Origin of the sequence: Blastococcus aurantiacus, from assembly GCF_900102425.1 — a bacterium.
Taxonomy (GTDB): domain Bacteria; phylum Actinomycetota; class Actinomycetes; order Mycobacteriales; family Geodermatophilaceae; genus Blastococcus; species Blastococcus aurantiacus.
The window spans coordinates 111,594-168,542 of sequence record NZ_FNBT01000003.1; the positions used below are offsets into that span (position 1 = coordinate 111,594).

General features: G+C 73.8%; 49 protein-coding genes and 3 tRNA genes (2 of these 52 running past the window's edge). 12 read left to right on the forward strand and 40 right to left on the reverse strand.

Annotated elements, in window-relative coordinates; translation table 11 throughout:
- Positions 1–1,773, forward strand: the 3' portion of a protein-coding gene (locus BLS70_RS07180) for a beta-glucosidase (RefSeq protein WP_091765179.1). 681 nt of this gene lie to the left of the window's left edge; only the last 1,773 of its 2,454 coding nucleotides appear in the window; the start codon falls outside the window, past its left edge; its stop codon occupies positions 1,771–1,773.
- Positions 1,774–1,827: 54 nt separating this feature from the next.
- On the opposite strand, the gene BLS70_RS07185 is transcribed toward BLS70_RS07180, so the two are convergent.
- The 6 genes from BLS70_RS07185 to BLS70_RS07210 form a co-directional block, all read right to left on the reverse strand.
- Positions 1,828–1,900: transfer RNA gene (locus tag BLS70_RS07185), tRNA-Glu, on the reverse strand.
- A gap of 100 nt (positions 1,901–2,000) precedes the next feature.
- Positions 2,001–2,073: transfer RNA gene (locus BLS70_RS07190), tRNA-Glu, on the reverse strand.
- Between the two features lie 70 nt (positions 2,074–2,143).
- Positions 2,144–2,215: transfer RNA gene (locus tag BLS70_RS07195), tRNA-Gln, on the reverse strand.
- Between the two features lie 63 nt (positions 2,216–2,278).
- Positions 2,279–3,271, reverse strand: coding sequence for a CPBP family intramembrane glutamic endopeptidase (locus BLS70_RS07200; RefSeq protein WP_091765183.1), 993 nt, complete (start codon positions 3,269–3,271; stop codon positions 2,279–2,281).
- Complete coding sequence (gene gltX, locus BLS70_RS07205; RefSeq protein WP_091765186.1) at positions 3,268–4,752, reverse strand: glutamate--tRNA ligase; 1,485 nt, start codon at positions 4,750–4,752, stop codon at positions 3,268–3,270. Before gltX ends, BLS70_RS07200 begins: the two co-directional genes overlap by 4 nt.
- Positions 4,749–5,567: a fumarylacetoacetate hydrolase family protein gene (locus tag BLS70_RS07210; protein WP_091765188.1), complete on the reverse strand. Its 819-nt coding sequence runs from the start codon at positions 5,565–5,567 to the stop codon at positions 4,749–4,751. The genes gltX and BLS70_RS07210 overlap by 4 nt, the downstream gene beginning before the upstream one ends.
- A gap of 42 nt (positions 5,568–5,609) precedes the next feature.
- Between BLS70_RS07210 and BLS70_RS07215 the strand changes: the two genes are divergently transcribed.
- The 3 genes from BLS70_RS07215 (at position 5,610) to BLS70_RS07225 (ending at position 6,925) form a co-directional block, all read left to right on the forward strand.
- Entirely contained in the window at positions 5,610–5,990 is a 381-nt protein-coding gene (locus BLS70_RS07215; RefSeq protein ID WP_091765190.1) for a VOC family protein, read from the forward strand.
- A 112-nt stretch (positions 5,991–6,102) separates the two neighbouring features.
- Positions 6,103–6,432: a putative quinol monooxygenase gene (locus BLS70_RS07220; RefSeq protein WP_091765194.1), complete on the forward strand. Its 330-nt coding sequence runs from the start codon at positions 6,103–6,105 to the stop codon at positions 6,430–6,432.
- Between the two features lie 79 nt (positions 6,433–6,511).
- Positions 6,512–6,925, forward strand: coding sequence for a hypothetical protein (locus BLS70_RS07225; RefSeq protein WP_091765197.1), 414 nt, complete (start codon positions 6,512–6,514; stop codon positions 6,923–6,925).
- A gap of 19 nt (positions 6,926–6,944) precedes the next feature.
- Here BLS70_RS07225 and cimA read toward each other — a convergent pair whose 3' ends face one another.
- Positions 6,945–8,534: a citramalate synthase gene (gene cimA / locus BLS70_RS07230; protein WP_091765200.1), complete on the reverse strand. Its 1,590-nt coding sequence runs from the start codon at positions 8,532–8,534 to the stop codon at positions 6,945–6,947.
- 180 nt (positions 8,535–8,714) lie between these two features.
- Here cimA and BLS70_RS07235 point away from each other — a divergent pair, with 180 nt between their 5' ends.
- Positions 8,715–9,146: a hypothetical protein gene (locus tag BLS70_RS07235; protein ID WP_091765205.1), complete on the forward strand. Its 432-nt coding sequence runs from the start codon at positions 8,715–8,717 to the stop codon at positions 9,144–9,146.
- Positions 9,147–9,234: 88 nt separating this feature from the next.
- On the opposite strand, the gene BLS70_RS07240 is transcribed toward BLS70_RS07235, so the two are convergent.
- Both BLS70_RS07240 and serA read right to left on the reverse strand, forming a co-directional pair.
- Positions 9,235–10,257 carry a 3-isopropylmalate dehydrogenase gene (locus tag BLS70_RS07240; RefSeq protein WP_091765208.1) on the reverse strand — a complete coding sequence of 341 codons (1,023 nt, stop codon included), beginning with the start codon at positions 10,255–10,257 and terminating at the stop codon, positions 9,235–9,237.
- A gap of 16 nt (positions 10,258–10,273) precedes the next feature.
- Positions 10,274–11,887: a phosphoglycerate dehydrogenase gene (serA, locus tag BLS70_RS07245; RefSeq protein ID WP_255362291.1), complete on the reverse strand. Its 1,614-nt coding sequence runs from the start codon at positions 11,885–11,887 to the stop codon at positions 10,274–10,276.
- Positions 11,888–12,038: 151 nt separating this feature from the next.
- Between serA and BLS70_RS21025 the strand changes: the two genes are divergently transcribed.
- The gene (locus BLS70_RS21025) at positions 12,039–12,659 is read left to right on the forward strand and encodes a DUF805 domain-containing protein (RefSeq protein WP_218122317.1); all 621 of its coding nucleotides are present in this window, start codon (positions 12,039–12,041) and stop codon (positions 12,657–12,659) included.
- A 59-nt stretch (positions 12,660–12,718) separates the two neighbouring features.
- On the opposite strand, the gene ilvC is transcribed toward BLS70_RS21025, so the two are convergent.
- The 6 genes from ilvC to ilvD all read right to left on the reverse strand — a co-directional run bounded on the left by ilvC (position 12,719) and on the right by ilvD (position 23,593).
- Complete coding sequence (gene ilvC, locus BLS70_RS07255) at positions 12,719–13,744, reverse strand: ketol-acid reductoisomerase (RefSeq protein ID WP_091765224.1); 1,026 nt, start codon at positions 13,742–13,744, stop codon at positions 12,719–12,721.
- A gap of 44 nt (positions 13,745–13,788) precedes the next feature.
- Entirely contained in the window at positions 13,789–14,316 is a 528-nt protein-coding gene (gene ilvN, locus BLS70_RS07260; protein ID WP_091765226.1) for an acetolactate synthase small subunit, read from the reverse strand.
- On the reverse strand, positions 14,316–16,184 hold the full coding sequence (locus tag BLS70_RS07265; protein WP_091765228.1) for an acetolactate synthase large subunit: 1,869 nt from the start codon (positions 16,182–16,184) through the stop codon (positions 14,316–14,318). Before BLS70_RS07265 ends, ilvN begins: the two co-directional genes overlap by 1 nt.
- Positions 16,185–16,400: 216 nt before the next feature.
- Positions 16,401–19,145, reverse strand: a complete 2,745-nt coding sequence (locus BLS70_RS07270) for a putative bifunctional diguanylate cyclase/phosphodiesterase (protein ID WP_143030358.1) — start codon at positions 19,143–19,145, stop codon at positions 16,401–16,403.
- Entirely contained in the window at positions 19,142–21,781 is a 2,640-nt protein-coding gene (locus BLS70_RS07275) for a putative bifunctional diguanylate cyclase/phosphodiesterase (RefSeq protein WP_143030359.1), read from the reverse strand. The genes BLS70_RS07270 and BLS70_RS07275 overlap by 4 nt, the downstream gene beginning before the upstream one ends.
- Positions 21,782–21,868: 87 nt before the next feature.
- Entirely contained in the window at positions 21,869–23,593 is a 1,725-nt protein-coding gene (ilvD, locus tag BLS70_RS07280; RefSeq protein WP_091765238.1) for a dihydroxy-acid dehydratase, read from the reverse strand.
- Positions 23,594–23,677: 84 nt separating this feature from the next.
- On the opposite strand from ilvD, the gene BLS70_RS07285 reads away from it, so the two are divergent.
- Positions 23,678–24,496, forward strand: coding sequence for a helix-turn-helix transcriptional regulator (locus BLS70_RS07285; protein ID WP_255362292.1), 819 nt, complete (start codon positions 23,678–23,680; stop codon positions 24,494–24,496).
- A 23-nt stretch (positions 24,497–24,519) separates the two neighbouring features.
- Positions 24,520–24,903 (forward strand): PH domain-containing protein, encoded by a 384-nt coding sequence (locus tag BLS70_RS07290; protein WP_255362293.1) that lies wholly within the window; start codon positions 24,520–24,522, stop codon positions 24,901–24,903.
- Here the strand turns inward: BLS70_RS07290 and BLS70_RS07295 are convergent.
- The gene (locus BLS70_RS07295) at positions 24,897–25,844 is read right to left on the reverse strand and encodes a 2-hydroxyacid dehydrogenase (protein WP_255362294.1); all 948 of its coding nucleotides are present in this window, start codon (positions 25,842–25,844) and stop codon (positions 24,897–24,899) included. The two genes, BLS70_RS07290 and BLS70_RS07295, sit on opposite strands and share 7 nt — an antisense overlap.
- 61 nt (positions 25,845–25,905) lie before the next feature.
- Between BLS70_RS07295 and BLS70_RS07300 the strand changes: the two genes are divergently transcribed.
- On the forward strand, positions 25,906–27,027 hold the full coding sequence (locus BLS70_RS07300) for a PQQ-dependent sugar dehydrogenase (RefSeq protein ID WP_091765939.1): 1,122 nt from the start codon (positions 25,906–25,908) through the stop codon (positions 27,025–27,027).
- On the opposite strand, the gene BLS70_RS07305 is transcribed toward BLS70_RS07300, so the two are convergent.
- The 5 genes from BLS70_RS07305 to gatC form a co-directional block, all read right to left on the reverse strand.
- Positions 27,024–27,527: an NUDIX hydrolase gene (locus BLS70_RS07305; protein WP_176946325.1), complete on the reverse strand. Its 504-nt coding sequence runs from the start codon at positions 27,525–27,527 to the stop codon at positions 27,024–27,026. The genes BLS70_RS07300 and BLS70_RS07305 overlap by 4 nt on opposite strands.
- Before the next feature lie 77 nt (positions 27,528–27,604).
- The gene (gene gatB / locus BLS70_RS07310; protein WP_091765251.1) at positions 27,605–29,110 is read right to left on the reverse strand and encodes an Asp-tRNA(Asn)/Glu-tRNA(Gln) amidotransferase subunit GatB; all 1,506 of its coding nucleotides are present in this window, start codon (positions 29,108–29,110) and stop codon (positions 27,605–27,607) included.
- Complete coding sequence (locus tag BLS70_RS07315) at positions 29,107–29,310, reverse strand: hypothetical protein (RefSeq protein ID WP_091765254.1); 204 nt, start codon at positions 29,308–29,310, stop codon at positions 29,107–29,109. The genes gatB and BLS70_RS07315 overlap by 4 nt, the downstream gene beginning before the upstream one ends.
- Positions 29,307–30,839 carry an Asp-tRNA(Asn)/Glu-tRNA(Gln) amidotransferase subunit GatA gene (gatA, locus tag BLS70_RS07320; protein ID WP_091765256.1) on the reverse strand — a complete coding sequence of 511 codons (1,533 nt, stop codon included), beginning with the start codon at positions 30,837–30,839 and terminating at the stop codon, positions 29,307–29,309. Before gatA ends, BLS70_RS07315 begins: the two co-directional genes overlap by 4 nt.
- Positions 30,836–31,153: an Asp-tRNA(Asn)/Glu-tRNA(Gln) amidotransferase subunit GatC gene (gene gatC / locus BLS70_RS07325; protein ID WP_091765258.1), complete on the reverse strand. Its 318-nt coding sequence runs from the start codon at positions 31,151–31,153 to the stop codon at positions 30,836–30,838. Before gatC ends, gatA begins: the two co-directional genes overlap by 4 nt.
- A gap of 242 nt (positions 31,154–31,395) precedes the next feature.
- Between gatC and BLS70_RS07330 the strand changes: the two genes are divergently transcribed.
- Entirely contained in the window at positions 31,396–32,076 is a 681-nt protein-coding gene (locus BLS70_RS07330; RefSeq protein WP_091765261.1) for an ACT domain-containing protein, read from the forward strand.
- An 84-nt stretch (positions 32,077–32,160) separates the two neighbouring features.
- Positions 32,161–34,113 carry an HNH endonuclease signature motif containing protein gene (locus BLS70_RS07335; RefSeq protein WP_091765263.1) on the forward strand — a complete coding sequence of 651 codons (1,953 nt, stop codon included), beginning with the start codon at positions 32,161–32,163 and terminating at the stop codon, positions 34,111–34,113.
- A 36-nt stretch (positions 34,114–34,149) separates the two neighbouring features.
- Here the strand turns inward: BLS70_RS07335 and BLS70_RS07340 are convergent, their stop codons facing one another.
- From BLS70_RS07340 to BLS70_RS07410, 16 genes are all read right to left on the reverse strand, one after another.
- The gene (locus tag BLS70_RS07340) at positions 34,150–34,545 is read right to left on the reverse strand and encodes a PPOX class F420-dependent oxidoreductase (protein WP_091765266.1); all 396 of its coding nucleotides are present in this window, start codon (positions 34,543–34,545) and stop codon (positions 34,150–34,152) included.
- Between the two features lie 52 nt (positions 34,546–34,597).
- Positions 34,598–36,751: an NAD-dependent DNA ligase LigA gene (gene ligA, locus BLS70_RS07345; RefSeq protein ID WP_176946326.1), complete on the reverse strand. Its 2,154-nt coding sequence runs from the start codon at positions 36,749–36,751 to the stop codon at positions 34,598–34,600.
- A gap of 55 nt (positions 36,752–36,806) precedes the next feature.
- Positions 36,807–37,787 (reverse strand): methionine synthase, encoded by a 981-nt coding sequence (locus BLS70_RS07350; protein WP_091765268.1) that lies wholly within the window; start codon positions 37,785–37,787, stop codon positions 36,807–36,809.
- Positions 37,784–38,854: a tRNA 2-thiouridine(34) synthase MnmA gene (mnmA, locus tag BLS70_RS07355; protein WP_091765270.1), complete on the reverse strand. Its 1,071-nt coding sequence runs from the start codon at positions 38,852–38,854 to the stop codon at positions 37,784–37,786. The genes BLS70_RS07350 and mnmA overlap by 4 nt, the downstream gene beginning before the upstream one ends.
- A complete protein-coding gene (locus BLS70_RS07360) occupies positions 38,851–40,041 on the reverse strand; it encodes a cysteine desulfurase family protein (RefSeq protein ID WP_091765273.1) in 1,191 nt (396 codons plus the stop codon). The genes mnmA and BLS70_RS07360 overlap by 4 nt, the downstream gene beginning before the upstream one ends.
- Positions 40,038–41,432 (reverse strand): MFS transporter, encoded by a 1,395-nt coding sequence (locus tag BLS70_RS07365; RefSeq protein ID WP_255362295.1) that lies wholly within the window; start codon positions 41,430–41,432, stop codon positions 40,038–40,040. The genes BLS70_RS07360 and BLS70_RS07365 overlap by 4 nt, the downstream gene beginning before the upstream one ends.
- A 101-nt stretch (positions 41,433–41,533) precedes the next feature.
- Positions 41,534–42,496, reverse strand: coding sequence for an electron transfer flavoprotein subunit alpha/FixB family protein (locus BLS70_RS07370; RefSeq protein WP_091765277.1), 963 nt, complete (start codon positions 42,494–42,496; stop codon positions 41,534–41,536).
- 36 nt (positions 42,497–42,532) lie between these two features.
- Positions 42,533–43,312 carry an electron transfer flavoprotein subunit beta/FixA family protein gene (locus BLS70_RS07375; protein WP_091765280.1) on the reverse strand — a complete coding sequence of 260 codons (780 nt, stop codon included), beginning with the start codon at positions 43,310–43,312 and terminating at the stop codon, positions 42,533–42,535.
- A 115-nt stretch (positions 43,313–43,427) separates the two neighbouring features.
- Positions 43,428–44,543, reverse strand: coding sequence for an L-cysteine desulfhydrase Cds1 (gene cds1, locus BLS70_RS07380; RefSeq protein ID WP_255362296.1), 1,116 nt, complete (start codon positions 44,541–44,543; stop codon positions 43,428–43,430).
- Positions 44,544–44,570: 27 nt separating this feature from the next.
- Positions 44,571–44,735 carry an RGCVC family protein gene (locus BLS70_RS21610; RefSeq protein WP_218122318.1) on the reverse strand — a complete coding sequence of 55 codons (165 nt, stop codon included), beginning with the start codon at positions 44,733–44,735 and terminating at the stop codon, positions 44,571–44,573.
- Positions 44,736–44,838: 103 nt separating this feature from the next.
- Complete coding sequence (locus BLS70_RS07385) at positions 44,839–45,939, reverse strand: ABC transporter ATP-binding protein (RefSeq protein WP_091765284.1); 1,101 nt, start codon at positions 45,937–45,939, stop codon at positions 44,839–44,841.
- Complete coding sequence (locus tag BLS70_RS07390) at positions 45,936–46,820, reverse strand: ABC transporter permease (protein ID WP_255362297.1); 885 nt, start codon at positions 46,818–46,820, stop codon at positions 45,936–45,938. The genes BLS70_RS07385 and BLS70_RS07390 overlap by 4 nt, the downstream gene beginning before the upstream one ends.
- The gene (locus tag BLS70_RS07395; RefSeq protein WP_176946327.1) at positions 46,817–47,665 is read right to left on the reverse strand and encodes an ABC transporter permease; all 849 of its coding nucleotides are present in this window, start codon (positions 47,663–47,665) and stop codon (positions 46,817–46,819) included. Before BLS70_RS07395 ends, BLS70_RS07390 begins: the two co-directional genes overlap by 4 nt.
- Before the next feature lie 59 nt (positions 47,666–47,724).
- Positions 47,725–48,867, reverse strand: a complete 1,143-nt coding sequence (locus tag BLS70_RS07400) for an ABC transporter substrate-binding protein (protein WP_091765289.1) — start codon at positions 48,865–48,867, stop codon at positions 47,725–47,727.
- Positions 48,868–49,012: 145 nt separating this feature from the next.
- Positions 49,013–49,801, reverse strand: coding sequence for an enoyl-CoA hydratase/isomerase family protein (locus BLS70_RS07405; protein WP_091765292.1), 789 nt, complete (start codon positions 49,799–49,801; stop codon positions 49,013–49,015).
- 10 nt (positions 49,802–49,811) lie between these two features.
- Positions 49,812–50,618, reverse strand: a complete 807-nt coding sequence (locus tag BLS70_RS07410) for an ABC transporter ATP-binding protein (protein WP_255362298.1) — start codon at positions 50,616–50,618, stop codon at positions 49,812–49,814.
- A 71-nt stretch (positions 50,619–50,689) separates the two neighbouring features.
- Between BLS70_RS07410 and glgX the strand changes: the two genes are divergently transcribed.
- Positions 50,690–52,825 carry a glycogen debranching protein GlgX gene (gene glgX / locus BLS70_RS07415; protein ID WP_091765297.1) on the forward strand — a complete coding sequence of 712 codons (2,136 nt, stop codon included), beginning with the start codon at positions 50,690–50,692 and terminating at the stop codon, positions 52,823–52,825.
- Positions 52,826–52,908: 83 nt separating this feature from the next.
- Here glgX and BLS70_RS07420 read toward each other — a convergent pair whose 3' ends face one another.
- The 3 genes from BLS70_RS07420 to glgP form a co-directional block, all read right to left on the reverse strand.
- Positions 52,909–53,430 carry a hypothetical protein gene (locus BLS70_RS07420; protein ID WP_091765299.1) on the reverse strand — a complete coding sequence of 174 codons (522 nt, stop codon included), beginning with the start codon at positions 53,428–53,430 and terminating at the stop codon, positions 52,909–52,911.
- Positions 53,431–53,515: 85 nt separating this feature from the next.
- Positions 53,516–54,499, reverse strand: a complete 984-nt coding sequence (locus tag BLS70_RS07425) for an FHA domain-containing protein (protein WP_091765302.1) — start codon at positions 54,497–54,499, stop codon at positions 53,516–53,518.
- 183 nt (positions 54,500–54,682) lie between these two features.
- A protein-coding gene (gene glgP / locus BLS70_RS07430; RefSeq protein ID WP_091765304.1) for an alpha-glucan family phosphorylase crosses the window boundary here: on the reverse strand, positions 54,683–56,949 show its 3' portion. The gene runs 283 nt beyond the window's last position; 2,267 of the gene's 2,550 nt are visible here — the last part of the coding sequence; the start codon falls outside the window, past its right edge — the gene reads right to left on this strand; the stop codon is at positions 54,683–54,685.

Consider the following 56,949-nt stretch of genomic DNA (forward strand, 5'->3'; position numbering starts at 1 on the left):
ATCAGCGACTGGACCGGCGTCCGCAGCCTGGAGAGCGCCCGGGCCTCGCAGGACCTGGTCATGCCCGGGCCCCAGGGACCGTGGGGCGACGCGCTGGTCGCCGCCGTGCGTGCCGGGGAGATCGACGAGTCCGTCGTCGACCGGAAGGTGCTGCGCATCCTCCTGCTCGCCCAGCGCGTCGGGGCCCTGCCCGGCACGCAGCCTGCCGAGCCCGTCCTCGTGGAGGACGGCGTCGCGCTCGCCCGCGAGGCCGCGGTGGAGGGCACCGTGCTGCTGGAGAACCGCGGCGAGCTGCCGTGGGACGCATCGACGCTGCGCTCGGTCGCCGTCATCGGCAACAACGCCTCGGCCGCCCGGACGCAGGGCGGCGGCAGCGCCACGGTGATCCCGGCGTACACCGTCTCGCCGCTCGAGGGGCTGCGCGCCGCCCTCCCTGGCGTGGACGTGAGCTACTCCGTCGGTGCGGTGGTGCAGGACGGTGTCGCCGAGCTGCCGCTGCGCGAGTTGACCCACCCGGTCAGCGGCGTCCCCGGCCTGCAGGCCCGCTTCCTGGCCGAGGACGGCGCGGAGCTGCTGGTCGAGGACCGCCGCTCCAGCAACCTCGTCTACTTCGGCGGCGACGCCCCGATCGAGGCGGGGGCGGAGTTCGAGCTGACCACCCGGTGGACGCCGTCGGACAGCGGCGTCGTCCGGCTGGGCGTCGGCCTGATCGGCACCGTCCGGCTCTACGTCGACGACGAAGTGCTGGTCGACGAGCGGCTCCGGACGAGCGACGCCGCCCTGGGCGCGGCGTTCACCAACCCGCCGACCGCGACGGCCGAGGTGCAGGTCACCGCCGGGACACCGGTCGACCTCCGGCTTGTCTACGACCTGCGCCGCCGCACGGGCTTCGGGGCCCGCGCCATGTCGCTGCGCCTGGGCACCCGGCCGACCGGGGCCGACGCCGACGCGCTCATCGCCGAGGCCGCCCGGGCCGCCGCCGCGGCCGACGTCGCCCTGGTCGTCGTCGGCACCAACTCGATCGTGGAGTCCGAGGGCTACGACCGGTCGACGCTCGCGCTCCCCGGCCGGCAGGACGACCTCGTCCGCGCCGTCGTGGCGGCCAACCCCCGCACCGTGGTGCTGGTGAACGCCGGCGCACCGGTGCTGCTGCCGTGGCGGGACGACGTCGCCGCCCTCCTGCTCGGCTGGTTCGGCGGGCAGGAGTTCGGCAACGCGGTCGCCGAGGTGCTGCTGGGGGTGGCCGAGCCGGGCGGGCGGCTGCCAACCACCTGGCCGGCCGCCGAGGCCGACGTCCCGGTGCTCTCCTGCACCCCGGTCGACGGGGCGCTGGAGTACGCGGAGGGCATCCACATCGGCTACCGCGCGTGGCTCAAGGAGGACACCGCTCCCGCCTACTGGTTCGGCAGCGGCCGCGGCTACGCGCAGATCGACCTGACCGGGGTCGAGGCCCCGGCGGACGCCCGGGCCGGCGAGGTCGTGACGGTGACCGTCGAGGTGGTCAACCGCAGCGACCGCGACGGCAAGCAGGTCGTGCAGGTCTACGCCGAGCGCCCCGGCTCCGTCGTCGACCGGCCGGTGCGCTGGCTGGTGGGCTCGGCTCCGGTGCGGGTGCCGGCGGGAGCCACGGCGAGCGTGCCGGTGGAGCTGCACACGCGCCTGCTGGCGCACTGGGCCGACGGCTGGCAGTACGAGCCGGGCGCCTACCGGCTGCGCGTGGGCACGAGCGCGGTGGACCTCCCCCTGGAGGCGACGCTCGACCTCGGCGTCTGAGCCCGGAACGTGCGAGAGCCCCCGACCGGTTCCGGTCGGGGGCTCTCTGCGCTGTAGCCCCGAAGGGATTCGAACCCTCGCTACCGCCGTGAGAGGGCGGCGTCCTAGGCCGCTAGACGACGGGGCCGGACATCGGAGATTCTGCCATGCCCGCCCGGACCGCACGCACGGGGGCCGCAGAAGTGCGAGAGCCCCCGACCGATGCCGGTCGGGGGCTCTCGTGTGCGTAGCCCCGAAGGGATTCGAACCCTCGCTACCGCCGTGAGAGGGCGGCGTCCTGGGCCGCTAGACGACGGGGCCGTGCAGTGCTGCGATCGTGCTCCAGCGGAGGTGCTGGCCAATCTTCGGTAGAAGCTGTGCCATCGCCTCGCTGGGGTACCAGGACTCGAACCTAGACTAACGGAACCAGAAACCGTCGGGCTGCCAATTACCCCATACCCCATGGGCCGTTCTCACGGCGCCGAGAACACGATACCCGACGGTCGGCCGGGCCGGTGCACCCCCCTCAGGTCCGCGCGCCCCGGCGGGCGGCCAGGGCGACGAAGGCGGCCAGCCCCACGACGCCGACCAGCGCGAACGCCTGGCCCGGGCCGTCGGACCCCAGTCCCGGGACGGCGTCCTCACCCAGGACGGCCCCGAGCAGCAGGACCACGACCGCGACCACCACGTGCAGCGCGATCGCCGCCTCCACGCCGCCGGTGAGCGCCACGGCGGCCGAGGCGGCCAGCCCCAGCGCGACGCGGCCGAGGAAGCCCGTCAGGTCGTCGGTGCCGTACGCGGCAGCCCACAGCAGCGAGGTGACGACGGCGGCGACGACGGCCCCGGCCCGCGGTCGGCCGATCCAGGCCGCCACCGCCTGGGCGAGGTACCCGCGGAACAGGACCTCCTCCGCGGCGGCCCGCAGCGGCACCGTGAGCAGCCCCACGAGCAGCACCCACGGCAGCTCCGCCACGTGACCGGGCACCTCCCGGTCGGCCAGCAGGACGGCGCCCGCGACCCCCAGCGCCACGTTCGCGCCGGCGGTGGCGAGCGCGACCAGCAGCAACCGGCGCAGCAGGGGCACGCGCAGCCGGCCCGCCACCGAGAGCCCGCGGCCTGGACCCACGCCGTGGGCGATCGGCCAGGCCAGGAGCACCGCCGGCAGCGCGACGGCCAGGAACAGGTCCGTGACCAGGAGGCCGCGCCAGCTCAGCGGTACGGGATCGAGGTCGGCACCGGTGCCGGTGAGGACGTGGGTGATGCGGGTCAGCACCAGGGCGATGCCGAGCAGGAAGGCGATGACCGCCACCCCCGCCAGCGGCCGCCACCACGCCCAGGAGGCGCCGCGCATGGCCAGCAGGAAGGGCGTCGGACCGGCCGGCTCCGGCGCCTCGGGCCCGGCGTCCCCCTCCGGCGTCGCGGCCGGGGCGCGCAGCTCCGCCGACGGCGCCCGCGTGGGCGGCGGTCCGGCGTAGGGCTCGAGGTCCCGTTCGCGCTCCTCCGGCCCCGCGGCGGTCATCCGCCGGCGATCTCGCGCGCCCCGGCGAGCCGGGCGAGGGTGCGCTCGCGCCCGAGCAGCTCCATCGACTCGTACAGCGGCGGGGAGACGGTGCGGCCGCTGACGGCGACGCGGACCGGGCCGAAGGCCTGCCGAGGCTTGAGCCCGAGCCCGTCGACGAGTGCCGACTTCAGCGCCGCCTCGATGCCGGGCGTGCTCCACTCCGCCAGCTCCTGCAGCGACGTCGTCGCGGCGTCGAGCACGGCGGCGGCGCTCTCGCCCGACAGCTGCTTCTCGGCGGCGGCCGGCTCGATCTCGACCTCGTCGACGAAGAGGAAGCGCAGCAGGCCGACGGCCTCGGACAGCACGATCATCCGCTCCTGGGCCATGGGTGCGATGGCGGCCAGGACGCGCTGCTGCTCCTCGGTCGGCGGGTCGGCGACCAGACCGGCGTCGGCGAGGTACGGGACGACCCGGTCGGTGAACTCCTCGACCGGCAAGGCACGCAGGTGCGTGGCGTTGATGGCCTCGGCCTTCTTCAGGTCGAAGCGCGCCGGGTTGGCGCTGACCCGGGTGACGTCGAAGGCCTCGACCATCTCGGCGGTGGAGAAGATGTCGCGGTCCTCGGCGATCGACCAGCCCAGCAGCGCCAGGTAGTTGGCAAAGCCCTCGGGCAGGAAGCCTCGTTCGCGGTAGACGTCGAGGTTGGACTGCGGGTCGCGCTTGGAGAGCTTCTTGCTGCCCTCACCGGTGACGTAGGGCAGGTGACCGAAGCGCGGGGTGCCCTGGGCGACGCCGATCTCGGTCAGGGCGGCGTAGAGCGCCAGCTGGCGAGGCGTGGAGGGCAGCAGGTCCTCGCCGCGCAGCACGTCGGTGATCTGCATCAGCGCGTCGTCGACCGGGTTCACGAACGGGTACAGCGGGGCGCCGTTGCCACGCACGAGGACGTAGTCGGGCACCGAGCCCGCGGCGAAGCGCACCTCGCCGCGCACCAGGTCGGTCCAGACGAGGTCCTCGTCGGGCATCCGCAGCCGCAGCACGGGCGAGCGGCCCTCGTCGCGGAAGGCGGCCTTCTGCGCGTCGGTGAGGAAGCGGTCGTGGTTGTCGTAGCCCAGCTTCGGGTCCTGGCCGGCGGCGCGGCGGCGCGCGTCGACCTCCTCGTTGGTCGAGAACGACTCGTAGGCGTGGCCGGACTCGAGCAGCTTGGCGGCCACGTCGCGGTAGATCTCGAAGCGCTCCGACTGCCGGTAGGGCCCGAACGGGCCCCCGACCTCGGGGCCCTCGTCCCACTCCAGCCCGAGCCAGCGCAGGCAGTCGAGCAGGTGCCGGTAGGACTCCTCGGAGTCGCGGGCGGCGTCGGTGTCCTCGATGCGGAAGACGAAGGTTCCGCCGGTGTGCCGGGCGTGCGCCCAGTTGAACAGCGCCGTCCGCATGAGGCCGACGTGCACCATGCCGGTCGGCGACGGGCAGAACCGCGTGCGCACCGGATGGGGAGCGGTCATCGGGCGCCACCGGCGGTGGACACGGCGTCCGCGTCGGCGACGGAGTTGGCCAGGGTGCCCAGCCCCTCGATGGTGCACTCGACGCGCTGGCCGGCGCGGATCGGCCCGACCCCCGCCGGGGTGCCGGTGAGGACGACGTCGCCGGGCAGCAGCGTCATGACCCGCGAGATGTAGGAGATCAGCGTCGGGATGCCGAAGATGAGCGAGCTCGTGCGACCGTGCTGGCGGCGCTCGCCGTCGACGGTGCAGGTGACCTCGAGGTCGGCGGCGTCCAGGCCGACACCGGGGAGGTCGGTCTCGATCCAGGGGCCCAGCGGGCAGAAGGAGTCGAAGCCCTTGGCGCGGGTCCACTGCCCGTCGCTCCGCTGCATGTCCCGCTCGGTGACGTCGTTGCCGATCGTGTAGCCGAAGACGCTGGAGAGCGCCTGCTCCGGGGAGACGTTGCGGGCGCCCCGGGCGCCGATGACCACGGCCAGCTCGGCCTCGTGGTGCACGTTCGTGCTGCCCGCCGGGATGCGGATGGCGTCGCCCGGGCCGATGACCGACGTCGACGGCTTGAGGAACAGCAGCGGCTCCTTCGGGGCGTCGCCCGTCAGGCCCTTCATCTCCGCGATGTGGTCGGCGTAGTTCTTGCCCACGCACACCACCTTGCTGGGCAGGATCGGCGAGAGCAGCCGGATGTCGGCCTGCTCGTAGCGGGCGCCGGTGAAGGAGATCTGGCCGAACGGGTGCCCCTCGATCTGGGCCACCTGGCCGTCTCCGTCGAGAACGCCGAAGGACATGCCCTGGGGTGAGGCGAAACGAACGATGCGCACGGGCCGAGGTTAGTCGGGCCGCATCCTGACTACCGTCCGACCATGGCCTGCCGCTTCTCCGAACTCGTCGTCAACAGCCGCGACCCCGAGGCACTCGCCGCCTTCTGGGCTGCGGTGCTGGACTACCGCGTCCTCGGCCGGGAGGAGGACGGCTCGGTGGAGATCGGCCCCGCCGAGGGCTTCGGCGGCGCAGCACCCACGCTGGTCTTCGGCCCGGTCGCCGACCCCACGCCGGGACGGCGCCGGCTGCACATCGACGTGAACCCCACCGATCGCGACCAGGACGCCGAGCTGCAGCGGCTCCTGGACCTCGGCGCCGTCCCCGCGGACGTCGGCCAGACCGGCGACGAGGGCTGGCACGTGCTGGCCGACCCCGAGGGCAACGAGTTCTGCCTGCTACGCACAAGGCTCGACCCCCTCTGAGCACGGTCGCGCCGAGTGGGGCCCGGAGGGTCCCGCGCAGGCGCGACGGACGCGCTCCATGCCGCCGGGGGACGGCACGTGGCCGCGGTGTCGGCCGGAGGCCGACAATGTGATGGTGATCCTGATCGTCGTGAAGTTCCCCGTCCGCCCCGAGCGCGCCGACGAGTGGGTGGCGCTGGCCGCCGACTACGCCCGCTCCGTGAACGCCGAGGAGGGCAGCCTCTTCTTCGAGTGGTCGCGCAGCCTCGAGGACCCGGAGACCTTCGTCTGCGTCGAGGGCTTCCGCGACTCCGAGGCCGGCGCGGCCCACGTCGGCACCGACGCGTTCAAGCGCTTCGTCGAGCAGGCCCCCGAGCTGGTCGCCGCGCAGCCGCAGATCATCTACGTCGACGCCCCCGACGTCTCCGGCTGGGGCCCGATGGGCGAGATCCAGCCGCGCTGATCCCGGCCCGGAACCCACCGGGCCGTCCGCACGTCCTGGTGCCATGAGGCGACTCGTCCTTCCCGCTGCCGCGTGCTTGATGACCGTGACGGCGTGCAGCGGCTCCACCGAACCGCCGTCGTGGTTCGCGCAGCGGACGGAGCTCCCGAGCTGCGGCGAGGACGAGGAACACACCGCCGGCTACCCCGACCGGGAAGCGCGCACCTGCTTCCGGGAAGCGTTCGAGGCCGACCGCCCGGCGGAGCTGACGCGCCTGACGTACGGCGACGAGGGCGAGTCGATCCGTACGCACTTCCGGGTGCTCGGCAGCGCTCGATACGAGATCGTCGGCCAGCACTTCGACGGTCCCGCCGATGGATCGGACCCGTCAGGCAGGGGCCGGTACGAGTGTGACCGGTTCGTGTTCGTCGACGAGCCCGGCGCCGGGAGCGACGGCGCCCCCGAGACCAACGCCGCAGGGGAGTGCGAACAGGTCGAGCACGTCAGCGCGTAGCGCACGTCCAGCTGGACGCTCAACCGGCGGCGGGGCGGCGCAGGACGGCGTAGGTGAGGGCGTCGACGAGGGCGTGCCAGGAGGCCTCGACGATGTTGGCGTGGACGCCGACCGTCGTCCACTCCCCCACCCCGTCGGTGGTGTCGATGAGCACGCGGGTGGTGGCGCTCGTGCCGCCGCGCCAGCCGAGGATGCGGACCTTGTAGTCGGCCAGGGCGACGTCGGCCAGCTGCGGGTAGCGGTTGACCAGCGCCTGCCGCAGCGCGTTGTCCAGCGCGTTCACCGGGCCGTTGCCCTCGGCGGTGCTGATGAGCCGCTCCCCGTCGACGTGCACCTTGACCGTGGCCTCGCTGACCACGACGCCGTTGCCCCAGTGCTCGACCGAGGTCTTGTAGCTCTCCAGCTCGAACAGCGGGGCCGGGGCGTCGGGCAGCTGGCCGCGCAGCAGCAGCTCGAAGGAGGCGTCGGCCGCCTCGAACGACCAGCCGTCGGCCTCGAGCACCTTGACCCGGTCGACCACCCGGCCGATGGCGTCGGACTGGCCGGTCAGGTCGACGCCGAGCTCGCGGCCCTTGAGCTCGACCGAGGCGCGGCCGGCCATCTCGGTGACCAGGATGCGCATGTCGTTGCCGACGACGGCGGGGTCGAGGTGGTTGTACAGCTGGGGGCTGACCTTGATCGCGCTGGCGTGCAGGCCCGCCTTGTGCGCGAAGGCCGACGCGCCGACGAAGGGCTGGTGGTCGTCCGGGGCGATGTTGGCCAGCTCGGCGATGGCGTGGCTGACCCGCTGCAGCTCGGGCAGGCACTCGGCCGGCACCACGGGCAGCCCCATCTTGGTGACCAGGTTGCCGATGAGCGCGAAGGTGTCGGCGTTGCCGGCGCGCTCGCCGTAGCCGTTGGCGGTGCCCTGCACGTGCGTGACCCCGGCCTCGACGGCGGCCAGCGAGTTGGCCACGGCGCACCCGGTGTCGTCCTGGCAGTGGATGCCCAGCCGCCCGCTCACCCGAGCGCGGACGTCGGTGACGACCCGGCTCACGCCCGAGGGCAGCATCCCGCCGTTGGTGTCGCAGAGGACGCCGACCTCGGCGCCGGCGCCGAACGCTGCCTGCAGCACGGCCACCCCGTAGTCGCTGTCGGTGGCGTACCCGTCGAAGAAGTGCTCGCAGTCGAGGAACACCCGCCGGCCGTGGCCCACGAAGAAGGCGACGGTGTCGGCCACCATGGCCAGGTTCTCCTCCAGCGTCGTCCGCAGCGCCTCGCGGACGTGCCGGACGTCGGACTTGGCGACGAGGCACACGACCGGCGTCCCTGCGTCGAGCAGCGCGCGCACCTGCGGGTCGTCCTCGACCCGGACCCCGGCCTTGCGGGTGGACCCGAAGGCGACCAGCTGGGCGTGCTGCAGCTTGAGCTCGGTGCGGGCGCGGGAGAAGAACTCGGTGTCCTTGGGCAGCGCACCCGGCCAGCCGCCCTCGATGAACCCCACGCCGATCTCGTCCAGCAGCCGGGCGACGGCGAGCTTGTCCGCCACGGAGTAGCTGACGCCCTCGCGCTGGGCGCCGTCGCGCAGCGTCGTGTCGAAGACGTGGAAGTCGGTCGCGCTGGTGGTCATGGGGTCTCCCGGGTGGAGGTGCTGCCGGCCCGAACACGAAAAAGACCCCCCGGGTACGGGAGGTCTGCGCGCAGTCGGGAGGTGACTGCGCGCTAAACGATGATGATCGTGCGGGTGGCGTACATCGCGACGAGTAAATCACGCGCCGGAGCGCGCACCGCCCTGGCAGGCTCACTGCCCGTGATCCCGACCGACTGGACCCCCGTGCACCGCGCCGACGGCGAGCTGGTCGGCTGGATGGCAGCAGACGGTCGGCCGCGGCTGCTCACCGGGGCGCCGCTGGCCGCACCCGCCGACGACGGGATCCAGCTGCTGCGTTCCCGGGGCCTGGCCGCCCTGGACCGCCGCTGGTGGGCGCGGCTGCCCGGCGAGCCGATGACCGGTGTCATCGACGCCGGGAAGCCGGACGAGGACTGGACCTGGCAGCCGGTGGTGCTGGTGGAGTCCTCCCCCACCGGCTGCACGGTCCGCCCGGAGTGGCCCGCGCCCGGCGAGACCGGCCGCGCCCTGCTCCCGGTCCCCGTCGGCGACCTCCTGATGGAGGAGCCACCGCCGGAGTCACCTGACGACGTGGCCCCGCAAGACGGCGCCGAGTGCTCGGCGCCGGCCTGACCTGCCCGCCCGATCGAGCACTGTGCGCGGATGCGCAGTTCCGTCGTCCAGAAGTGCGCATCCGTGCACGGTGCCGGAGTGCGAGGCGTCAGCCGCTGGCGAGGGCGGCCAGCCGGTCGCCGACCTGGGTGGTCCGGATCTGCTGCTGCGGGTCACGGGTCGACAGGTCGAAGGCGACGGCGGCGTTGACCTTCTTCGCCTGCTCCGTGCGGCCGAGGTGGTCCAGCAGCAGCCCGACCGACAGCACCGTGGCGGTGGGGTCGGCGATGCCCTGGCCGGCGATGTCGGGGGCCGAGCCGTGCACGGGCTCGAACATGCTCGGGTTGGTGCCCGAGGCGTCGAGGTTGCCGCTGGCGGCCAGCCCGATGCCACCGGTCACGGCCGCAGCGATGTCGGTGACGATGTCGCCGAACAGGTTGTCGGTGACGATGACGTCGTACCGGCCCGGGTCGGTGATGAAGAACATCGAGGCGGCGTCCACGTGCTGGTAGGCGACCTGGACGTCGGGGAACTCCGCGGAGACCTCCTCGACGATCCGCGACCAGAGCCCGCCGGCGTGGGTGAGCACGTTGGTCTTGTGGATCAGCGTCAGGTGCTTGCGCGGCCGGGTGACGGCCCGCTCGAAGCCATACCGCACGACCCGCTCGACGCCGAACGCGGTGTTGAGGCTGACCTCGGTGGCGATCTCCTGCGGGGTGTCCTTGCGCAGCACGCCGCCGTTGCCGACGTAGGGACCCTCGGTGCCCTCGCGCACGCAGAGCATGTCGATCGGCCCCTCGGCCGCCAGCGGGCTGCGGACGCCGTCGTAGAGCCGGGCCGGCCGCAGGTTCACGTGGTGGTCGAGCTCGAAGCGCAGCCGCAGCAGCAGCCCGCGCTCCAGGATGCCCGGGGGCACGCTCGGGTCGCCGATGGCGCCGAGCAGGATCGCGTCGTGCCCGCGCAGCTCGTCGAGCACCGTGTCGGGCAGCAGCTCACCTGTCTGCTGCCACCGGGCCGCGCCGAGGTCGTAGGGCGTCGTCTCGAGGTCGGGGGCGACCTCGCGGAGGACCTTGAGCCCTTCCGCCACGACCTCGGGGCCGATGCCGTCTCCGGGGATCACTGCCAGGCGCATGGGGACCGACCCTAGGTCAGAGGGTGTCGAGGTCCGCGGCGCGGGCCTCGCGGGCGCCGATGCGACCGGCGATGTCCTCGAGCAGCTCGGGGCTGACGGGGCTGTCGACGGTCACGGCCATGAGCGCCTCGCCGCCCTCGGTCGTGCGGCTGACCTGCGCGCCGGCGATGTTGATGCCGGCCTCGCCCAGCGCCGCACCGACGGCACCGACGACGCCCGGGCGGTCGGCGTAGGTGAAGAACAGCAGCCGGCCGTTCGCGGCCAGGTCGATCTCGAAGCCGGCCACCTCGGTGAGCCGGGCGACCTGGTTCTTGCCGTACAGCGTGCCCGACACGGTGACCTGGCGGCCGTCGGCCATGGCGCCGCGCACGGTGACGAGGTTGCGGTAGGTGGGGCTCTCCGGGTCGCTGGTCAGCGCCACCTCGAGGCCGCGCTGTTCGGCGAACAGCGGCGCGTTGACGTAGGTGACCTGCTCCTCGACGACGTCGGAGAAGACGCCCTTGAGCACGGCGAGCTGCAGCACCGCGACGTCGAACTCCGCGAGCTTGCCGCGCACGTCGACGGTCACCGACTGCGCCAGGCCACCGGCGACGGCGGTGAACACCCGGCCGAGCTTCTCGGCGAGCGGCAGGCCGGGGCGGACGTCCTGGGCGACGACGCCCCCGGCCTGGACGTTCACGGCGTCGGGGACGAATTCGCCCTGCAGCGCCAGGCGCACGGAGCGGGCCACGGCGGTGCCCGCCTTGTCCTGCGCCTCGGTGGTGGAAGCGCCCAGGTGCGGGGTGACGACGGTGTTCGGGAGCCCGAACAGCGGGCTGTCGGTGGTGGGCTCGGTGGCGTAGACGTCGAGGCCCGCAGCACCCACCTGACCCGACTGCAGCGCCTCGGCCAGTGCGGCCTCGTCGACCAGCCCGCCGCGCGCGGCGTTGACGATGATGACGCCGCGCTTGGTCATCGCCAGCTGCTCGGCCCCGATCAGGCCCAGCGTCTCGGGGGTCTTGGGCAGGTGGATGGAGATGAAGTCCGACTCGCGGAGCAGCTCCTCCAGCGAGACCAGCCGGACGCCGAGCTGGGCGGCGCGGCCGGGCTGGATGTAGGGGTCGTAGGCGATCAGCGTGACGCCGAAGGCAGCCAGCCGCTGCGCGAACAGGACGCCGATCCGGCCGAGACCGACGACGCCGACGGTCTTCTCGGTGACCTCGACACCCATGAACTTCGAGCGCTTCCACTGGCCCTCGCGCAGGGTCGCGTCGGCAGCCGGGATCTGGCGGGCGGCGGCCAGCAGGAGGGCGACGGCGTGCTCGGCGGCGCTGACGATGTTCGACGTCGGCGCGTTGACGACCATCACCCCGCGCTCGGTGGCGGCTTTCACGTCGACGTTGTCCAGGCCGATGCCGGCGCGGGCCACGACCTTGAGGTTCGGTGCGGCAGCGAGGGCCTCGGCGTCGATCTGCGTGGCGCTGCGGATCAGCACGGCGGCCGCGTCGGCGAGCGCGGGGAGGAGCGCGGACCGGTCGGCGCCGTCGACGTGGCGGATCTCGACGTCGGTCCCGAGCACGTCCAGCACGCTCGGGGCCAGCTCTTCGGCGATCAGGACGACGGGCGCGGTCCCCGGCACGGTGGCTGTCACGGAGACGCAGCCTAGGGAGCGGCCGGTACACCGACACGAGCGGGTTGCGGTTCGGCGACGACGTCCTCGGCGTTCACTCCTGGCCCCTAGACTCCGCGCGCCAGTGCTCCGCCGCGCCGGTGGAGCCACCTGACCCGAAGGATGACGCCTCGTGACGAACCCCCCCGGCAGTGGTTCCAACCTGCCTCCCGAGGACCAGCCGGGCTGGGGCGCCCCTCCCCCGCAGCCCGGGTACGGCCAGCAGCCCGGGTACGGCCAGCAGCCCGGCTACGGCCAGGCCCCCGGCTACGGCCAAGCCCCCGGCTACGGCCAGCAGCAGCCCGGCTACGGCCAGGGCTACCCCGCGGCGCCCGGCTACTCCGCCCCGTCCCCCGCCACCCCGCAGATGGACATCGGCACCGCGGTGCGCAGCGTGCTCACGCAGTACGTCGGCTTCTCCGGCCGGGCGCGGCGCTCGGAGTACTGGTGGTTCGCTCTCGCCTCGTTCCTCGCCTCGATCGTCGCCTCGATCCTGGACGTGGCCCTCACCGGCGCCGCAGCCGGGGCAGGACTCTTCAGCCTGGTGCTCACCCTGGGCTTGCTCCTCCCCAGCCTGGCCGTGGGCGTGCGGCGGCTGCACGACACCGGCAGGTCCGGCTGGTGGATGCTGATCAGCTTGACGATCATCGGCATCATCGTGCTGATCGTCTTCTTCGTCCAGGACAGCGAGCCCGGCCCCAACCAGCACGGCTCCTCGCCGAAGTACCAGGCGGCCGGCGGCTACGGCTACTGACACCAGCACGACGAAGGGCCCCGCTGCCGATCGGCAGCGGGGCCCTTCGTCGTGCAGGGTCAGCGCGCGGCGGTCCCGGTGTAGTCGTCGGAGGCCGACACCCAGCTCATGAGGCCGCGCAGCTTGCGCCCGGTCTCCTCGATGGGGTGCGCCTCGGCGGCGGCACGCTTGGCCTTGAAGTCCGGGGCACCGGCGTCCTGGTCGGCGATGAAGGCCGCGGCCCACGAGCCGTCCTGGATGGCGGTGAGGACGTCCTTCATCGACTGCTTGACGCGGGCGTCGATGACCTTCGGGCCCGAGGTGTAGTCGCCGTACTCAGCGGTGTCGGACACCGACCAGCGCTGCTTGGCGATGCCGCCCTCGTACATGAGGTCGACGATGAGCTTCAGCTCGTGCAGGCACTCGAAGTAGGCGACCTCGGGCTGGTAGCCGGCCTCGGTGAGGGTCTCGAACCCGGCGGTGATCAGCGCACTGGCGCCACCGCAGAGCACGGCCTGCTCGCCGAACAGGTCGGTCTCGGTCTCCTCGGCGAAGGTCGTCTTGATGACGCCGGCGCGCGAGCCGCCGATGGCCTTGGCGTAGGACAGGGCGAGCGCCTGGGCGCTGCCGCTGGCGTCCTGCTCGACGGCGATGAGGCAGGGCACGCCCTTGCCGTTCTCGAACTCGCGGCGCACCAGGTGGCCGGGGCCCTTGGGGGCGACCATGGCGACGTCGACGCCGGCCGGGGGCTTGATGTAGCCGAACCGGATGTTGAAGCCGTGGCCGAAGAACAGCGCGTCGCCGTCCTGCAGGTTGGGCTCGACGGACTCGGTGTAGAGCGTCCGCTGCACGTGGTCGGGCGCGAGGATCATGATCAGGTCGGCCTCGGCGGACGCCTCGGCGGGCGTCACGACGCGCAGGCCCTCGGCCTCGGCCTTGGCGCGGCTCTTGCTGCCCTCGGGCAGGCCGACGCGGACGTCGACGCCCGAGTCGCGGAGCGACAGCGCGTGCGCGTGCCCCTGGCTGCCGTACCCCAGGACGGCGACGGTGCGCCCCTGGATGATCGAGAGGTCGGCGTCGTCGTCGTAGAAGATCTCGGCGGCCATGTGCTGTCGGTGCTCCTTCGGTGGATTCTTCGTAGGTCTGTCTGTTAGGCGGTGCGCTCGACCGGGCGCAAGGTACCGGTCCCGGACATGGACCTCGGGCCGCGGCCCAGGGCCACGGTGCCCGACTGCGCCATCTCCTTGATCCCCAGCGGGGCGAGGACGGCGAGCAGCGCCTGCAGCTTGTCGGGGGTGCCGGTGGCCTCGAGGGTCACCGTCTCGGGGTTGACGTCGATGACGCGGGCGCGGAAGAGCTCGGCGGTCTGGAGCACCTGGGTGCGCTCGGCCAGGGGCGCGCGCACCTTGACCAGGAGCAGCTCGCGCTGCACCGCGGCCCCGGTCTCCAGCTCGACGATCTTGATCACCTCGATCAGCTTGTTGAGCTGCTTGGTGATCTGCTCGAGCGGAGAGGCCTCGGCGTCCACGACGATCGTCATGCGCGACAGACCGGGGTTCTCCGTCGGCCCGACGGCGAGCGACTCGATGTTGAACGCGCGGCGGCTGAACAGCGCCGACACCCGGGCCAGGACACCGGACTTGTTCTCGACCAGCACGGACAGCGTGTGACGGGGCATCAGACCTGACCCTCTCCGAAGACGGGCCGCACGTCGCGGGCGGCGAGGATGTCGTCGTTGCTCGACCCGGCGGCGACCATCGGCCATACCTGGGCGTCGGAGCCGACGACGAAGTCGATGACCACGGGTGCATCGGTGATGGCCATGGCCTTCTCGATGACAGCGTCGACGTCGTCCTTGCTCTCGCACCGCAGGCCGACGCACCCGAGGGCCTCGGCGAGGGTCACGAAGTCGGGGATGCGCACCGGCTTGGGCGTCCCGTCGGCGTTCTGGGCGTGCAGCTTGGTGTTGGAGTAGCGGCCCTCGTAGAACAAGGTCTGCCACTGCCGGACCATGCCGAGGTTGCCGTTGTTGATGACGGCGACCTTGATCGGGATGCCCTCGATGGCGCAGGTGGCCAGCTCCTGGTTGGTCATCTGGAAGCAGCCGTCGCCGTCGATCGCCCACACGGTGGTCTCGGGCATGCCCTGCTTGGCGCCCATCGCGGCCGGGACGGCGTAGCCCATCGTGCCGAGGCCGCCGCTGTTGAGCCAGGTGCCGGGCTTCTCGTACTTGATGAACTGCGCGGCCCACATCTGGTGCTGGCCGACGCCGGAGGTGTAGATGGCGTCGGGGCCGGCGATCGCGCCGAGCCGCTCGATGACGTACTGCGGCGAGAGCGCGCCGTCCTCGGGCTCGTCGTAGCCCAGCGGGTAGCGGTCGCGCCAGTCGTCCAGCTGGCTCCACCACTCGGCCAGGTCCGGGGTACGGCCGGCCTCGTGCTCGGCGCGCAGCGCGGTGACCAGCTGGCCGATGGTCTCCTTGGCATCACCCACGATCGGCACGTCGGCCTTGCGGTTCTTGCCGATCTCGGCCGGGTCGATGTCGGCGTGCACGACCAGGGCGTCGGGCGCGAAGGTCGACAGCTGCCCGGTCACCCGGTCGTCGAACCGCGCGCCGAGGGCGACGAGGACGTCGGACTTCTGCAGCGCGGTCACTGCGGCGACCGTGCCGTGCATGCCCGGCATGCCCAGGTGCTGCGGGCTGCTGTCGGGGAACGCACCCCGGGCCATCAGCGTGGTGACCACGGGAGCGCCGGTGAGGGCGGCCAGCTCGGCCAGCTCCTCGGTGGCGCCGGCCTTGAGCACGCCGCCACCCACGTAGAGCACCGGACGGCTGGCGCCGGCGATCAGCGCGGCGGCCTCGCGGACCTGCTTGCCGTGCGGGCGCGTGGTGGGGCGGTAGCCGGGCAGGTCCATCCGCGGCGGCCAGGCGAAGTCCGTCGTCGCCTGGAGCACGTCCTTGGGGACGTCGACCAGCACCGGTCCCGGTCGGCCCGTGGAGGCCAGGTGGAAGGCCTCCGCGATCCGCTGCGGGATGTCCGCGGCGTCGGTGACCAGGAAGTTGTGCTTGGTGATCGGCATCGTGATGCCGCGGATGTCGGCCTCCTGGAAGGCGTCGGTGCCGATCGCGCCGCTGGGCACCTGGCCGGTGATGGCCACCATCGGCACCGAGTCCATGTAGGCGTCGGCCAGCGGCGTGACCAGGTTGGTCGCACCCGGGCCGGAGGTGGCCATGCAGACGCCGACCCGACCGGTGGCCTGGGCGTAGCCGGTGGCCGCGTGGCCCGCGCCCTGCTCGTGGCGCACCAGCACGTGGCGCACCTTCGAGTCGAACAGCGGGTCGTAGAGCGGGAGGATCGCGCCGCCGGGGATGCCGAAGACGACGTCGACGCCGATCGCCTCCAGCGAGCGGACGAGGCTCTGCGCCCCGGTGATGCCCGTGGCCGGCTCGACGGCGGCCTCCTCGATCGAGCGGGCCGTGGTCTCGACGCCCGTGAGGGCGGCGGCGGCCTCGCGCGTGGCGGACTCGCTCTGGCTGGTGGTCATCTCGGCGTCTCTCCTGGGCCGTGCGGTACGAGTGCGTCGGGTCGTCGACTGCTGTCGGGCAACAAAAAACCCCTCGTGCCGCAGGCACGGAGGGGTCAGCGCGTCGGTCGGGAGGACCGGCGCGCTACGGAACTACGAGGACGCTGCGCGAGCAGGCGTCGACGAGCAGACAGGCGTGGGGCACCTGCACACTGTGCGCCTCGAACGGGGCGGTCGTCAACCGGCCCGTCCCACTGTGTGGACGCCGGTGTCCAGTTCTGCACCTGGTGCGTCATCGAGCATGCCCGGGTCGAACCCGGCCAGCACGCCGGACAGCTCCGTGGCGTCGACCGGGCGCCCGAAGAGCCAGCCCTGGAGGTAGCGGCAGCCCATGTCCCGCAGCATCCGCAGCTGGCCGAGGTTCTCGACCCCCTCCGCGACCACGTCCATGCCCAGCCGGCGGCCCAGGTCGATCACCCCGGCGACCAGCGTGGCGCCGCGCTCGTCGGACTCGATGTCGGCGAGGAACTCCCGGTCCAGCTTCAGGATGGTGACCGGCAGGCGGGCCAGGTAGGCCAGCGACGAGTAGCCGCGCCCGAAGTCGTCGACCGACAGGACGCAGCCCATCGCCTCGAGGGTGGCGAGGTCGCTCTGCAGCCGGTCCTCCGCGTCGAGCATCACCGACTCGGTGATCTCGAGGATCAGCTTGTGCGGCGGCAGGCCCGCCTCCGCCAGTGCCGAGGCCACGTCGGGGGCCAGGCAGCCGGCCTGGAGGTGGCGGACGGAGACGTTGACGCTGGTCATCACGTCCCAGCCCGCGGCGAGCACCGCCGCGGCGTCCCGGGTCGCCCGGCGCAGCACCCAGCGCTGCAGCGGGACGATGAGGCCCTCCTCCTCGGCGAGGGAGATGAACTCGTCGGGCGGCACGGTGCCCAGCTGCGGGTGGTCCCACCGGACGAGTGACTCGATGCCGAGGATGCGTCGTTCCTCGGCGCCCACCACCGGCTGGTAGACCATCCGGAACTGCTCCAGTTCCAGGGCCGAGGGCAGGTCGCGGGCCAGGCGGGCGCGCCGGCCCATCGCGCTGTCGATGGCGCGCGCCGCCGTCCGGACGCAGCACTTGCCCTCGGACTTCGCCGCGCGCAGGGCGACGTCGGCCTGCCGGATGGTGTCCGACACCTCGTCGGCCGGGTCCAGCTCGGTGACGCCGATGCTGCCCGACACGTCGAAGACCACCCCGGCGGCCCGGCCTCCCGCCTCGGCGGCGGGACGGACCGTGCGCAGGTCCGCGACGATCCGCTCCGCCAGGGCGACGGCCTCCTCCAGGCCACCGGGCACGAGCACGGCGAACTCGTCGCCGCCGAGCCGGGCGACCAGGTCGCCGTCGCGGACGGCGGCGCGCATCCGGGCCGCGACCTGGACCAGCAGGTCGTCCCCGGCCTCGTGGCCGGCGACGTCGTTCACCAGCTTGAAGCCGTCGAGGTCCAGCAGGAGGAACGAGGCGGGCTCCCCCTGGACCGCCCGCGCGCGGGCGTCGGTCAGGGCCGCCATCAACCGGGCGCGGTTGGGCAGCCCGGTCAGGTAGTCCGTGTACGCGAGCCGCTCGAGCTCCAGCTCGGCGCTGCGCTGCCCGGCGACGTCCCGCAGGTGCAGCACCAGGCCGTCGCCCCGCACCGCGCCGGTCGCGTCGCCGGCCGGCAGACCGGCCGAGGACGCCGTCCGCACCGACTCGAACGCCCGCCAGGAGCCGTTCCGCCCGCGCAGCCGGATCACCGGGTTGCGCCGGTCGGCCGACGTTCCGGGGCGCTCGGCTCCACGGTCCACGGCCCGGTGCAGCTCGTGGCGGTCGTCGGGGTGCACGAGGTCGCGCAGCGCCCGGCCCTCGAGATCGCGCGGCAGCCACGCGGACATCTCCGGCGCCGCCACCGCCGTCCACGTGACCTGCCCCTGCCCGTCGAGCACGATCGTGACGTCGGCGGTGTCGTGCACCAGGGTCCGGAAGTAGGCCTCCGTGCGGAGCACGTGCCGGGTCAGGCGGGCACCGTCGGCGGCCCAGACGAGCGTGCGGACGAAGGTCAGCACCATCAGCACGGCGACGGTCGCCGCCTCCAGCGCGACCAGCGGCCGGCCGGCGGCCAGGCAGCCCAGCAGCAGCAGGAGCACGACGAAGCTCAGGCAGTAGCTGACCACCACGCCGCTGAGGGGCACGGCCGCGCCGTGGTCGTCGACCGGCGCCCGGGGTCCGGGGTCGGCCGCGAGGGCGAGCGTCGCGGTGGCGAGCATGCCCAGGTACGCGGTGGTGGCGACGGCGTCCAGCAGTGGCGAGGGGTGGGCGACGGCCAGCGCGCCGGCGCCCATGGTGGCCGCCAGCGAGGCGAAGCCCAGCAGCAGCCAGGCGGCCGCCGTCCGCCGCGGCGCGGAGACAGCTCCCACGGTGACCAGGCCGAGGGCGCAGAGCACGGCCGCGACCGCCGGGTAGAAGACGGTGAGCAGCGGGTCGACCGGACCGCCGGCCGGATCGGCCGTCAGCGGCACCAGCATCTGCAGCAGCACGCCGAGCGCCACCAGGGCGACGACGGCGTCCAGCGCCACCTGCACGCGGATCCGCCCGACCGTGGAGCCCATGAGGCGCACGCAGAGCAGGACGGCGACCGGACCGGTGGCGGCCAGGATGAGGTCGGAGGGCCCGGCCGTGACGGGGTTGACGCCCACGACGGTCACCGCGCGGACCAGGTGGCCCAGGCCCAGGAGCACCGCGATGACCGCGAAGGCCCGCCACGACGCCGCCGAGGCGTCGAGCCGGGCGCAGTGCCGGCCGACGACCGCGGCGACGCCGAGGGTCGCCACCGCGAGCACGGCCGGGCCGCTCCACCCGTTCCAGCCAGGAACGGCGAGCTGCTGGACGACCAGCGCGAGCGCCGAGCCGGCGAGCGCGAGGAGCACGGGACGCCGTGACCACTGCGCGCCCGGTGGCACGGTCACCGCGGGCTGCTGGAGCCGACCAGGGCGGGCCACGCGGCGCTCGCCCCGTCCGAGAGCAGCACCATCAGCTGCTCCAGCGGCATGGGGCGGGACAGCAGGAAGCCCTGCGCGTAGTGGCAGCCGAAGCCGCTGAGCACGGCCAGCTGCGCGGAGGTCTCGACGCCCTCGGCCACGACCGCCATGCCGAGCGCGCGCCCGATGCCGACGATCGACTCGCACAGCGCACGGGTCTTCGGGTCCCGGTCGATGCGCGAGACGAAGGCGCGGTCCAGCTTGACCATGTCGATGGGCAGCTTGGTGAGGTGGGTGAGCATGGAGGAGTCGCCACCGAAGCCGGCGAGGGCCACGTGCACGCCCATGAGCCGCAGCGTCGAGACGTCGAGCCCGCCGCGCTCCTCGCTGGAGGTCACGGTGCCGTCGTCGATCTCGAGCACCAGCCGCTCGGGGGCGAGCCCCGACGCGCGCAGCGCCGCCTCGACGTCGGCGACCATCGCGCCGGTGGCGACGTACCCGGCGGGTGCGTCCACGCCCACGCGCACGTCGGCAGCGGACTCGGGCATGGCGGCGCCGGCACGGGCCGCCTCCTCGAGGGCGAACCGCTGGAGCTCGCCGATGAGGCCGGACTGCTCCGCGATCGGGAGGAACTCCGCCGGGGGGATCTCCCCCAGGGTCGGGTGGCGCCACCTCAGCAGCGCCTCCACCCCGGCCACCCGCTGGTCGGCGAGGGACACGACGGGCTGGAAGAGGAGGAACAGCTCACCGCGGGCACGCGCCGACCGCAGGTCCTCGCGCAGCTGCTCGTGGCGCGCGGCGGCGTCGCCCAGGGCGGGCCGGTAGCGCTGGGCCATGCCGGGACCGGCAGCGCTCGCGGCGCGCAGGGAGAGGTCGGCCCGGACGAGGACGTCCTCGACGGCCAGCCCGGTCTCGAGGTCCACGAGGCCGACACACGCGGTCAGGTCGACGATGCCGGCGGCGGTCAGGATGGGCTGCTCGACGACCGACAGGATCCGGCCGGCGAGCTGGTCGGCGTCGGCGCCGTGGCCCGCAGCCAGCACGGCGAAGGCCCCGCCGCCCATGCGCGCCACGACGTCCTCACCGCGGACGGTGGACCGCAGCCGGCGGCCGATCTCGGCCACCACCGCGCTGACCACGTCCCGCCCGGCGTGCTGGCGGGCGGCGAGGATGCCGTCGAGCTCGACCATCAGCAGGGTGCCCGGCTCCCCGTCGCACGCGCCGGCGACCAGCCGTTCGTCGAGGAGCTGGAGCATGCCGGCCCGGTTGGGCAGGGCGGTCATCGGGTCGGTGTAGGCGACGCTCTGCAGCGAGCGCTCGCGCGCCTGCCGCTCGGTCATGTCGCGGCACTGCAGGACCACGGCGCCGACGTCCCCGTCGTCGCGGAGGTCGGCGATGCCGGCCTCCAGGGCGCGCCACACGCCGGTGGCGTCCCGCAGGCGCAGACCCAGCAGCGCGGAGGCGCCCGCGCCGGCGGCCAGGGCTTCGGCCAGCGGGGGCTGGTCCTCCGGGTGGACGGCGTCGAGCAGGGGGCGCCCGACCAGCTGTGCCGCGGCCGGGCCGAGGACCCGCTCGAGGGCCGGCGAGGCCCAGGTGACCCGCAAGGCGTCGTCCAGGATCACGACGGCGTCGACGCCGGAGTGCACCAGCGAGCGGAAGTAGGCCTCGCTGCGCCGCAGCCGGGCCGTCAGGTGCTGCTCCTGGCACGCCGACGTCCAGCGCTGCGCGACGGCGAGCAGGACGGCGAGCATGAGCCCGGCCCAGGTGACCATGTCGAGGGTGTGGCCGGTGAGCCGGGCCACGCCGGCGGCGACCACGGCGACGAGGAGGGCGGCCATCGGCAGCAGCTGCCCCACCTCGACGGTGCGCCGGGGACCGCGCGCCGCGGGTGCCGGGGCATCCCGGCCCGGGTCCAGCAGGACGGCCAGGCCGAGCAGCAGGAGGCCACCGACCACGGGGAAGCGGGCGAGGGCGGACAGCGCGGCGGTGTCGGTGAGGACGGCGGAGGTGCCCAGCCCGCGGCCGCTGGTCAGCAGCACGGTGCCCACGAGGAGCACCGCGGCCATCCAGCGGCGGGCGGGCTCGACCACGCAGAGCAGCAGGAGAGCGGCGGTCATCGTCGCCGAGGTGGCCACGACGGCCGCGCCCAGGACGAGCTGCTCGCCCAGGGCCATGTCCGACCACTCGCCGACGGGACCGCCGACGAGCAGGCGCACGGCCACCAGGCTGGCGGTGAGGAACAGGGCGGCCTCGGCGGCCGCGCGGCGGCCGGTGCGCAACCGCGACCGCCCCGCCAGGGCCAGCAGCGCCACCACCGCGATCACGTAGCCGGGCACGGTCGGCAGCCAGCGGACCACCACCCGGTCCAGCGGATCGGTCGGGTCGAGAGCCGCCGCCAGGGCGGCGCCGAGCACCGGGAACAGCGGCGCGGCGGCGAACAACCGCCAGGCCGCGGAGCGCCCCGGCTGCCGTCCGGCCGTCCAGAGAACGGCCGAGGTGATCAGTCCGACGAGGACGACGGCGAGGTCGCCGAGGTCACGGAGGGCAGGCGTAGCGGCGGCGGCGGCGCAGGCGACGAACGCCGGCACGGCCACCGCGAGCAACCACCAGCGACGCGGGTCCACACCGGTTGTCTCGGCACCGACCGGAGCCGGGACGAGCCGTGCTGGGCGGACCTCACCCCTTGGGAGGGGGCGCCGGTCCTGCGGTGTTCAGCCGCAGATCGCCCCCTGGGCGGCCGATCCGACGAGCTTGGCGTACTTGCCCAGCACCCCGGTGGTGTAGCGCGGAGGCAGCGGCTCCCAGCCCTCCTTGCGGCGGGCCAGCTCGTCGTCGTCCACCAGCAGGTCCAGCGTGCGGGTGGTCAGGTCCAACCGGATCGGGTCGCCGTCGCGGACGAAGGCGATGGGTCCGCCGTCGGTCGCCTCCGGGGCCACGTGCCCGATGCACAGGCCGGTGGTGCCTCCGGAGAAGCGGCCGTCGGTGAGCAGCAGGACGTCCTTGCCGAGACCGGCGCCCTTGATCGCGCCGGTGACGGCGAGCATCTCCCGCATGCCGGGGCCGCCGCGCGGACCCTCGTACCGGATGACGACGACGTCACCGGGCTTGAGCGTGCCCTCGGTGACGGCGTCCATGGCGCCCTGCTCGCCGTCGAAGACGCGGGCGGTGCCCTCGAAGACCTCGGTGTCGAAACCGGCGGACTTCACCACCGCGCCCTCGGGCGACAGCGAGCCCCGGAGGATCGACAGGCCTCCGGTCGCGTGGATGGGGTCGTTCATCGCGTGGATGATCGCGCCGTCGGGGTCCGGCGGGGCGATGTCGGCCAGGTTCTCGGCCATGGTCTTCCCCGTCACCGTGAGCACGTCGCCGTGCAGCAGGCCGGCGTCCAGCAGCGCGCGCATGACGACCGGGACGCCGCCGATGCGGTCGACGTCGGTCATGACGAACCGGCCGAACGGCTTGACGTCGGCCAGCAGCGGGGTGCGGTCGCCGATCCGGTTGAAGTCCTCGAGCTCGAGGTCGACCTGCGCCTCGTGCGCGATGGCCATCAGGTGCAGGACGGCGTTGGTCGAGCCACCGAGGGCCATGACGACGGTGATGGCGTTCTCGAAGGCCTTCCTGGTCATGATCTGCCGCGCGGTGATGCCCAGTCGCAGCAGGTTCACGACCGCCTCACCCGAGGCGACGGCGTAGTCGTCGCGGCGGCTGTCGGGCGCCGGCGGGGCGGCGCTGCCCGGGAGCGCCATGCCCAGGGCCTCGGCCACGCTGGCCATCGTGTTCGCGGTGTACATGCCGCCGCACGAACCCTGACCGGGGCAGGCGGCCTTCTCGATCGCGGTGAGCTCGTCGCGGGTGATGAGCCCGCGGGCGCAGGCGCCGACGGCCTCGAAGACGTCGATGATCGTCAGGTCGCGGTCACCGAGCTTGCCGGGCATCGTCGAGCCGGAGTAGAGGAAGACGCTGGCCAGGTCGAGCCGGGCAGCGGCCATGAGCATGCCGGGCAGCGACTTGTCGCAGCCGGCCAGCAGCACCGAGCCGTCGAGGCGCTCGGCGAACATGACGGTCTCGACCGAGTCGGCGATGACCTCGCGGGAGACCAGCGAGGCGCGCATGCCCTCGTGCCCCATGGAGATGCCGTCGGAGACCGAGATGGTGCCGAACTCCATCGGGAAGCCGCCGGCGGCACGCACGCCGTCCTTGGCCCGCTTGGCCAGCCGGTCCAGCGAGAGGTTGCACGGGGTGATCTCGTTCCAGGACGAGGCGACGCCGATCTGGGGCTTGACCATGTCCTCGTCGCCCATGCCGACGGCGCGCAGCATGGCGCGGGCGGGAGCCTTGGCGTCCCCGTCGGTCACCTCGTAGCTGCGCGGCTTCAGAGGGCTGCGCGTCGCGCTCGCGGAGTCGTTGCCCGGGATGAGGTCTTCACCGATCGTCACGGGACAAGATGCTAGGCCCGTCGGCGGGGACGTCCGAGACGGTGGTGATACTAGTAGCAACACCACCACCGACCGAGGATGCCGATGACCGTCTCCGCCCGCCGCGAGCTGGCCGACTTCCTCGGCTCGCGCCGTCGCCAGCTGGCACCCGCCGCGGTGGGGCTCCCCGCCGGCGCCAACCGCCGCACCCCGGGGTTGCGGCGGGAGGAGGTCGCGCTGCTCGCCGGCGTCAGCCACACCTGGTACACGTGGCTGGAGCAGGGCCGCGACATCCACCCGTCCCGGCAGGTGATCGACGCCCTGGCGCGCACGCTCCAGCTGTCGACGGCCGAGCGGGAGTACGTCCTGCGGCTGTCCGGCAACGACCCGGTCCAGGCGGTCGAGACGCCGGACGCGATGCCGGCCCACCTGCAGGGGCTGATGGACGCCCTGGGCTCCTCCCCCGCGTACGCGATCACCTCCAGCTGGTCGATCGTCGGCTGGAACCGGGCCTACGAGCGGCTCTACCCCGGGGTCGCCGAGCTGCCCGCCGGTGACCGCAACCTGCTGTGGGTGGTCTTCACCGATCCCGCCGTCCGGGAGCTGCTCGGCGACTGGCATGCCGACAGCCGGCGCTTCCTCACCCAGTTCCGCGCCGAGGTCGGGCCGCGGCTGGCCGATCCCGCGGTCGTGGACCTGGTGACGCGCCTGCAGTCGGCCAGCCCGGCCTTCCGCGAGGGGTGGGCCAGCCACGACGTCGACCGCTTCACCTCGACCGAGCGCCGGTTCGAGCACCCGGCGGTCGGCGGCCTGGTCCTCGAGCACCACCAGCTCACCCCGGCCGACGCCCCGGGGCTGCAGCTGGTGGTCTACACCGCGGCCGCGGCCGACAGCGCCGCCAAGCTGGCGGAGCTGGCGGCCTGAGCCGTCTGGGAGGATCGGCAGTCGTGGACACCCCGGCCCGCTTCCGCATGAACCGCACCACGCTGCTGGCCGTGTTCGCGTTCGCCCTCTGCCTGACCACCCTGACGGCGGCCTCGCCCTGGTTCTTGCTGGCGCTGGTCGTCCCGGCCGTCCTCACGGCCTGGGTGGTGCGCACCGGCTTCGACATCGACGGCGACGCCGTCACGGTCCGCTCGCTGGTCGGCCGGCGCCGGGTGCCGTGGCCGGAGGTGGCCGGCGTGCGCGTCGGCGAGCGCGCCGACCTCTGGCTGGTCACCACCCGCGGCACCGAGGTGCGGCTGCCCGCGGTGCGGGCCCGCGACCTGCCGGCCATCGGACGGGCGTCCGAGGGCCGCATCCCGGTGCCGGAGCTACCGGCCGATCAGTAGCGGTCGACCACGTTCTCCAGCGGCTCGCCGGCCAGGATCCGGCGGAGCTGGCCGGACACCGCCGCGGCGGCGCGCTCGTTCGTGCCGGGCACGTCGCCGCCCACGTGTGGGGTGACCAGCAGTCCGGGCGCCGACCAGAGGGGGTGCCCCTCGGGCAGGGGCTCCGGCTCGGTCACGTCGACCGCGGCGCGCAGCCGGCCGGCGGTGAGCTCGGCGAGCAGAGCATCGGTGTCGACGACGACGCCGCGCGCGGCGTTCACCAGCAGCGCGCCGTCGCGCATCGAGGCCAGGAAGGCGGCGTCGACCAGGCCCACCGTCTCGTCGGTCACCGGCACGATCACGATGACGACGTCGGCCAGCGGCAGCAGCTCGGGCAGGTCGGCGGTCGAGCGGACGTCGTCCCGGGCGGTGCGGGCGACGTAGGTCAGGTCGACGTCGAAGCCCTCGAGCATCCGCCCGATGCGGCGGCCGATGTCGCCGGCACCGACGACGAGGACGTTGGCACCGACGAGGGTGGCGTGGGTGCGCGGCGTCCAGCGGCCGGCCTCCTGCTCGCGGACGAAGAAGGGCAGTCCGCGCTGGGCGGCGAGCGTGGCGGCCACAGCCCACTCCGCCGTCGATGGGGTGTGCGCGCCGCGAGCGTTGCAGAGGGCGACGCCCTCGGGGAGCCGGCCGGCGAAGCGCTCGGCGCCGGCGCTGAGCAGCTGCACGACGCGCAGGTCGGGCAGGGCGGCGAAGAACTCGTCCCCCGGGTACGGCGCGCCGCCGGACCGCGGCACCCAGACCTTCGACCGGGCGGCGTCGCCGGTGGGCGGGCCGTCGGCCGCCGCCCACCGGTGCGCGCGCACCCGGGGCGAGACCGCCTCGACGGCAGCCGCCAGGGCGCGGGATGGGACCAGGACGTCGAGCACCTCGTCGGGGCCGACCAGCGGTTCGCTCACGAGCGCCGAGACTAGGCGCAACCGGCCGCCCGGCCGACATCGCGCACGTACTGTGGAGGCCATGCGGCGGGCGACGGCGGGTGCGCTGCTCGCGACCGCCGTGCTCCTGGCCGGGTGCGGCTCCGACGGCTACGAGCCCTCCGGCCCCTTCCGGCCGCTGCCCGAGGGGGCGCCGCCGGAGGTCGGGCCTCCCCCGTCGTCCGCGCCGACCCCGGGCCGGCCCGCCGAGCCGGGTGCCGAGGACCAGGACGGCGACCCCAACGTCGTCGCCACCGGGCTGGCCGTGCCCACGGGTCTGGCCCTGCTGCCCGACGGCAGCGCCGTCGTGGGCGAGCGCGACACCGGCCGCATCCTTCAGGTCTTCCCCGACCGCTCCCCCGCCCGCGAGCTGATGGTCGTGCCGGGTGTGGACGCCGCGGGCGACGGCGGCCTGCTGGGGCTCGCGGTCTCCCCCACCTATCCCGAGGACGGGCTGCTCTACGCCTACCTCTCCACCGCGTTCGACAACCGGGTGGTGCGCTTCCCGGTCGGGGGGACGCCGAACGCGGTGCTCACCGGCATCCCGCGGGGCGAGGTGCACAACGGCGGCGGCCTGGTGTTCGGCGCCGACGGGACCCTCCTCGTCGGCACCGGCGACACCGGGAACCCCGCGCTGGCCACCGATCCCGCGTCGCTGGCCGGGAAGGTGCTGCGCATCGACGTGTTCGGCGGCCCCGTGGGCCGGGGCCCGGTCTTCACCAGCGGGCACCGCGACGTGACCGCCGTGTGCGCCGGCGACGAGAACCGGCTGTTCGCGGCCGATGCCGCGCGGGGCGGCGCCGACGAGCTGGACGAGCTCGTGGAGGGCAGCGACTACGCCGGCGGCGCCGGCCCGGTGGTCGAGATCGCCTCCGGCGAGGACGGACTGGGCGGCTGCGCCGTCCTGGGCGACGCCGTCTTCCTCGGTGCCCTGGACGGCGAGCGGGTGCACGTGGTCCCCGTGGGCGACGGCGGGGCGGCGTCCGGCGAGCTCGAGGAGTTCCTGGGTGGCCAGTACGGCCGGCTGCGGACCGTCGTCGCCGACGCCCAGGGCGCGCTCTGGATCACGACGTCCAACCGCGACGGCATAGGCATCCCGGCAGCGGACGACGACAAGGTGCTGCGGATCAACCCGCCGTCCGCCGCCGGCGGCTCCCCGCTCTAGTCGGTCGCCTCCCCGTCCCCACTGGTGCGGGTCCGGTCCCCGATGTCGATCGGTGTCGCAGGACAACCGCTTTCCTGGAGCCGTCCGAAGCGTGCGCCGAGGTCTGGCGGGAAGACGGACTCATCCGTGCCCCGCAGTGCCTCCGCCGTCCACCACCGGAAGCCGAGAATGCTCTCGTTCTCGCGGTCGGTGAGCCGGGCGGGCGAGGGGTCGAAGTAAGCCACCGCGTAGTAGAGCCAGTCCTCGTGGACGTCGAAGGTCCGGCCGGCGTGGGTGTAGGCGACATCCCTCGTCCAGACCCGGACTCCGGCGGGTAGGCGGCCGAGGCCCGTCTCCTCCCACGCCTCGCGGACTGCAGCCTCGTGCCACGACTCGCCGGGCTCCACGCCGCCCCCGACCGGGTACCAGTGCGTCGTGCCGGTAGCCGGGTCGCGCCCGTGCACCAGCAGGAGCTGCCCGTCGCGGTCGACGAGCAGGAGCTTGACGGTCGCGCGCGGCATACCGGCGATTGTGCAGCGCACCATCGCCAGAGCACCGCGGCGTCGGCGGCGGTCAGGCCGTGGGTGTGCCGGTCGACCTATGAGCCGACGAGCCGCTCCTCGAGCATGCGCTTGACGGTGGCGGCGTCGGCCTTGCCACGGGTGGTCTTCATGACCGCACCGACCAGCGCGCCGATGGCCTGCACCTTGCCGCCGCGCACCTTGTCGGCGACGTCGGGGTTGCCCTCGATCGCGGCATCCACGGCGCCGACCAGCTCGTCGCTCTCGCCCATCACGGCCAGCCCGCGGGCCTCGACGACGGCCGCGGGGTCGCCTTCGCCGGCCAGCACGCCGTCCAGCGCCTGGCGCGCCAGCTGGTCGTTGATGGTGCCGGCGGAGATCAGCCCGATCAGCTCGGCGACCTGCTTCGGGGTGACGGCCAACTCGCCGAGCTCCGTGCCGGTGTCGTTGGCGCGGCGGGCGAGGTCGCCCAGCCACCACTTGCGGGCGTCGGCGGGCGAGGCCCCGGCGGCCACGGTCTCGCTGACCAGCTCGACGGCGCCGGCGTTGACCAGCCACGCCATCTCCGTCGGCGAGATGCCCCACTCGTCGGAGAGGCGGGTGCGGCGGGCGGCGGGCAGCTCCGGCAGGGCGGCGAGGAGCGAGGCGACCCACTCCTCGTCGGGCGCGACCGGCACCAGGTCGGGCTCGGGGAAGTACCGGTAGTCGGTCGCCTCCTCCTTGCTGCGGCCGGGCGAGGTCGAGCCGGTGTCCTCGTGGAAGTGCCGGGTCTCCTGCCGGATCGCCACACCCTCGTCGAGCAGGGCGGCCTGGCGGCGCATCTCGAAGCGCACCGCCCGCTCCACCGAGCGCAGCGAGTTCACGTTCTTCGTCTCGGTGCGGGTGCCCCACTCGAGGCTGCCGATCGGCGCCAGGGAGGTGTTGACGTCGCAGCGCAGGTTGCCCTGCTCCATGCGCACCTCGGAGACGCCGAGGGCCACCAGGATCTCGCGCAGCTCGGTGACGTAGGCCTTGGCGACCTCGGGCGCCTTGGCGCCGGCGCCCGGGATGGGGCGGGTGACGATCTCGACCAGCGGGATGCCGGCCCGGTTGTAGTCGATGAGCGAGTGGTCGGCGCCGTGGATGCGGCCGGTGGAGCCACCGACGTGCAGGTTCTTGCCGGTGTCCTCCTCGAGGTGCACCCGCTCGATCTCCACGCGGTAGGTCTCGCCGTCGACCTCGACGTCCAGGTGCCCGGCGGTGCAGAGCGGCTCGTCGTACTGCGTGGTCTGGAATCCCTTGGGGATGTCCGGGTAGAAGTAGTTCTTCCGGGAGAACCGCGCCCAGGTGGCGATGCGGCAACCCAGGGCCAGGCCGATGCGGATGGTCGACTCGATGGCGGCGGCGTTGGCCACCGGCAGCGAGCCGGGCAGCCCCAGGCAGGTCGGGCAGGTCTGGGTGTTGGGCTCGGCGCCGAACGTGGTGGAGCAGCCGCAGAACATCTTGGACGCGGTGCCCAGCTCGACGTGGGTCTCCAGACCCATCACCGGCTCGTAGCGGGTGAGGACCTCGTCGAAGTCGACGAGACGGTCGGTGGTGCTCACGGGGTGGGGCCCTCCTTCGGGGCGGTGCCCCGGGCGGCGTCGCGCTCGGCGCGGCCGGTGAGCACGGCGCCGGCGGCGGTCAGCACGCCCAGGACGAGGAAGACGGCGAAGACGGGACGGCCGGTGACGATCCACCCGACGATGCCGGCAACGATGACGAACGTGGTGAGGCCCCAGGCGGCCTTGAGGGCGCCGGTCATGCCGCGCTCCGCACGGGCAGCTGGTCGAGGAACCGGGAGCCGCGCGCGGCGTCCTGCGCGGCCTCGAGGGCGGCGGCGACCTTGTAGCAGCGGTCGTCGGCCAGGGCCGGCGCCATCACCTGGAAGCCGACGGGCAGCCCGTCGGACAGGCCGCACGGCACCGAGATGGCAGGGACGCCGGCGAGGCTTGCCGGCAGCGTGCACAGGTCGGCGGCGTACATGGCGATCGGGTCGTCGACGCGGGCGCCCACCGGCCAGGCGACGGTCGGGCTGGTCGGGCTGACCAGTACGTCGACGCCATGGCCGTCGTCACCGTCGAACGCAGTGGTGAAGTCGCGCGTGATCAGCGTGCGGACCTTCTGCGCCTGCCCGTAGTAGGCGTCGTAGTAGCCGCTGGAGAGCGCGTACGTGCCGAGGATGATGCGGCGCTTGACCTCGGGGCCGAAGCCCTGCTCGCGGGTGAGCGCCATGACCTCGTCGAGGTCCCGGTTGCCGTCGTCGCCGACGCGCAGGCCGTAGCGGACGCCGTCGAAGCGGGCGAGGTTGGACGACGCCTCGCTCGGGGCGATGAGGTAGTAGGCCGGCAGCGCGAGGTCGAAGGCCGGGCAGGACACCGGGCGCACCTCCGCGCCCAGGCTCTCCAGCAGCGCGACCGTCTCGGTGAAGCGGGCGAGCACGCCGGCCTCGTAGCCGTCGGTGTGCCCGTCGCCGCCCAGCTCGGTGACGACGCCGACCCGCAGGCCGGCCAGGTCGCCCTCGGCACCGCGGCGGGCCGACTCGGCGAGCACGGGCACGGGTGCGGCGATGCTCGTGGAGTCCAGCGGGTCGTGGCCGGCGATCGCCTCGTGCAGCAGCGCGGCGTCCAGGACCGTGCGCGCCATGGGGCCGGCCTGGTCGAGGCTCGAGGAGAAGGCGATGAGGCCGTACCGGGACACCGAGCCGTAGGTGGGCTTGTGCCCGACCAGGCCGGTGACGGCGGCGGGCTGGCGGATCGAGCCACCGGTGTCGGTGCCGATCGCCCACGGGGCCAGCGCGCCGGCGACCGCGGCCGAGGAGCCGCCGGAGGACCCGCCCGGGATGCGGTCGTGGTCCCAGGGGTTGCGGGTGACCTGGTAGGCCGAGTTCTCCGTCGACGAGCCCATGGCGAACTCGTCCATGTTCGTCTTGCCGAGGAGCACGGTGCCGGCGGTCTTCAGCCGGGCGGCCAGCGTCGCGTCGTACGGCGGCCGCCAGCCCTCGAGGATCTTCGAGCCGCTCGTCGTGGGCACGCCCTCGGTCACGACGACGTCCTTGAGCGCCAGCGGGATGCCGGCCAGCGGGCCGAGCGCACCGCCGTCGGCGCGGGCGGCATCCACCTGCTCGGCGGAGCGCAGGGCGGCCTCGGCGTCGACGTGCAGGTAGGCGCCGATCGCGCCGTCCTCGGCCTCGATGCGGTCCAGGTAGGCCTGGGTGACGTCGACGGCGCTCACCTCGCCGGCGGTGAGCAGCCGGCCGAGCTCGGCGGCGTCGGTGGTGGTCAGCTCGCTCATGCTTCCTCCCCCAGGATGCGCGGCACGCGGATCCGGCCGTCCTCGGCGGCCGGCGCACCGGCCAGGACGACGTCGCGCGGCAGGCTGGGCCGGGCGACGTCCTCGCGGAAGACGTTGGTCATCGGCACCGCATGCGTCGTCGGCGGCACGTCGGCGACGTCGGCCTTGCCCACCTGCGCGACGGCGTCCAGCACCGCGCCCAGCTGGCCGGCGAAGAGGTCGAGCTCCTCATCGGTCACGGCCAGCCGCGACAGGTGCGCCAGATGGGCCACCTCGTCACGGGTCAGTCGGTCCTTGCGGGACGGCGTGCTCATGCGGGACGGAACTCCACTTCGAGGGGGGAACGGCCGGCGCGGCCACCGTGGTCTGGGGCCGGGACCGGACCTTCCCACTGTACGTGGGGGGTCTGCGCAGGTCGTCACCGTGAGAGGCTGCCCCCGCTGCGATCAACGGAGATCGATGAAGGACCCCCTGCCCCCCGCTGCTCGCACGCTCGCACGCTCGCACGCTCGCACCGGGACCCTGCAGGGGGCCGGAAGCGATTCTCGGAGGAACCGTGTCCTATCTCCTGCGCCTGGTCATGCCCGACCGTCCCGGCATCCTGGGCGCGGTCGCCACCGCACTCGGCACCGCCGGCATCGACATCGTGTCGTTGGACGTGCTCGAGCGCGGCACCGGTGTCGCTGTCGACGACGTCGTGGTCGACCTGCCCGCCGACCGGCTGCCCGACAGTCTGATCACCGTGGCGCAGAGCGTCCCCGACGTGCGCGTGGAATCCCTGCGGCCCTACGCCGGTCCGCTCGACACCCACCGCGAGCTGGAGCTGCTCGACGCGCTGGCGCACGCCGGCGGCAACCCCCCCGATCCCGCGGTGGCGGTCGACCTGCTGACCGCGGAACTGCCCCGGGTGTTCCACAGCGGGTGGGCGGTGGTGCTCGACTGCGGCGCCGGGGGCTGGTCGGTGCGGTCGGCGTCCGAGGCGGCTCCGTCGTTCGACGGCGTGGAGCTGCCGTGGATACCGCTGGGCGGTCCGCGACTGCTGCCCAGCGACGAGGACTGGCTGCCCGAGCGCTGGCGGGAGATGGCCATCGAGATGATGGCGGCCCCCTACGGCGGTGACGCCTGCGTGGTGGTCATGGGCCGCTCGGGCGGCCCGGCGTTCCGCCGCTCGGAGCTGCTGCGGCTGGTGCACCTGATCGGCATCGCGTCGACCGTCACCCACCTGCCCCCGGCCTGACCCGGCCCTCCACGCCCCGCGGGATCCGGCGTCGGCACTCGTCGGGGCACCGAAACTGTCGGTGGTCGAACATACGATCGATCCATGACCGATGCCGCTCCTTCGATCGAGGCGCCTCCGGCTGCGCCGGCGGTCGGGTGGGCGACGGGCCCGCTCGGAGCGGTCCAGGCGGCGGACCGGGAGATCGGCCGCCAGACGGCGCTGCGTGCCCGGGCGGTGGCCGAGTTCGCCGCGACCAGGCCCGCCTGCGCCGACCGCCCCGCCGGCACTCCCGGCGCGATGAGCGCGGAACGCCGGGCCGCCCGGCCGAGCGTGCTGGCCGACGTCAGCGAGTGGGCGGCGCAGGAGCTGGTGGTGGCGCTGTCGATCACCTCCACCGCGGCCCAGAACCTGCTGGAGCGCTCGCTGACGCTGGTGCACCGGCTGCCCCGCACGCTGGCCGCCCTGGAGTCCGGACTGATCCACGTCGGACACCTGTGGTCACTGCTGGAGCGGGTCGCGCCGATCACCGACGCGACGATCCGCACCAGGGTGGAGGCCGAGGTCATCGACTGGACGGCCGCCCGTCAGGTCACGACCCCGGCCCAGCTGGGTGCGAAGGTGCGTCGGTCGGTGCTGCGCCACGACGCCCGGGCCGCGGCGCAGCGGCTGGCGGCGGCCGTGCGCGAGCGGGGCATCACCGTCCGGGCCGACCGCCGCGAGGGCATGGCGGTGTTCGACTCGCTGCTGACCGTGCCGGAGGCGCACGCCCTGCTGGACGTGCTGGGGCAGTACGCCGACGTGATCGACGGCCCGGAGGACACGCGGACCCGGGGCCAGCGGATGGCCGACTGCCTGCTGGACCTCGTGCTGCGCCCGGGCGAGCAGACCGGCCCGCCGGTGCAGGCGCGGCTCACCGTGGTCGCCGGCGTGCGCACCCTGGCCGGCGGCGACGAGCCGGGTGAGATCGGCGGCGAGCCCGTACCCGCAGAGCTGGTGCGGGCGCTCGCCCGCGCTCTCGGCCTGCTGCCCCACCCGCCCTCGGAGCCGGTCGCATCGGCGGCCGCCGGGCTGGAACCCCGTCCGGACGAGCTCCCGGTCGACTCCTGGACCGACGCAGTTTGTGCCGCCGACGAGCGGTGGTGGGCCGAGGTCGAGGCGCGGGCGCTCCGAGGCGTGTGGGGCGGCGAGGAGGACCCGTCGCTCCAGGAGCTCGAGCGATGGTGGGCCATGCGAGCCGCCGTCCCGGACGACGCACCCCCGCCACCGGAGGACGGAGCGGCGGACGACGACTCGACCACCGACACCACCGTTGCCACCGGGGCGTGGGCGCGAGCCGATCGGGCGGTGGACGAGGCGAGCGCACTGCTGCTCGAGCTCCAGCGTGCGAGCAGTCGCGCCGGCCGAGCGGTGGCGGACGCCGTGCGCGCCGATGCGGACGACGAAGACGCGTGGGAGCAGAGCCCGGCCGGCCGGATGACGGCGGCGACGGGCACCGTCGAGGCCCTGGGCCTGCTGACCGATGGGCAGCGCGCGGCGCTCGCGGACCTCCTCGACGCGACGGCGGGCGGCGGGCTCCTGGATCGGCCCCGCATCGCGGTCGTCGACGAGCTCACCGGCGCGCTGCTCTGCCTCACCGACGCCGACGGACTGCGCCGGCAAGCGGCGTGCGGGCGGCGCCGGTGCCGTCGAGACCCGGGTAGCTGCGACCACGGTCTGAGCGGCCGTCACAGCGTCGGTCCGCCCGGCCTCGGTCCGCCCGGCCCCGGCGACGGCTACCGACCCGGTGCTGCGCTCGACCGGCACCTCCGCGCCCGTGACCGGCGCTGCCGCTTCCCCGGCTGCCGTCGGCCGGTGCCGCTGAGCGGCGAGCTCGACCACGACCGGCCGTGGCCGGAGGGGCCGACCAGCGCCGGCAACCTCGTCGGCTACTGCACCGGGCACCACCGCGGCAAGCACCAGGCACCCGGCTGGCGGCACCAGCTGGCCGAGGACGGCACGCTCACGATCACCACCCCGACCGGCCTGGTGGCGACCACCACGCCGCCCCCGTACTGATCCAGGACCGGTCGTCGGCCAGATCGTTCGCGGTGCTCAGCCGCGCGGGGCCGTCACCTTCTCCGGGGAGATCCGCACCAGCAGGCGCACCTGGTCCCGGCCGCCGAACCATGGGTACGGGGCGCCGATGTAGCGCTGGGACAGCTCGTCGATGTGCTCACGGGCGCCGTCCTCGGTGACCTCGGTGACGCGGCCGCGGACCTCGAAGTAGCGGCTCGGGTCGTCGGGGTCGGCCACGTTGAGGGCCACCCGCGGGTCGCGCTCGACGTTGCGGACCTTCTGGTGCCCCCGGACGGTGTTGATCAGGACGTCGCGTCCGTCGGTGTCCACCCAGGTCTGCGTCATCTGCGGCGAGCCGTCCGGCATGAGGGTCGAGAGGAAGCAGGGACTGGGACGGCGGAGCAGGTCGAGCAGGGCGTCGGGCAGGGACACGCGGGGGTCCTTCCGGGGGGGTGGACCCCGCCCCTACCCGCGACCACCCGTCTCACTCCGCCGGCGGTTCGCTCCCGTCACCGATCGTCGCGACCTCGCGGGCGACGTCCGGGCCGTCCTCGAGCAGCACCCGGAGGCCGTCGTCGTCCAGGATCGGTGCCTTCACCTGCACCGCCTTGTCGTACTTGCTGCCCGGGTCGGCACCCACCACGACGAAGCCGGTCTTCTTCGACACCGAGCCGGTCACCTTGCCACCGCGCTCCTGGATCGCCGCGATTGCCTGGTCGCGGCTGTAGTCGCGCAGCGAGCCCGTGACCACGACGGTGATCCCGGTCAGCGGGCCGGGACCGGCGTCACTGCCCTCCTCGACCATGCGCACGCCGGCCTGGCGCCACTTCTCCACCAGGTCGCGGTGCCAGTCGACCTCGAACCAGTCGCGCACGGACTTCGCGATCGTGGGCCCGACGCCGTCGGCCGCGGCGAGCTCCTCCTCCGAGGCCTCCATGATCCGGTCCAGCGAACGGAAGTCGCGCGCCAGCGCCTGCGCCGCGGTCGGGCCGACGTGCCGGATCGACAGCGCCACCAGCACCCGCCACAGCGGCACGTCCTTGCGGCTCTGCAGGTTGGTGAGCAGCTTCGCCCCGTTGGCGCTGAGCGTGCCGTCCTTCTTGGTGAAGAACGCCGACCGCTGCAGCTGCTCGGCGTCGAGGAAGAAGATGTCGCCCTCGTCGGTCAGCAGCTCGCTCTGCAGCAGCGCGATCGCGGCCTCGTAGCCCAGGTTCTCGATGTCGAAGGCCCCCCGCCCAGCGACGTGGAACACCCGCTCCCGCAGCTGGGCGGGGCACGACCGGGCGTTCGGGCACCGGATGTCGGCGTCGCCCTCCTTCTCCGGCCGCAGCTCGGTCCCGCACTCGGGGCAGTGCGTCGGCATCTCGAACGCGCGCTCGGAGCCGTCCCGTGCGGCGACCACCGGGCCGAGCACCTCGGGGATGACGTCGCCGGCCTTGCGGATGACGACGGTGTCGCCGATCAGCACGCCCTTGCGGACCACCTCGGACGCGTTGTGCAGGGTGGCCAGCTGCACCGTCGAGCCGGCGACCTTCACCGGCTCCATGTAGGCGAACGGCGTCACCCGGCCGGTGCGACCGACGTTGACCCTGATGTCCAGGAGCTGGGTCGTCGCCTCCTCCGGCGGGTACTTGAAGGCGATCGCCCACCGCGGGGCGCGCGACGTCGAGCCGAGCCGGCGCTGCAGGGAGTACTGGTCGACCTTGACCACCACCCCGTCGATCTCGTGCTCGACCGAGTGTCGCTGCTCCTTGGTCCGCTCGATGTAGGCCCAGACCGCCTCGAGGTCGTCGACCACCTCCGACCGGTCGCTCACCGGCAGTCCCAGCCCGCGCAACCGCTCGTAGGCGGCCGACTGGCGGTCCGCGTCGAAGCCGCGGTGGGCTCCGACCCCGTGCACGACCAGCCGCAGCGGCCGGGAGGCGGTGACCTTCGGGTCCTTCTGCCGCAGCGAGCCGGCGGCGGCGTTGCGCGGGTTCGCGAAGGGCGCCTTGCCCGCCTCCACCAGACCGGCGTTCACGTCGGCGAAGCCGGCCACCGGGAAGTAGATCTCGCCACGGACCTCCAGCAACTCCGGGACGTCCGCACCGGTCAGCTGCTGCGGGACGTTGGCCATGGTGCGGACGTTCGCGGTGACGTCCTCCCCCGTCGTCCCGTCGCCCCGGGTCGCGGCCCGGACCAGCCGGCCGTTCTCGTAGACGATCGCCACCGCGACGCCGTCGACCTTCAGCTCGCACAGGTAGCTCGCACCGGCGGCCCCGTCGCGCTCCACGCGCGCCGCCCAGGCCGACAGCTCGTCGCTGCTGAACGCGTTGTCCAGGCTCTGCATCCGCTCCAGGTGCTGGACCGGGGAGAACGTCGCGGTGAACCCGCCGTTGACCTTCTGGCTCGGGGAGTCCGGTGTGACCAGCGCCGGGTGGGCGACCTCGAGTGCCTTGAGCTCGCCCATGAGCTCGTCGTACTGCCCGTCGCTGACCAGCGGCTCGTCGCGCACGTAGTACGCGAAGGCGTAGCGGTCCAGCTCCTCCGAGAGGTCCCGGTGGCGCGTGCGCGCCTCGTCGGGGACCTCGGTGACGTCCTCGCGGTCGACCGCGGCCTCGACGACCGGCTCCTCCAGCGCAACGGGATCGGTGCTCACAGGGGAACGGTATCCGGCGGGTACGACGTCGAACCGGGCCTCACCCGGTCGGGGCTCACTCCGGCTGGAGGTGCTTCGCGGCCTCGCGCAGGTGGGTCATCGCGGTCCGCGCGTAGCCGGGCGTGGCACCGGCCAGACCGCAGGACGGCGTGAGCGTCACGACGTCGGGCAGCTGCTCGGCGGAGAAGCCCAGCTCGCGCCACCAGCCCTGCACCCGCGAGGCGGTCGCCTTCGCGTCCGGCAGGCGCGCGTCGGTGCCCCGGACCACACCCACCAGCAGGTGGACGCCGGCGTCGACGGCCTCCCCCACGGCGTCGAGGTCCTGCACCAGCGACAGGTCGAACGACAGCCCGGCGGCGCCGGCGGACCGGAACAGCGTCAGCGGCATCCGCGGGGCGCAGCAGTGCACGACCACCGGCACCGGGAGCGCCTCGATCACCGCCCGCAGCTCCCGCTCCACGTCCTCGGCGGGGACGGCGGACAGGCGGCCGAACCCGGTGGCCGTGGGCAGCCCGCCCTGCAGGACCGCCGGCACGCTCGGCTCGTCGAGCTGCACGACGAGCTGCGCCCCGGGCACCCGCGCGGCGACCGCGGCGACGTGCCCGGCCAGCCCCTCGGTGAGCGACTGGGCGAGGTCACGACGCGCCCCCGGGTCGACGACGGCGCGCTCACCCCGGGTGCGCTCGAGCGACGCGGCCAGCGTCCAGGGCCCGGCAGCCTGAAGCTTCAGCGGTCCGACGTAGCCCTCGGCCTCGTCGTGCAGCGCGTCCAGGTCGCGGGCGAGGAACTCCTCGGCCCGCTGCTGGTCGATGCCACCGCGCGGCACCAGCCGCCAGCCGGCCGGCGTGATGTCCACGGCGAGGTCGACGAGCAGCGCCGCCGATCGACCGACCATGTCGGCGCCGGCACCGCGACCCGGCAGCTCCGGCAGGTGCGGCATCCGCGGCAGCTCGCCGAGGACCAGCCGCACCGCCTCGGCCGGATCCGTGCCCGGCAGCGAGCCGACCCCGGTGGCGGGCCCCCAGGGCGACGTCATCGGGCGTCCGCCACGGCCGCCTGGCCGACGACCCGGTCGCCGCGCACGGCGTCCGGCTCGTAGAGGACGGCGGACTGCCCCGGGGCGACGCCGCGCTGGGCCTCGGCGAGGGCGATGCGCAGCCCGCCGTCAGCGGCGCTCACCTCGCAGGCGACGGGCGTGCCGTGCGCGCGCAGCTGCACCTCGAAGCGGGCCGGCAGCGCGGGCGCCGCACCGGTCCAGGTCGGGACGCCGGTGCGCACCTCGTCGACGACGGCGAGGTCGGCCGTCCCGATCGTCACGGTGCGGCTGACCGGCTCGATGCCCAGCACGTAGCGGGGCCGCGAGTCGCCGGCGCTCACGCCCAGCCCCTTCCGCTGGCCCACCGTGAAGCCGTAGGTGCCGTCGTGCTCTCCGACAGTGGCGCCCGTGGTCGCGTCCACGACCGGCCCGGGGAGGCTGCCGAGCCGTCGCGCCAGGAAGCCGCGGGTGTCGCCGTCGGGGATGAAGCAGATGTCGTGCGAGTCCGGCTTGGTGGCCACGGCGAACCCGCGCTCGGCCGCGATCTCGCGCACCCTGTCCTTGGTCGTGCCGCCGAGCGGGAACCACGCGGCCGCGAGCTGCTCCGGCGTGAGCACACCCAGCACGTAGGACTGGTCCTTCGCGGAGTCGACCGACCGGCGGAGCTCGCCACCGGCCAGCCGCGCGTGGTGCCCGGTGACGACGGCGTCGAAGCCCAGCGACAGCGCGCGGTCCAGCACCGCCGAGAACTTGATCTTCTCGTTGCAGCGCAGGCACGGGTTCGGGGTGCGCCCGGCCGCGTACTCGGCCACGAAGTCGTCGACGACGTCCTCGGTGAACCGGTCGGCCAGGTCCCAGACGTAGAACGGGATGCCCAGCTCGTCGGCAACCCGGCGCGCGTCGTGGGAGTCCTCGACGCTGCAGCAGCCACGCGAACCGCTGCGCAGCGTCTGGCGGTTCTGGGACAGCGCCAGGTGCACGCCGGTGACGTCGTGCCCGGCGTCCACGGCGAGCGCTGCGGCCACGGCCGAGTCCACCCCACCGCTCATGGCGGCGAGCACCCTCATCGTCGGCCGAGCCCCGCTCGACGCGCGCGCTCGACGACCGGCCCGATCACGTCCAGGACGGCGTCGACGTCGGCGTCGGTCGAGGTGTGCCCGAGGCTGAAGCGCAGCGAGCTGCGGGCGCGCTCGCCGTCGGCACCCACCGCGAGCAGCACGTGGCTGGGGCGGGCGACGCCGGCACTGCACGCCGACCCCGTCGAGCACTCGATCCCGCGGGCGTCGAGCAGCATGAGCAGCGCATCGCCCTCGGCGCCGGGGAAGGACAGGTGCGCGTTGCCCGGCAGCCGGCCGGGCCCGCCGGCCAGCTCGTCGTCGAGCGGGGCGCCGTTGAGCCGGGCGTCGGGGACCTCGGCGGTCACGCCCTGGACCAGGCGGTCGCGCAGGGCTCCCACCTGCTCGGCGCGCTGCTCCCGGCGGCTCACGGTGGTGCCCGTCGCGACGGCGAGGCCGACGATGGCGGCGACGTCGAGGGTGCCCGAGCGCACGTCGCGCTCCTGCCCGCCCCCGTGCAGCAGCGGGGTGCACTCGGCGTCGCGGCGCAGCAGCAGGGCGCCCGCGCCCATCGGCCCGCCGAGCTTGTGCCCGGTCATCGTGAGGGCGTCGACGCCGCTGGCGGCGAAGTCCACCGGCACCTGACCGACGGCCTGCACGGCGTCGGTGTGCAGCGGGACGCCGACGGCGTGCGCCGTGGCGGCCAGGGCGGCGATGTCGCTGACGGTGCCGATCTCGTTGTTGGCCCACATGACGCTGGCCACCGCGACGTCCCGGCCGTCGCCGAGCGCCTCGGCCAGGGCCTCGGGGAGGATCCGCCCGCTCGGCTCGACCGGCAGCCAGGTGACCTCGGCGCCGTCGTGCTTGACCAGCCACTCGACGCTGTCCAGGACCGCGTGGTGCTCGGCCGGGCTCACCACCAGGCGACGGCGCTGGGTGTCGGCTCCGCGCCGGGCCCAGAACAGGCCCTTGACGGCCAGGTTGTCGCTCTCGGTGCCGCCGCCGGTGAACAGCACCTCCGACGGGCGCGCCCCCAGAGCGTCGGCCAGCCGCTCGCGGGACTGCTCGGCCGCACGGCGGGCGGCCCGCCCGCTGGCGTGCAGCGACGAGGCGTTGCCCACCCGGCCCAGCTGCTCGGTCATCGCCGCCAGCACCTCGGGCAGCATCGGGGTCGTCGCCGCGTGGTCCAGGTACGTCATGTCGCCGCCAGGGTAGTCGCGGCCGCCGAGGCCTCCTGGCCCGGCGGGACGGTGCGCCCGGCCACCCGGGCACCGAGGAGCGCGGGGACCGTCAGCACGGCCACCGCGGCGAGCACAGCCGGCAGCAGCGCGCCGCCGCCGTCCGCGGCCCCGGCGACCAGCACGCCGGACAGGCCGACGCACAGGGCCGACGCCGTCACGTCTGAGATCTGGAAGGCCGCGGAGTTCGCGCCCCGCTCGGCCTCCGGCGACTGGTCGAGCAGCAGCACGCCGACGCTCGGCATGCCGAGGCCCATGCCCACGCCCGCGATGAACCAGGTCAGGTAGGCCGGCCACCCGCCGAGCGCCGGGACCGCACTCGTCGCGGTCGCCACCAGGCCCAGCGCGAGCAGGAGGAACCCGGCGCGCAGCACGCGCTGGCGGGGGACGTCGGCCCGCCGGCCCTGCAGCTGCGCGGCGACCACCCAGCCGACCGCTCCAGCGGTCAGCGGGAGGCCGGCGGTGGTCGCGCTCCACCCGTGCTGCTCGGTGAGGATGAAGGGCAGCAGGGCGTCCATGCCGAAGAAGGCACCGGCCAGCAGGCCTCGGCTCGCGATCACGGCCGGGATGCCGGGGCGGGCGCGCACGGTGCCGCGCGGCAGCAGCCGACGGAGCCCGGCGGCCAGCGCCAGGACGCCCCCCAGGGCGAGGAGGACCGCGGCCGCGTCGAGCCGCTGGGCGGCGTACTGCAGGGCGGCGATGCCGGCGCCCGCGAGCAGGGCCCATGGAGCGTTGCTGCGCCGGGCTTCCGCCGCGGGCTCCCGCTCCACGGGCTCGTCGCGCCCGGCGCCGAGGAGGAGGGCCAGGCCGGCGGCGACGAGGGGCAGCAGGCACAGGAAGACGCCGCGCCACCCGAGGTGGGTGGTGACCAGGCCGGCGGCGAGCGGACCGATCAGTGCGGGCAGCACCCAGCCGGCCGCGAAGGCGCCGAAGAGGCGGGGCCGAAGCTCCGAGGAGTACGCCTGCCCGGCGATGACGTAGAGCAGCACGATGACGACGCCGGCGCCCAGGCCTTGCACCGCCCGGCCGAGGACCAGCACGGCCATGTGCTGGGCGACGCCGGCGATCAGCAGGCCGGTGGCGAACACGAGCACCCCGGCGAGCACGCCCGGCCGGGGCGAGCGCCGGTCGCCCACCTCTCCCCCGACGACCATGCCGACGACGGAGGTGATGAGGAAGGCGCTGAAGGGCCACGCGTACCAGGCGACGCCGTCGAGCTCGGCGACAGCACTGGGCATCGCCGTCCCCACGGCCATCGCCTCGAAGGCCACGAGCGTGACGAGGGTCAGCAGGCCGATCGTGGTCCGCCGGTGGCCGGCGTCCCAGATGCTCGGTGCGACGGCCCTCTCCACGAACGGCCCAACCACGCGCCGCCGTCCGTACTTCCCGTTACCGGGAAAGCATCGAGCGCCGGCCCCCGTGTGGGGACCGGCGCTCGAGGCGGACGTGCGGCTTACTTGCGGGCGTTGATCTGCTCGGTGGCAGCGGGGACGACCGTGTTGAGGTCACCGATGACACCGAAGTCGGCGAGCTCGAAGATCGGGGCCTCGGGGTCCTTGTTGATGGCCACGATGGTCTTCGAGGTCTGCATGCCGGCGCGGTGCTGGATGGCACCGGAGATGCCGACGGCGACGTAGAGGTTCGGCGAGACGGTCTTGCCGGTCTGCCCGACCTGGAAGGTGTGCGGGTAGAAGCCGGAGTCGACCGCGGCGCGCGAGGCGCCGACGGCGGCACCGAGCGAGTCGGCCAGGCCCTCGATGATCGAGAAGTTCTCGGCGCTGGCGACACCGCGACCACCGGAGACCACGATCGAGGCCTCGGTGAGCTCGGGGCGGCTGCTCTTCTGCTCGACGACCCGGTCGGTCACCTTGGCGCCCTTGGCGGCGTCGGAGACCGAGACGGACACGGCCTGCTCGGCGCCCGCACCGGCGGCCGGCTCGGGGGTGACCGAGTTGCCGCGCAGCGTGTAGATGGGCGTGCCGGCGGTGACCTTCGAGTGCACGATGACCGAACCGGCGAACGCGACCTGGGTCGCGGTGCCGTCGGCGGCGATCTCCGTGACGTCGGTCAGGAAGCCGCTGCCGATCTTGATCGCCAGACGGGCGGCGATCTCCTTGCCCTCGGGCGAGGAGGGGATGACGACCGCGGTGGGCGACTTCTCCTGCACCAGCTGGGCGAGCACCTCTGCCTTGGGGGCGACGAGGAACTCGTCGACCTCCGGGGCCTCGGCGACGTAGACGGTGGCCGCGCCGTACTCGGCCAGCGCGTCCTTGATGCCCGCGGCGGTGCCGGGGGCGGCGATGACGACGGCCGACGGCTCACCGAGCGCGCGAGCCGCGGTGAGCGCCTCGAGGGTCGTCTTGCGGACACCTCCGCCGGCCGGGTTGAGCTCGGCCAGGACCAGGACCTCTGCCATGAGTAGCTTCTCCTCTTCCTTCGATCCGGGCCGGGCTCAGACGATCTTCTGGCCGGCGAGGAAGTCCACGAACTTCTGGGCGCCATCGCCCTCGTCGGTGACCTTCACGCCCTCGCCCTTGGGCGGGCGGCCGGCGAAGTCGACGACCTGGGTGGTGGCGTTGGCCAGCCCGACGGTCGAGGCGTCGAGACCGAGGTCGGCCAGCGTCTTGGTCTCGACCGGCTTCTTCTTGGCGGCCATGATCCCCTTGAACGAGGGGTAGCGCGGCTCGTTGATCGTGTCCCAGGTGGAGACGATCGCGGGCAGCGGCGCCTCGACGGCCCAGTAGCCGCCGTCGGTCTGCCGCTCGATCTTGGCGACGCCGCCGTCGACGGTGAGCTTGCGGGCGCCCGACAGCTGCGGGAGGCCCAGGCGCTCGGCGAGCAGCGCCGGCATGACGCTCATCTGGCTGTCGGTCGCCTCGGCGCCGCAGATGACCAGGTCGAACTCCAGCTGACCCAGGGCAGCGGCCAGGACGGCGCTGATCTGGACGGCGTCGGAGCCCTTGATGGCCTCGTCGGAGACGTGCACGGCCTTGTCGGCGCCCATGGAGAGCGCCTTGCGGATGGCGTCGGTGGCGCTGTCGGGGCCGACGGTCAGCACGGTGACCTCGCCGCCCTGTGCCTCCTTGACCACGAGCGCCTCTTCGATGGCGTACTCGTCGATCTCGTTGACGACGTTGTCGGCGGCGGCGCGGGCGACGGTGTTGTCCGCCGGGTCCATCTTGCGCTCGCTACCGGAATCCGGGACCTGCTTGACCAGAACGACGATGTTCACGCCAGACCTACCTCCGCGACGGGGTCATGGGGCGCGGGCAGATAGCCCGCCAGCTCCGACCTTGGAGGTTACTGCCACGTAAAGGCGGTGCGAACCGAGGGCCCGGTGAGCCACGTCACCCTGCGGGGAGCCACTCCCCGCTCGCGGCGAATCGCCGCAGCGTGGCGGCGTGCGGCGCGAGATCGAGGCCCTGCGCCGTGACCCACTCGTCCGAGTAGTAGGTGTGGGCGTAGCGCTCGCCGCCGTCGCACAGCAGGGTCACGACGCTGCCGGTGCGGCCCGCGGCCAGCATCTCGGACACGAGCGTGAACGCACCCCACAGGTTGGTGCCGGTGGACCCGCCCGCCCGGCGCCCGGTGGCCTCGGCGAGGTGACGCATGGCGGCCAGCGAGGCGGCGTCGGGCACCTGGAGCATCCGGTCGACGATGGTGGGGACGAACGAGGGCTCCACCCGCGGGCGCCCGATCCCCTCGATCCGGGAGGGCAGCCCGGTCGTCGTCCCGAGGTCACCGGTGGCGTAGCCGGGGAAGAAGGCGGAGTTCTCCGGGTCGACGACGGCCAGCCGGGTGGGGTGCCGGCGGTAGCGCAGGTACCGGCCGATGGTCGCGCTCGTCCCGCCCGTACCGGCGCCCACGACCACCCACTCCGGGACCGGGTGCCGCTCGGCGGCGAGCTGGTCGAAGATCGACTCCGCGATGTTGTTGTTGCCCCGCCAGTCGGTGGCCCGCTCGGCGAAGCTGAACTGGTCGAGGTAGTGGCCACCGCACTCCGCGGCCAGGCGGCGGGCCTCCTCGTACATCTCCGGCGGCCTCTCCACGAAGTGGCAGCGGCCGCCGTGGAACTCGATGAGCGCGACCTTCTCCGGGCTCGTCGAGCGGGGCATGACGGCCACGAACGGCAGGCCCAGCATGCGGGCGAAGTAGGCCTCGCTCACCGCCGTCGACCCGCTGGAGGCCTCGACGACGGTGCTGCCCTCGGTGATCTGCCCCGAGCACAGCCCGTAGAGGAACAGCGACCGGGCCAGGCGGTGCTTGAGGCTGCCGGTCGGGTGGGTCGACTCGTCCTTGAGGTAGAGGTCGATCCCCCACTCCGGCGGTAGCGGGTAGACCAGCAGGTGGGTGTCGGCGCTGCGCCGGGCGTCGGCCTCGACCAGGGCCACCGCCCGGTCCACCCAGGCACGGCCGGCGGGGTCGGACCGGTCGACGGCGGCGGGATCCGGGGATGTGGTCACCCCCGCATGATCACGCATCGCCCGCCGTCAGGACGTGGGGCAGGCGCATCCGCGCGCGAGGTCGCCTGCTCCGGTCGCCCGGCAGAACCGCAGCGAGATGGTGTCGTGGGCGCTGAGCGGGTGCGGGCACCTGCCGCAGACGTCGGCGGGTGCGTCCCGGACGGGCAGTACGGGGGACGGTGCGGGAGACATGGGTTACCTGATCGGGCCGGACGACCGGCCCACGGTGTGCTCCTGGTCCCGGCAGCGGGTGCAGACGGCCGGTGCGCGAGGGAGGACCAGGACGCTCCCGACGCTACTCCCCGGCCGGCGGCGTCACCGGCTCCGCGGGCACGACGAGCACGGGCCGCTCGGCCGGGACGACCGAGACAGCCGTCCCCGGGGTGAGGTGCTGGCTGTCGGCGCTGGCGAGATCGACGCGCATCTCGAGGCCGCCGGGGAGCGCGACCAGCAGGCGGGTGCTCGCACCGGAGAAGGTGCGGGTCACCACGCGCCCCGGGCCACCCGCGGAGACCACGAGGCCCTCGGGCCTGATCAGCGCCTCGACCGGGCCGGTCGGCGCGGCACCGGCGAGCGGGCGGCGGGTGCCGAGCACCTCGACCACGCCGTCCGACAGCGTCGCCGGCAGCCGGTTCATCGTGCCCACGAACTCGGCCACGAAGGCCGTCGCCGGGCGCTCGTAGAGCTCGTCGGGGCTGGCCACCTGCTCCAGCCGGCCGGCGCGCATGACACCGACCCGGTCGGCCACGGACAGCGCCTCGGCCTGGTCGTGGGTGACGAAGACGGTGGTGGTGCCCAGCTCCAGCTGGATGCGGCGGATCTCCTCGCGCAGCTGCACGCGGACCTGGGCGTCGAGGGCCGACAGCGGCTCGTCGAGCAGCAGCACCTTCGGGGCCACCGCCAGCGCGCGGGCCAGCGCCACCCGCTGCTGCTGACCGCCGGAGAGCTGGTGGGGGTAGCGGTCGCCCCGGTCGGCCAGGCCGACCAGCTCGAGCAGCTCGGCGGCGCGGCCGCGCTGCTCCGAGCGGTCCCGGCGGCGCACGCGCAGGCCGAAGGCCACGTTCTCCGCGACGGTCAGGTTCGGGAAGAGGCTGTAGGCCTGGAAGACCATGCCCATGTCCCGCTTGCTGGCCGGGACACCGGTGACGTCGCGGCCGTCGACCAGCACCCGCCCGGCGTCGGGCTGTTCGAAGCCGGCGATGGCCCGCAGCGCCGTCGTCTTGCCGCAGCCCGAGGGGCCGAGCAGGGCGAGGAACTCGCCACCGGTGATGTCCAGGTCCAGCCCGTCCAGGGCGAGCACCGATCCGTAGCGGCGGGTCAGCGCCTCCAGGCGGATCGGCGCACCGGGACGGTCGCCCTGGTCCGCGGCGGGGGTCCGCAGCGAGGCGGCGGTCATGAGTTCTCCTTCGTGCCGCGCCGGCGGTCCAGCGCGGAGATGAGCAGCAGCAGCATCCAGGTGACGACGAGGGAGAGCACCGAGACGGCCACCGACAGCTGCGGCTCGGACCCGGACACCCGCAGGATCCAGGTGGGGAAGGTCTCGAAGCCGAGGATGTTGGCGAACGTGAACTCGCCCAGGACGAGCGCGAAGGTGAGGAAGGCGGCGTTGAGCACCGAGGTGCGCAGCACCGGCAGCACCACCCAGAGCAGCACCCGGGGCCAGGAGGCCCCCAGGTTGCGGGCGGCCTCGGTCAGCGTGCGCAGGTCCGCCCCGCGGACGCCGGAGTCCAGCGCGCGGTAGACGAACGGCAAGGCCAGGACGACGTAGACGAACACCAGGATCCAGGGCAGTTCCGGCTCCTGGATCGCGAAGAACACCTCCGCCAGCGGGGTGTCCAGGAAGTAGTCCGGCGCCCAGGCGAGCACACTGCGCACGCCGACGACCAGGGCGATCGGCGGCACCACCAGCGGCATGAGGGTGAGCAGCTCCACCGTCGTCCGCAGGCGGGGCAGCCGCAGGTTCACCAGCACGACGGTCGGCAGCATGAGCGCCAGGGCGATGAGCACCGTCAGCGCGGCCAGGACCAGCGAGCGGGTGAACGACTCGGCGAACCCCTCGGCACCGGGGATGCCGGTGTAGTGCTCGGCCGTGAACTCGCCGGTCCCCCTGTTGCGCACGGTGAACCACACCGACGCGGCGATCGGGACGAGGAAGTACAGCCCCAGCAGGCCGAGGACGCCGAACCGCCAGGCACCTCCGCGGCGCCCTCCGGGCCGCACCGGGGTCTCCGGCGCCACTCCCCCGGCGCCGGCGACGCTCTCGGCCAGCGCCGTCATGCCAGCCACCGCTGGGTGCGCCGCTGGACCCAGGCGTAGAAGGCCATCACCAGGCCCACGACGACGACCATGCCGAGCGCCAGCGCCTTGCCCAGGTTCTCCGCGCCGACGACGACGTTGCTCGACAGCGCATCGGCGATCTGCAGGGTGACCAGCGGGACGCTGCTGCCGACCAGCGCCTTCGCGGTGGCGTAGGCGGCGAACGCCGAGGCGAACAGCAGCATCGTGGCTCCGAGCACCGGGGGCAGGAGCACCGGTCCGCCGACGTACCGCCAGTACTGCCAGCCGGTGGCACCGAGGTTGTCGGCCGCCTCCCGCCACTGCGGTCTCAGGGCCTCCAGCGCCGGGATGATCGTGAGCACCATCAGCGGGACCAGGAAGTAGAGGTAGACCAGCGCCAGACCGGTCATGGAGTAGAGCGAGAAGCCGCCCAGCCCGATGCCCAAGGTGTCCTGGAGGAGCGCGGTGACCACGCCCTGCGTGCCGATCGTCGCGATGAAGGCGAAGGCCAGCGGGATGCCGCCGAAGTTGGCCAGCACCCCGGAAGCGGTGAGGACGAGCCGGCGCAGCAACCGGCCGCGGCGGGCGCGCAGGATCGCCACGGCCAGCGCCAGGCCGAGGACGGCACTGAGCACCGCGGTGATCAGCGAGAGCTGCAGGCTGCCCAGGTAGGCACGGCGGTAGACGCCCTCGGTGATGGCGGTGATGGAGTCGGTGGACCAGGTCTCCTCGTAGGTGACCGGGTCCGTGGCGCGGAACGCCTCGACCGCGAGCACCGCGATGGGGAGCAGCAGGAACACCGCGACGTAGAGGAAGAACGGCACCGTGCCCAGCGCCGTCAGCACGCGTCCGCGCCGGTCCCCGCGACGGGGGGCCGGCGCGGACGCGTCCGCTGATGCGGTACTCAGCCCGACATCTCCTCGTTCCAGCGGGTCGTGACGACCTCCTTGGCGGCGGCTTCCTGCTCCTCGGTCGGGAACTCGGCCTCGCCCTCCACCTCGGGGAGCGCGCTGAGCGCCGCCTCGTCGGCGGTGCCCGCCTCCTCCATCGCGGGGAGCCGCACCGGGCGCGCGCCACCCTCCAGCCAGAGGTTCTGACCCTCGTCGCTGTAGAGGAACTCCTGCCAGAGCCGGGCGGCGGCGGGGTGCGGCGCGAACTTGCTGATGGCCTGGCTGTAGTAGCCGCCCATGAGGCCGTCACTGGGGACGTTCACCTCCCAGGTCGAGCCGGCGGCCTGCATCTTCTCGGTCTGGGCTGCGTTCACGTAGTCCCAGTCCAGGGAGATGGGCGTCTCACCGGCCAGGACCGTGGCCGGCGTCGACTCGACCGGGTTGAAGTTGCCGCTCTCCTTGAGGTCGACGAAGAAGTCGATCCCCGGCCCGATGTCGTCCAGGCTGCCGCCGTTGCTCAGCGCGGCGGCCCACACTCCGGCGAAGGCGGCCTGCGCCTGCGTCGGGTTGCCGTTGAGGGCGACCTGGCCGGCGTAGCGGGGGTCGGCCAGGTCGGCGAGCGTCGTCGGGCACTCCACGACGATGGTGGCGTTGCAGCCGATCGACAGGTAGCCGCCGTAGTCGTTGAACCAGTGGCCGTCGGGGTCCTTCTGGCCCTCGGGGATCTCGTCCCAGGTCTCCACCTTGTACGGGGCGGTCAGGTCCTGGGCCTTCGCCTGGCGGGCGAAGGAGAGCCCGAGGTCGAGGACGTCGGGCGCCCGGTCCTGCCCGCGCTGGCTGGTGACGGCGTTGAGCTCGTCCTGGCTGGAGCCGTCGGGGCTGGCGCTGTTGACCTCGATGTCGTACTTGTCGCTGAACGTCTCGATGATCTCGCCGTAGTTGGCCCAGTCCGGCGGGAGTGCGATGACGTTGAGCTCGCCCTCGGCCTTGGCGGCCTCGATGAGGGCGTCCATCCCGCCGCCGTCCTCGACGGACGTGGCCTCCGCCCAGTCCGAGCCGCTGCCGCCGCCGGAGCCGCCGTCGTCGGAGCCGCAGGCGGTCAGGGTGAGTCCCGCCGTCACGACCGCGACCGCGGTCCGCAGGGTGGTTCGTCGCACGTGTCCTCCTGGTGTGGGGCCGTCCCGCGCCCGGATCCCCCTGGACCCGGCCGGACGGCCTCGCGCATTCTGACCTACCTCGGTGGCCTGTGCGCGGTACTGGAACGTGACGATCCGGCGTCCGGTCGGCGTCGGATCGGTGCGCTCAGCGGCCGGTGAACTCCGCCTTGCCCGGTCCGCTCTCCAGGAACGAGCGCATGCCGGTCTTCTGGTCCTCGGTGTCGAAGAGCTCCGCGAACAGGCGGGTCTCGAGGGTCAGCGCCTCGTCCAGCGGCAGCTCCAGGCCCTCGTCGATCGCCCGCTTGGCCGCGGCCAGCGCCAGCGGCGGCCCGGCGGCGAACTTGCGCGCCATGGCCAGGGCGGTCTCGTACACCTCGGCGTCGGGGACGACGGCGTCGGCCAGGCCGATCTCGAGTGCCTCCTCGGCGCCCACGTGCCGGCCGGTGAACACGAGGTCCTTGGCCTTGGCCGGGCCGACGAGCCGAGCCAGGCGCTGCGTGCCGCCGGCCCCGGGGATGACGCCGAGCTGGATCTCGGGCTGGCCGATCTTCGCCCGGCTGCCGAGCACCCGGAAGTCGGCGCACAGCGCGAGCTCGTAGCCGCCGCCCAGCGCGTAGCCGGTGATCGCGGCGATGACCGGCTTCGGGATGCGGGCGACCGTCCGGAAAGAGTCCTGCAGCTCGCGGCCCCACTCACGCATGCCGGCGCCGTCCAGCTGCGACATGGCCTTGATGTCGGCGCCGGCGGCGAACACCCGCTCGCCGCCGTAGACGACGACGGCGCGCACGTCGGACCGCTCCCCCGCCTCCGTCGCCGCGGCGCGCACCTCGAGGTGCAGCTGCTCGTCGATGGCGTTCATCTTCGGGCGGTCGAGGCGGATGGTGCCCACCCCGTCCTCCACCTGCAGGGTCACGAACTCCGGGGTCTGCGCCATGGACGGCACCTTAACGAGCGCGGCGGGCGGTGAAGCGGCCGTCGGTCCGCGTGAGATCCAGCGGCAGCCCGAAGGTGTCCGACAGCTTCTCCGCGGTGAGGACGTCGTCGGCGGCGCCCGCGGCGACGACCTCACCACCCCGGAGCAGCAGGGCGTGGGTGTAGCCCGGCGGGATCTCCTCGACGTGGTGGGTGACCAGGACCTGCGCCGGCGCGTAGTGGTAGCGGGCCAGGTCCGACAGCCGGGCGACGAGGTCCTCGCGACCGCCCAGGTCCAGGCCGGCACCAGGCTCGTCCAGCAGTAGCAGCTCGGGGTCGGGCATGAGCGCGCGGGCGATCTGGGCCCGCTTGCGTTCCCCCTCGCTCAGCGTCCCGAACGGCCGGTGCGCGAACTGGGCGACGCCCCACTGCTCCATGAGCATCCCGGCGCGGGTCAGGTCGTGGACGTCGTAGCGCTCCCGCCACCGGCCGACCACGGCGTACCCCGCCGAGACGACCACGTCGCCGGTCTTCTCCGCCGGCCCGATCCGCTGGGACAGCGCCGCGCTGGTCAGCCCGATGCGGGGGCGGAGCTCGAAGACGTCGACAGCCCCGAGGGTCTCCCCCAGCAGCCGCACCTCCCCGCGGCTGGGGTGCAGCAGCGCCCCGGCCAGCTGCATCAGCGTCGTCTTCCCCGCGCCGTTGGGCCCCAGCACCACCCAGCGGTGGTCGGCCTCCACACGCCAGTCGACGCCGCGCAGCAGGTGGTTCTCCCCGCGCACGACGTCGACCCCGGTCATCCGTACGACGGCCCCGTCCGAGGGGGCTGAGCTCGACACGGACCCATCCAACCCCACCTCGCGCGCGCTCCCTGCACGACGTCCACCCCGGGACTTGGCACGATCGCCCCGTGACCGCATCCCCGGCCGTCGAGGTCCTGCCCGGCTCGCCCACCCCGCTCGGCGCGCACTGGGACGGCACGGGCACGAACTTCGCCCTGTGGTCGGCGGGCGCGCACGCGGTCGACCTGTGCCTGTTCGACCCGGACGGCGCCGAGCACCGGCACCCGCTGACGGAGAGCACCCACCAGGTCTGGCACGGCCGGGTCACCGGCATCGGCCCCGGCCAGCGCTACGGCTACCGGGTCCACGGCTCCTACGACCCGCCCACCGGTCACCGGTACAACCCGGCCAAGCTGCTGCTCGACCCCTACGCCCGCGCGGTGGACGGCGGCCTGCAGCTGCACCCCTCCCTGTTCGGGCACCCTGCCGACGCCGTCGACGGCTCGGTGCCCGACGAGCGGGACTCCGCGCCGCACGTGCCCCGGGGCGTCGTCGTCCACGACACCTTCCCGTGGGACGGCGACCGGGCCCCGCGCACCTCGTGGTCGGACACCGTCATCTACGAGGTGCACGTCAAGGGCGCCACGATGCGGCACCCCGACGTCCCGGCGCAGTTGCGCGGCACCTACGCGGGCCTGGCCCACCCGGCCTTCATCGAGCACCTGCGGTCGCTGGGGGTGACCGCGGTCGAGCTGCTGCCGGTGCACCACTTCGTCAGCGAGCCGCACCTGCTGCGCCGCGGGCTGACCAACTACTGGGGCTACAACACCCTGGGCTTCTTCGCCCCGCACGCCGCCTACAGCGCATCGGGAAGCGGCGGCGGACAGGTCACCGAGTTCAAGACGATGGTCAAGGCGCTGCACGCCGCCGGCATCGAGGTCATCCTCGACGTGGTCTACAACCACACCGCCGAGGGAGACCAGACCGGCCCCACGCTGTCGTTCAAGGGCATCGACAACGGCGGGTACTACCGCCTCGACCCGCAGAACCCCGCCCGCTACACCGACTACACCGGCTGCGGGAACACCCTGGACGTGCGGCGGCCCACCGTGCTGGCGCTGCTCATGGACTCGCTGCGCTACTGGGTCACCGAGATGCACGTGGACGGCTTCCGCTTCGACCTGGCCTCGGCGCTGGCCCGCTCGATGCACGACGTCGACCGGTTGTCCGCCTTCTTCGACGTCGTCCACCAGGACCCGGTCGTGAGCCGGGTCAAGCTGATCGCGGAGCCGTGGGACGTCGGGCCCGGCGGCTACCAGGTGGGCAACTTCCCGCCGCCGTGGACGGAGTGGAACGGCAAGTACCGCGACACGGTGCGCGACGTGTGGTCCGGCGCGCACGTCGGCGTCCGCGACCTGGCCTACCGGCTCACCGGCTCCTCGGACCTCTACCGCTCCGACGGCCGCCGCCCCTTCGCCAGCATCAACTTCGTCACCGCGCACGACGGGTTCACCATGGCCGACCTCGTCGCCTACGAGCACAAGCGCAACGAGGCCAACGGCGAGGACAACCGGGACGGCGAGAACCACAACCGGAACTGGAACTCCGGCGTGGAGGGGCCCACCGACGACCCGGAGATCACCGCCCTCCGCGCCCGCCAGGTGCGCAACCTGCTGGCCACCCTGCTGCTGTCCACCGGGGTGCCGATGCTCACCGCCGGCGACGAGCTCGGCCGCACCCAGCGCGGCAACAACAACGCCTACTGCCAGGACAACGAGCTGTCCTGGCTGGACTGGACGCAGGTCGACGAGGACCTGCGCGCGTTCGTCGCCCACGTCCTGGCGCTGCGCCGCTCGGCGCCCGTGCTGCGGCAGGAGGCGTTCTTCGAGGGCCACGAGCTGCCCGGCACCGGGGGTACCCGCGACCTGGCGTGGTTCGCCCCCGGCGGTGGGCAGCTCACCACCGCCGACTGGTTCGACACCGGCCTGCAGACGGTCGGCATGTACCTGGACGGGCGCGGCATCCGGCACCGCGACGCCCTCGGCCGGCCGGTGGTCGACGACTGCTACCTCGTCTGGCTGCACGCCGGCCCCGAGCCGGTGACCGTGCAGCTACCCGACGCGCCCTGGGCCGACGGCTACGAGCTCGTCGTCTCCACGGAGTACGCCACCGGCGCGCCCCCGGGGACGGCGATCGTCGCCCCGGGCCCGGTGGAGCTGCCCGGCCGCTGCGTGTGGGTGCTCAAGGTGCTTCGCCGCCCCTGACCAGCCTCCCTGGGACACCGTTGGACCGCAGCGGCCCAGGACCGGGGTGTTCGTGGGCCACCCGGGTTCACCGGTCCGTCGGGTCAGGCGCCGGACAGGCGGACGGGGTTGCCCAGGTCCGGCCGGAAGCTCCAGAGGTGCAGGTCCTCGTCGGACTCCTCCACGACCTCGAGGACGTCGCCGAGCGCGTAGTGCCCGTGGCCCTCGCCGGGGACCTCCACGACCGCCGACCACAGCCCGGACCCGTCAGTTGATTCGTCCAGGTACAGCACGAGGAGCGCGTCCACGACTCCGCGCCCCTCGTTGCCGCGCAGCCGAACGAGCGAGCCCGGCCGCGGGAGGCCCGGCGGAACGGGCCCGACGGGCGACGCGACCACCCAGTGCACCGTCGTCCCGTGCGCGCCGTACTTCATCGCCTCACCGGGGTACCAGGTCACCCACGTCGGCCCGGTGATGTCGCGGCGGGACCCGTCGACGTCCCCGACCCACATGCGTCCCGACAGCAAGACCAGCAGCACCTTCTGCGCCAGCCGGCGGGCGGTCACAGGCAGGTACCCGGCGGAACTCAGCGCGAGTTCGTGGGCGGGGTCCTCCGCGAGGTGCATGGGCCGATCCTGCAGCACCGGTGAACGCCAGAGGCCCAGAACCGAGTGGGTTCTGGGCCTCTGGGGTTCAACGCTGGGCGCGGCGCTACTCCGGCTGCTCGAAGGTGATGACGGTCCAGCCGAGCAGGAGGCGGTCGCCGTCGGAGAGCGGGTGGGCGATGCCCGGCTCCAGCTGCGTCCACTCCGTGGCCTCGGGGCCGGCGACGTGGGTGCCGTTGAGCGAGCCGAGGTCGACCAGCGACACCTCGTCGCCCGAGCGCGTCAGGGCGGCGTGGGCGGAGGAGAGCACGTTCTGGGTATCCGCGATCGGCACCGGCCGGGCGGTGCCGGTGGTGACCATCTCGTGGTTGTCGGGACGGCGGCCGAGCACCAGGTCGCCGTCCACGGGGACGACCAGCCCGTCGTCGAACCGCAGCACCGGCGGGGCGTCAGCGGAAGCGGAAGCGGAGGCGGCGTCGGAGTCCGGCCGCCAGAACGCGGTCTGCTCCCCCGACTCGGCCGGAGCGCTGACCCGGCTGGACCCGGCACTCGCGCCGGACCCGAAGCCCGAGTCCGAGGACGCGGTGAACGACGACGGCGCGGCCTGCGCCGGGGCCGCCGAGAACGACGCGGCCGGAGCAGCCGTGTGCAGCGTCGCACCGGCACCGGGCACCGTGCCCTCGACCAGGTCGAAGGAGACCCCCGGCGCGGCCTGCGGCCCGGCGGAGCCCGGGCCGACGTAGAGCGTGCGGCCCAGCGAGAACGACCCGAGGGTGGCGCCGGAGACCGAGGAGCCCGAGACCGGCACCCCGTCCACGGTGGGCTGCCCCTTGCCGGACCACAGGGCGACGCCGGTACCGGCAGCGGCGTCGGTCACCACGACGGCGAAGGACGCGCTGCCGGAGGCGAGCGAGCCCGCCTGTGCGGCGATGGCCGTCAGCACGTGCTCCGCGCCGGGGCCGGAGACCCCGAGGCAGGCGTGCAGGGCCGAGACGAGTGCAGGGGAACCGGGAGCGTCCACCCACAGCAGGCCACCGTCGCGGCGGGCGACGACGGCGTCTCCGGGCAGGACTTCACAGCGGTCGGGCATGGCGGCAAGCCTAGTGATGCACAACCGGGTTCGGCGCCCGGCCGCCCCCGCCACGCCGTGATCGCCCCACGTCACACCCCACAGGTGGGGCGAGCGTGACGAGAGCGTCGCGACGGGTGACCGGCGGCCCCGTCCCGGGTCCCGCCCTGAGCTCGCGAACGGTGGGGAGGACGGGGTCCTTCCTCAGGCCGTCGTGACCACACCGAGCTCGGCGGGGTCGGCCAGGTGCTCGGAGAACGGCAGGACGCGCACGGTGTAGCCGAAGGCGCCCGTGCGCTCGAGCGGGACGGTGGCCGTGAACCAGTGCCGCGAGCCCTCGGTCTGGTCGTGCTCCATCGGCACCGTGGTCACCTCGTGCAGACCGTCGGCGTCGTCCACCCGGCCGTAGGCCGCCTGCACCTGCACGTCGCCCGGCTCCAGCCCCGGCAGCTCCACCTCCGCGCGCAGCGCGAGGGTCGAGCCGATCTCCGGGGTGTCACCGGCGCCGGTGGCCTCCACGTGGGCCACGCGGACGGTCGACCAGTTGTGCAGCAGGTGCGCCCGCCACGTGGACTCCGAGCGCGCCGGGGCGTAGCCGTCGGCCGACATGACGCGGGCCGACTGCGCCGCCGGCACGTAGAGCGCCTGCACGTAGTCGCGCACCATGCGCGTGGCCATCACCTTGGGACCGGTCTCGCGCAGCGTGTGCCGCACCATCTCCACCCACCGGGCCGGCACGCCCTCGGCGTCGCGCTCGTAGAACCGGGGCAGCACCTGGGTGGACAGCAGGTCGTAGATCGCCCGTGCCTCCACCTCGTCGCGTCGGTCGGCGTCGGCGACGCCGTCGGCCGTGGGGATCGCCCAGCCGTTCTGGCCGTCGAACCACTCGTCCCACCAGCCGTCTCGGATCGAGAGGTTCAGCCCACCGTTGAGGGCCGACTTCATCCCCGACGTGCCGCACGCCTCCAGCGGCCGCAGCGGGTTGTTCAGCCAGACGTCGCAGCCCCAGTAGAGGTACCGGGCCATGCCGATGTCGTACCCCGGCAGGAACGCGATGCGGTGCCGGATCTCCGGGTCGTCGGCGAAGGCCACCATCTGCTGGATGAGCTTCTTGCCGCCGTCGTCGGCGGGGTGGCTCTTGCCCGCGATGACCAGCTGCAGCGGCCGCTCCGGGTCCAGGAGCATCGCCTTGAGCTTGGCCGGGTCGCGCAGCATCAGCGTCAGGCGCTTGTAGCTGGGCACGCGGCGGGCGAAGCCGATGGTGAGGACGTCGGGGTCGAAGGCGGTGTCGGTCCAGCCGACCTCGGCCTCGGTCGCGCCGCGGGAGAGCGCGGTCTCGCGGATGCGACGGCGCACCTCCTCGACCAGCCGACCGCGCAGCGTGCGCCGGATCGCCCACAGATCGCCGGCCGCGATGGTGTCGACGCCGTCGAAGTGCACGGGACCCTCGACCTGGAGCGGGTCCCCCTGGCTGGACGTCTGGGTGCCCATGTCGACCAGCTCGCGCGCGGTCCAGGTCGGGGCGTGCACGCCGTTGGTGATCGACCCGATCGGGACGTCGCCCTCGTCGAAGCCTGGCCACAGGTTGTTGAACATGCCCCGGCTCACGTGGCCGTGCAGCTCGCTCACGCCGTTGGCGCGCTGGCCCAGCCGCAGGCCCATGTGGGCCATGTTGTACTTCGCCGGGTCCTCCTCGGCGCCCAGCGCGAGCAGGTCGTGCAGCGGGACGCCGAAGCCGGCGAAGTACCGCTCGATGAGCGCCTTCGGAAAGCGGTCGATCCCGGCCGGCACGGGCGTGTGCGTGGTGAACACCGTGGCCGCGCGGACCGCCTGCAGCGCCTCGGCGAACGCCAGGCCGTGCGACTCCATCAGCTCGCGGATGCGCTCGAGCCCCAGGAAGCCGGCGTGGCCCTCGTTGGCGTGGAACACCTCGGGAGCCGGGACGCCGGTGCGCGCGCAGTAGGCGCGCAGCGCCCGCACCCCGCCGATGCCGAGCAGCATCTCCTGGCGCAGGCGGTGGTCCTCGTCGCCGCCGTACAGGCGGTCGGTGACGCCCCGCTCGGCCGGCGCGTTCTCCTCGATGTCGCTGTCGAGCAGCAGGAGGGTGACGCGGCCGACCTGCGCCCGCCAGACGTGCGCGTAGAGGGTGCGACCCTCGGGCAGCGGCACGTTGATGACGACGGCGGTGCCGTCGGGCCCGCGCAGCAGCTTCACCGGCAGGCCGTGCGGGTCCAGCGAGGGGTAGTGCTCGAGCTGCCAGCCGTCGGCGGACAGTCCCTGCTCGAAGTAGCCGGCGCGGTAGAGCAGCCCGACCCCGATCAGCGGCACCCCGAGGTCCGAGGCGGCCTTCAGGTGGTCACCGGCGAGGATGCCCAGGCCGCCGGAGTACTGGGGCAGCACCTCGGTGATGCCGAACTCGGCGGAGAAGTAGGCGATGCTCGCCGGGGCCTCGGCGCCCAGCGACTGGTACC

Bases quoted from the DNA above. Each gene is read 5' to 3' on its own strand.
- BLS70_RS07425 (WP_091765302.1), bottom strand. From the start codon at position 54,499: ATGCCCGACCGCTGTGAAGTCCTGCCCGGAGACGCCGTCGTCGCCCGC.
- BLS70_RS07390 (WP_255362297.1), bottom strand. From the start codon at position 46,820: ATGACGGCGCTGGCCGAGAGCGTCGCCGGCGCCGGGGGAGTGGCGCCG.
- BLS70_RS07215 (WP_091765190.1), top strand. From the start codon at position 5,610: ATGGCCTGCCGCTTCTCCGAACTCGTCGTCAACAGCCGCGACCCCGAG.
- BLS70_RS07405 (WP_091765292.1), bottom strand. From the start codon at position 49,801: ATGGCGCAGACCCCGGAGTTCGTGACCCTGCAGGTGGAGGACGGGGTG.
- BLS70_RS07285 (WP_255362292.1), top strand. From the start codon at position 23,678: ATGACCGTCTCCGCCCGCCGCGAGCTGGCCGACTTCCTCGGCTCGCGC.
- cimA (WP_091765200.1), bottom strand. From the start codon at position 8,534: ATGACCACCAGCGCGACCGACTTCCACGTCTTCGACACGACGCTGCGC.
- BLS70_RS07225 (WP_091765197.1), top strand. From the start codon at position 6,512: ATGACCGTGACGGCGTGCAGCGGCTCCACCGAACCGCCGTCGTGGTTC.
- BLS70_RS07315 (WP_091765254.1), bottom strand. From the start codon at position 29,310: ATGACCGGCGCCCTCAAGGCCGCCTGGGGCCTCACCACGTTCGTCATC.
- BLS70_RS07305 (WP_176946325.1), bottom strand. From the start codon at position 27,527: ATGCCGCGCGCGACCGTCAAGCTCCTGCTCGTCGACCGCGACGGGCAG.
- BLS70_RS07360 (WP_091765273.1), bottom strand. From the start codon at position 40,041: ATGACGTACCTGGACCACGCGGCGACGACCCCGATGCTGCCCGAGGTG.
- ilvN (WP_091765226.1), bottom strand. From the start codon at position 14,316: ATGCCCCGTCACACGCTGTCCGTGCTGGTCGAGAACAAGTCCGGTGTC.
- BLS70_RS07300 (WP_091765939.1), top strand. From the start codon at position 25,906: ATGCGGCGGGCGACGGCGGGTGCGCTGCTCGCGACCGCCGTGCTCCTG.
- ilvC (WP_091765224.1), bottom strand. From the start codon at position 13,744: ATGGCCGCCGAGATCTTCTACGACGACGACGCCGACCTCTCGATCATC.
- BLS70_RS07265 (WP_091765228.1), bottom strand. From the start codon at position 16,184: ATGACCACCAGCCAGAGCGAGTCCGCCACGCGCGAGGCCGCCGCCGCC.
- BLS70_RS07240 (WP_091765208.1), bottom strand. From the start codon at position 10,257: ATGCGCCTGGCAGTGATCCCCGGAGACGGCATCGGCCCCGAGGTCGTG.
- BLS70_RS21610 (WP_218122318.1), bottom strand. From the start codon at position 44,735: ATGTCTCCCGCACCGTCCCCCGTACTGCCCGTCCGGGACGCACCCGCC.
- BLS70_RS07220 (WP_091765194.1), top strand. From the start codon at position 6,103: ATGGTGATCCTGATCGTCGTGAAGTTCCCCGTCCGCCCCGAGCGCGCC.
- BLS70_RS07335 (WP_091765263.1), top strand. From the start codon at position 32,161: ATGACCGATGCCGCTCCTTCGATCGAGGCGCCTCCGGCTGCGCCGGCG.
- gatA (WP_091765256.1), bottom strand. From the start codon at position 30,839: ATGAGCGAGCTGACCACCACCGACGCCGCCGAGCTCGGCCGGCTGCTC.
- gltX (WP_091765186.1), bottom strand. From the start codon at position 4,752: ATGACCGCTCCCCATCCGGTGCGCACGCGGTTCTGCCCGTCGCCGACC.
- BLS70_RS07370 (WP_091765277.1), bottom strand. From the start codon at position 42,496: ATGGCAGAGGTCCTGGTCCTGGCCGAGCTCAACCCGGCCGGCGGAGGT.
- BLS70_RS07350 (WP_091765268.1), bottom strand. From the start codon at position 37,787: ATGACGTCGCCCTGGGGGCCCGCCACCGGGGTCGGCTCGCTGCCGGGC.
- mnmA (WP_091765270.1), bottom strand. From the start codon at position 38,854: ATGAGGGTGCTCGCCGCCATGAGCGGTGGGGTGGACTCGGCCGTGGCC.
- gatC (WP_091765258.1), bottom strand. From the start codon at position 31,153: ATGAGCACGCCGTCCCGCAAGGACCGACTGACCCGTGACGAGGTGGCC.
- BLS70_RS07200 (WP_091765183.1), bottom strand. From the start codon at position 3,271: ATGACCGCCGCGGGGCCGGAGGAGCGCGAACGGGACCTCGAGCCCTAC.
- BLS70_RS07420 (WP_091765299.1), bottom strand. From the start codon at position 53,430: ATGCACCTCGCGGAGGACCCCGCCCACGAACTCGCGCTGAGTTCCGCC.
- BLS70_RS07385 (WP_091765284.1), bottom strand. From the start codon at position 45,939: ATGACCGCCGCCTCGCTGCGGACCCCCGCCGCGGACCAGGGCGACCGT.